The organism is Ensifer sp. GW823-FHT05D09 (genome assembly GCF_058795755.1).
Window position 1 is genome coordinate 57672 of sequence record NZ_JBXAIA010000012.1, and the last position, 57484, is coordinate 115155.

General features: G+C 61.8%; 50 protein-coding genes and 4 pseudogenes (2 of these 54 only partly in view). 37 read left to right on the plus strand and 17 right to left on the minus strand.

The window, feature by feature from the left end:
* From AC1Q80_RS26850 to AC1Q80_RS26905, 12 genes and pseudogenes are all read left to right on the plus strand, one after another.
* A protein-coding gene (locus tag AC1Q80_RS26850) for a creatininase family protein (protein WP_492362402.1) crosses the window boundary here: on the plus strand, positions 1 to 114 show its 3' end. Its footprint begins 588 nt before the window's first position; 114 of the gene's 702 nt are visible here — the last part of the coding sequence; its start codon lies off the left edge, out of view; the stop codon is at positions 112 to 114.
* 47 nt (positions 115 to 161) lie between these two features.
* Positions 162 to 1133: an ABC transporter permease gene (locus AC1Q80_RS26855; RefSeq protein WP_492362403.1), complete on the plus strand. Its 972-nt coding sequence runs from the start codon at positions 162 to 164 to the stop codon at positions 1131 to 1133.
* A 1-nt stretch (position 1134) separates the two neighbouring features.
* Complete coding sequence (locus AC1Q80_RS26860) at positions 1135 to 2034, plus strand: ABC transporter permease (protein ID WP_492362404.1); 900 nt, start codon at positions 1135 to 1137, stop codon at positions 2032 to 2034.
* Entirely contained in the window at positions 2031 to 3737 is a 1707-nt protein-coding gene (locus AC1Q80_RS26865) for a dipeptide ABC transporter ATP-binding protein (protein ID WP_492362405.1), read from the plus strand. Before AC1Q80_RS26860 ends, AC1Q80_RS26865 begins: the two co-directional genes overlap by 4 nt.
* Before the next feature lie 159 nt (positions 3738 to 3896).
* A pseudogene (locus AC1Q80_RS26870) lies at positions 3897 to 4160 on the plus strand (LysR family transcriptional regulator); the annotation flags it as partial.
* A gap of 528 nt (positions 4161 to 4688) precedes the next feature.
* Positions 4689 to 5186 carry an RNA polymerase sigma factor gene (locus AC1Q80_RS26875; protein ID WP_492362406.1) on the plus strand — a complete coding sequence of 166 codons (498 nt, stop codon included), beginning with the start codon at positions 4689 to 4691 and terminating at the stop codon, positions 5184 to 5186.
* Between the two features lie 96 nt (positions 5187 to 5282).
* The gene (locus AC1Q80_RS26880) at positions 5283 to 6245 is read left to right on the plus strand and encodes a FecR family protein (protein ID WP_492362407.1); all 963 of its coding nucleotides are present in this window, start codon (positions 5283 to 5285) and stop codon (positions 6243 to 6245) included.
* 121 nt (positions 6246 to 6366) lie between these two features.
* Entirely contained in the window at positions 6367 to 8865 is a 2499-nt protein-coding gene (locus AC1Q80_RS26885) for a TonB-dependent siderophore receptor (protein ID WP_492362408.1), read from the plus strand.
* A 71-nt stretch (positions 8866 to 8936) separates the two neighbouring features.
* A complete protein-coding gene (locus AC1Q80_RS26890; RefSeq protein ID WP_492362409.1) occupies positions 8937 to 9833 on the plus strand; it encodes an ABC transporter substrate-binding protein in 897 nt (298 codons plus the stop codon).
* Positions 9823 to 11829, plus strand: coding sequence for a Fe(3+)-hydroxamate ABC transporter permease FhuB (gene fhuB, locus AC1Q80_RS26895; RefSeq protein ID WP_492362410.1), 2007 nt, complete (start codon positions 9823 to 9825; stop codon positions 11827 to 11829). The genes AC1Q80_RS26890 and fhuB overlap by 11 nt, the downstream gene beginning before the upstream one ends.
* Positions 11826 to 12671: an ATP-binding cassette domain-containing protein gene (locus AC1Q80_RS26900; protein ID WP_492362411.1), complete on the plus strand. Its 846-nt coding sequence runs from the start codon at positions 11826 to 11828 to the stop codon at positions 12669 to 12671. Before fhuB ends, AC1Q80_RS26900 begins: the two co-directional genes overlap by 4 nt.
* Positions 12668 to 13423 (plus strand): siderophore-interacting protein, encoded by a 756-nt coding sequence (locus AC1Q80_RS26905; protein WP_492362412.1) that lies wholly within the window; start codon positions 12668 to 12670, stop codon positions 13421 to 13423. The genes AC1Q80_RS26900 and AC1Q80_RS26905 overlap by 4 nt, the downstream gene beginning before the upstream one ends.
* Before the next feature lie 66 nt (positions 13424 to 13489).
* Here the strand turns inward: AC1Q80_RS26905 and AC1Q80_RS26910 are convergent.
* Positions 13490 to 13618, minus strand: a pseudogene (locus tag AC1Q80_RS26910) (IS481 family transposase); the annotation flags it as partial.
* Positions 13619 to 13898: 280 nt separating this feature from the next.
* Here AC1Q80_RS26910 and AC1Q80_RS26915 point away from each other — a divergent pair.
* Positions 13899 to 14039, plus strand: a pseudogene (locus tag AC1Q80_RS26915) (HlyD family type I secretion periplasmic adaptor subunit); the annotation flags it as partial.
* A gap of 325 nt (positions 14040 to 14364) precedes the next feature.
* On the opposite strand, the gene AC1Q80_RS26920 reads toward AC1Q80_RS26915, so the two are convergent.
* From AC1Q80_RS26920 to AC1Q80_RS26950, 7 genes are all read right to left on the minus strand, one after another.
* The gene (locus AC1Q80_RS26920; RefSeq protein WP_492362413.1) at positions 14365 to 15003 is read right to left on the minus strand and encodes an HdeD family acid-resistance protein; all 639 of its coding nucleotides are present in this window, start codon (positions 15001 to 15003) and stop codon (positions 14365 to 14367) included.
* A 175-nt stretch (positions 15004 to 15178) separates the two neighbouring features.
* The gene (locus AC1Q80_RS26925) at positions 15179 to 15376 is read right to left on the minus strand and encodes a hypothetical protein (RefSeq protein WP_173422425.1); all 198 of its coding nucleotides are present in this window, start codon (positions 15374 to 15376) and stop codon (positions 15179 to 15181) included.
* 504 nt (positions 15377 to 15880) lie between these two features.
* On the minus strand, positions 15881 to 16198 hold the full coding sequence (locus AC1Q80_RS26930; RefSeq protein ID WP_492362414.1) for a hypothetical protein: 318 nt from the start codon (positions 16196 to 16198) through the stop codon (positions 15881 to 15883).
* Positions 16199 to 16353: 155 nt separating this feature from the next.
* A complete protein-coding gene (locus AC1Q80_RS26935) occupies positions 16354 to 17235 on the minus strand; it encodes an ABC transporter ATP-binding protein (RefSeq protein ID WP_492362415.1) in 882 nt (293 codons plus the stop codon).
* On the minus strand, positions 17232 to 18296 hold the full coding sequence (locus tag AC1Q80_RS26940) for a FecCD family ABC transporter permease (protein ID WP_492362416.1): 1065 nt from the start codon (positions 18294 to 18296) through the stop codon (positions 17232 to 17234). Before AC1Q80_RS26940 ends, AC1Q80_RS26935 begins: the two co-directional genes overlap by 4 nt.
* Positions 18293 to 19405, minus strand: coding sequence for an ABC transporter substrate-binding protein (locus AC1Q80_RS26945; RefSeq protein WP_492362417.1), 1113 nt, complete (start codon positions 19403 to 19405; stop codon positions 18293 to 18295). Before AC1Q80_RS26945 ends, AC1Q80_RS26940 begins: the two co-directional genes overlap by 4 nt.
* A gap of 254 nt (positions 19406 to 19659) precedes the next feature.
* A complete protein-coding gene (locus AC1Q80_RS26950) occupies positions 19660 to 20022 on the minus strand; it encodes a hypothetical protein (protein WP_492362418.1) in 363 nt (120 codons plus the stop codon).
* 469 nt (positions 20023 to 20491) lie between these two features.
* Between AC1Q80_RS26950 and AC1Q80_RS26955 the strand changes: the two genes are divergently transcribed.
* From AC1Q80_RS26955 to AC1Q80_RS26975, 5 genes are all read left to right on the plus strand, one after another.
* Positions 20492 to 22615 carry a TonB-dependent receptor family protein gene (locus tag AC1Q80_RS26955; protein WP_492362485.1) on the plus strand — a complete coding sequence of 708 codons (2124 nt, stop codon included), beginning with the start codon at positions 20492 to 20494 and terminating at the stop codon, positions 22613 to 22615.
* 16 nt (positions 22616 to 22631) lie between these two features.
* Positions 22632 to 23615, plus strand: coding sequence for an ABC transporter substrate-binding protein (locus tag AC1Q80_RS26960; RefSeq protein ID WP_492362419.1), 984 nt, complete (start codon positions 22632 to 22634; stop codon positions 23613 to 23615).
* A 167-nt stretch (positions 23616 to 23782) separates the two neighbouring features.
* On the plus strand, positions 23783 to 24430 hold the full coding sequence (locus AC1Q80_RS26965) for an ABC transporter permease (RefSeq protein ID WP_234942050.1): 648 nt from the start codon (positions 23783 to 23785) through the stop codon (positions 24428 to 24430).
* Positions 24427 to 25167: an ABC transporter ATP-binding protein gene (locus AC1Q80_RS26970; protein WP_173422417.1), complete on the plus strand. Its 741-nt coding sequence runs from the start codon at positions 24427 to 24429 to the stop codon at positions 25165 to 25167. Before AC1Q80_RS26965 ends, AC1Q80_RS26970 begins: the two co-directional genes overlap by 4 nt.
* The gene (locus AC1Q80_RS26975; RefSeq protein WP_492362420.1) at positions 25164 to 26348 is read left to right on the plus strand and encodes an NnrS family protein; all 1185 of its coding nucleotides are present in this window, start codon (positions 25164 to 25166) and stop codon (positions 26346 to 26348) included. The genes AC1Q80_RS26970 and AC1Q80_RS26975 overlap by 4 nt, the downstream gene beginning before the upstream one ends.
* Before the next feature lie 31 nt (positions 26349 to 26379).
* Here the strand turns inward: AC1Q80_RS26975 and AC1Q80_RS26980 are convergent, their stop codons facing one another.
* The gene (locus AC1Q80_RS26980) at positions 26380 to 26787 is read right to left on the minus strand and encodes a group III truncated hemoglobin (protein ID WP_173422415.1); all 408 of its coding nucleotides are present in this window, start codon (positions 26785 to 26787) and stop codon (positions 26380 to 26382) included.
* Between the two features lie 439 nt (positions 26788 to 27226).
* On the opposite strand from AC1Q80_RS26980, the gene AC1Q80_RS26985 reads away from it, so the two are divergent.
* The 10 genes and pseudogenes from AC1Q80_RS26985 to AC1Q80_RS27030 all read left to right on the plus strand — a co-directional run.
* Positions 27227 to 27547 (plus strand): DUF6522 family protein, encoded by a 321-nt coding sequence (locus AC1Q80_RS26985; RefSeq protein ID WP_209792685.1) that lies wholly within the window; start codon positions 27227 to 27229, stop codon positions 27545 to 27547.
* A gap of 177 nt (positions 27548 to 27724) precedes the next feature.
* Positions 27725 to 28396: an iron-sulfur cluster repair di-iron protein gene (ric, locus tag AC1Q80_RS26990; RefSeq protein ID WP_209792683.1), complete on the plus strand. Its 672-nt coding sequence runs from the start codon at positions 27725 to 27727 to the stop codon at positions 28394 to 28396.
* Positions 28397 to 28868: 472 nt separating this feature from the next.
* Positions 28869 to 31025 carry a 4Fe-4S binding protein gene (locus tag AC1Q80_RS26995; protein WP_492362421.1) on the plus strand — a complete coding sequence of 719 codons (2157 nt, stop codon included), beginning with the start codon at positions 28869 to 28871 and terminating at the stop codon, positions 31023 to 31025.
* Positions 31026 to 31061: 36 nt separating this feature from the next.
* Positions 31062 to 32990: a TAT-dependent nitrous-oxide reductase gene (gene nosZ / locus AC1Q80_RS27000; protein WP_492362422.1), complete on the plus strand. Its 1929-nt coding sequence runs from the start codon at positions 31062 to 31064 to the stop codon at positions 32988 to 32990.
* 3 nt (positions 32991 to 32993) lie between these two features.
* Complete coding sequence (locus tag AC1Q80_RS27005; RefSeq protein WP_492362423.1) at positions 32994 to 34322, plus strand: nitrous oxide reductase family maturation protein NosD; 1329 nt, start codon at positions 32994 to 32996, stop codon at positions 34320 to 34322.
* Entirely contained in the window at positions 34288 to 35187 is a 900-nt protein-coding gene (locus AC1Q80_RS27010; protein ID WP_209792680.1) for an ABC transporter ATP-binding protein, read from the plus strand. The genes AC1Q80_RS27005 and AC1Q80_RS27010 overlap by 35 nt, the downstream gene beginning before the upstream one ends.
* Positions 35184 to 36005: an ABC transporter permease gene (locus AC1Q80_RS27015; protein ID WP_492362424.1), complete on the plus strand. Its 822-nt coding sequence runs from the start codon at positions 35184 to 35186 to the stop codon at positions 36003 to 36005. Before AC1Q80_RS27010 ends, AC1Q80_RS27015 begins: the two co-directional genes overlap by 4 nt.
* Positions 36002 to 36583: a nitrous oxide reductase accessory protein NosL gene (locus tag AC1Q80_RS27020; protein WP_173422406.1), complete on the plus strand. Its 582-nt coding sequence runs from the start codon at positions 36002 to 36004 to the stop codon at positions 36581 to 36583. The genes AC1Q80_RS27015 and AC1Q80_RS27020 overlap by 4 nt, the downstream gene beginning before the upstream one ends.
* Positions 36584 to 36587: 4 nt before the next feature.
* On the plus strand, positions 36588 to 37505 hold the full coding sequence (locus AC1Q80_RS27025) for an FAD:protein FMN transferase (RefSeq protein ID WP_173422405.1): 918 nt from the start codon (positions 36588 to 36590) through the stop codon (positions 37503 to 37505).
* Between the two features lie 31 nt (positions 37506 to 37536).
* A pseudogene (locus AC1Q80_RS27030) lies at positions 37537 to 37757 on the plus strand (HPP family protein); the annotation flags it as partial.
* 26 nt (positions 37758 to 37783) lie between these two features.
* On the opposite strand, the gene AC1Q80_RS27035 reads toward AC1Q80_RS27030, so the two are convergent.
* From AC1Q80_RS27035 to AC1Q80_RS27060, 6 genes are all read right to left on the minus strand, one after another.
* Entirely contained in the window at positions 37784 to 38665 is an 882-nt protein-coding gene (locus AC1Q80_RS27035; RefSeq protein ID WP_492362425.1) for a dihydrodipicolinate synthase family protein, read from the minus strand.
* Between the two features lie 27 nt (positions 38666 to 38692).
* On the minus strand, positions 38693 to 40312 hold the full coding sequence (locus tag AC1Q80_RS27040; RefSeq protein ID WP_492362426.1) for a dipeptide ABC transporter ATP-binding protein: 1620 nt from the start codon (positions 40310 to 40312) through the stop codon (positions 38693 to 38695).
* On the minus strand, positions 40305 to 41228 hold the full coding sequence (locus tag AC1Q80_RS27045) for an ABC transporter permease (RefSeq protein ID WP_173422402.1): 924 nt from the start codon (positions 41226 to 41228) through the stop codon (positions 40305 to 40307). The genes AC1Q80_RS27040 and AC1Q80_RS27045 overlap by 8 nt, the downstream gene beginning before the upstream one ends.
* An 11-nt stretch (positions 41229 to 41239) precedes the next feature.
* Complete coding sequence (locus tag AC1Q80_RS27050; protein WP_492362427.1) at positions 41240 to 42154, minus strand: ABC transporter permease; 915 nt, start codon at positions 42152 to 42154, stop codon at positions 41240 to 41242.
* Between the two features lie 89 nt (positions 42155 to 42243).
* On the minus strand, positions 42244 to 43743 hold the full coding sequence (locus tag AC1Q80_RS27055; protein ID WP_492362428.1) for an ABC transporter substrate-binding protein: 1500 nt from the start codon (positions 43741 to 43743) through the stop codon (positions 42244 to 42246).
* A 33-nt stretch (positions 43744 to 43776) separates the two neighbouring features.
* Positions 43777 to 44655: a DMT family transporter gene (locus tag AC1Q80_RS27060; RefSeq protein ID WP_492362429.1), complete on the minus strand. Its 879-nt coding sequence runs from the start codon at positions 44653 to 44655 to the stop codon at positions 43777 to 43779.
* Between the two features lie 236 nt (positions 44656 to 44891).
* Between AC1Q80_RS27060 and AC1Q80_RS27065 the strand changes: the two genes are divergently transcribed.
* The 3 genes from AC1Q80_RS27065 to AC1Q80_RS27075 are packed head-to-tail and all read left to right on the plus strand — an operon-like array spanning position 44892 to position 48167.
* On the plus strand, positions 44892 to 46088 hold the full coding sequence (locus tag AC1Q80_RS27065) for a sialidase family protein (RefSeq protein WP_173422398.1): 1197 nt from the start codon (positions 44892 to 44894) through the stop codon (positions 46086 to 46088).
* Entirely contained in the window at positions 46085 to 47041 is a 957-nt protein-coding gene (pdxA, locus tag AC1Q80_RS27070) for a 4-hydroxythreonine-4-phosphate dehydrogenase PdxA (RefSeq protein ID WP_492362430.1), read from the plus strand. The genes AC1Q80_RS27065 and pdxA overlap by 4 nt, the downstream gene beginning before the upstream one ends.
* A gap of 7 nt (positions 47042 to 47048) precedes the next feature.
* On the plus strand, positions 47049 to 48167 hold the full coding sequence (locus AC1Q80_RS27075; protein ID WP_173422396.1) for an iron-containing alcohol dehydrogenase: 1119 nt from the start codon (positions 47049 to 47051) through the stop codon (positions 48165 to 48167).
* A 123-nt stretch (positions 48168 to 48290) separates the two neighbouring features.
* Here AC1Q80_RS27075 and AC1Q80_RS27080 read toward each other — a convergent pair whose 3' ends face one another.
* Positions 48291 to 48992: a FadR/GntR family transcriptional regulator gene (locus AC1Q80_RS27080; protein ID WP_173422395.1), complete on the minus strand. Its 702-nt coding sequence runs from the start codon at positions 48990 to 48992 to the stop codon at positions 48291 to 48293.
* Positions 48993 to 48995: 3 nt separating this feature from the next.
* Complete coding sequence (locus tag AC1Q80_RS27085; protein WP_492362431.1) at positions 48996 to 50024, minus strand: four-carbon acid sugar kinase family protein; 1029 nt, start codon at positions 50022 to 50024, stop codon at positions 48996 to 48998.
* 524 nt (positions 50025 to 50548) lie between these two features.
* Here AC1Q80_RS27085 and AC1Q80_RS27090 point away from each other — a divergent pair.
* The 6 genes from AC1Q80_RS27090 to AC1Q80_RS27115 form a co-directional block, all read left to right on the plus strand.
* A complete protein-coding gene (locus AC1Q80_RS27090) occupies positions 50549 to 51028 on the plus strand; it encodes an RNA polymerase sigma factor (RefSeq protein WP_492362432.1) in 480 nt (159 codons plus the stop codon).
* Positions 51029 to 51149: 121 nt separating this feature from the next.
* Entirely contained in the window at positions 51150 to 52106 is a 957-nt protein-coding gene (locus AC1Q80_RS27095) for a FecR family protein (protein WP_173422392.1), read from the plus strand.
* Positions 52107 to 52316: 210 nt separating this feature from the next.
* A complete protein-coding gene (locus AC1Q80_RS27100; RefSeq protein ID WP_492362433.1) occupies positions 52317 to 54749 on the plus strand; it encodes a TonB-dependent siderophore receptor in 2433 nt (810 codons plus the stop codon).
* A gap of 46 nt (positions 54750 to 54795) precedes the next feature.
* Positions 54796 to 55836, plus strand: coding sequence for an iron-siderophore ABC transporter substrate-binding protein (locus AC1Q80_RS27105; protein ID WP_492362434.1), 1041 nt, complete (start codon positions 54796 to 54798; stop codon positions 55834 to 55836).
* Positions 55836 to 56600 carry a siderophore-interacting protein gene (locus AC1Q80_RS27110; RefSeq protein ID WP_492362435.1) on the plus strand — a complete coding sequence of 255 codons (765 nt, stop codon included), beginning with the start codon at positions 55836 to 55838 and terminating at the stop codon, positions 56598 to 56600. Before AC1Q80_RS27105 ends, AC1Q80_RS27110 begins: the two co-directional genes overlap by 1 nt.
* On the plus strand, positions 56597 to 57484 hold the 5' portion of the coding sequence (locus AC1Q80_RS27115) for an iron chelate uptake ABC transporter family permease subunit (RefSeq protein ID WP_492362436.1). 174 nt of this gene lie beyond the right edge of the window; the window shows 888 of its 1062 coding nt (coding positions 1-888); its start codon is at positions 56597 to 56599; its stop codon lies off the right edge, out of view. The genes AC1Q80_RS27110 and AC1Q80_RS27115 overlap by 4 nt, the downstream gene beginning before the upstream one ends.

Genomic DNA, 57484 nt, shown 5'->3' on the forward strand with positions numbered 1-57484 from the left:
ATCGCTGAAGGCAACTACCACGGCGTCTTCCAGCGGCCTGATACGGACATGCTGGCGATCTGGCAGGTGGGCGTCGAGGAGACGCGCCACGAGATCGAGCACGGCTGGCACTGAAACCTCGGGGGCGTCCAGCTCCCTTATGCATCCACCCAGAGGCAGACATGGCATCCTTTATATTTCGCAGGTTGGGACAGGCGTTCTTCGTGCTGCTGATCATGTCCATGCTCGTCTTCATGGGCGTCTACGTCATCGGGAATCCGGTTGACGTTCTGATCTCACCCGACGTGACGCAGGAAATGCGCCAGCAGGTCATCGCGCAATATGGGCTCGATTTGCCCCTGTGGGAGCAGTATTTCCAGTTCCTGCAGCGTCTGTTGACCGGCGATCTCGGGCGATCCTTCGTCTTCAATATGCCGGTCGTCACACTGATCGCGCAGCGCCTGCCGGCGACGCTGGAGTTGACGCTGATCGCGGTGCTGTTCGCTTCCCTGATCGGCATTCCGCTCGGAGTCTATGCCGGCTACAAGCCCGACAGTCTGCTCTCCAAGGCCATCATGGCGGTGTCGATCCTGGGCTTTTCGGTGCCGACCTTCTGGATCGGTTTGATGCTGATCATGGTTTTTGCCGTGCAGTTCGGCATTCTTCCAGCCGGCGGACGCGGCCAGACGGCGGATCTGTTCGGTATTCCGTTTTCCTTTCTTACCCTGGACGGCTGGTCGCATCTCATCCTGCCGGCCCTCAATCTGTCGCTGTTCAAGCTGTCGATGATGTGCCGGCTGGCTGCCTCCGGTACGCGCGAGGTGATGCTGACCGACACGATCAAGTTCGCGCGCGCCGCCGGCATTTCCGAGGGAACCATCCTGCGCCGACATGTGCTCAAGCTGATCTCGATCCCCCTGGTCACCGTGTTCGGACTGGAGCTCGGCTCGACGCTTGCCTTCGCGCTCGTCACCGAAACGATCTTCAGCTGGCCCGGGCTTGGCAAGCTGATCGTCGATTCCATCACCTCGCTCGACCGGCCTGTCATGGTCGCCTACCTGATGCTGGTCTCTGCGCTGTTCGTGGTCATCAATCTATGCGTGGATCTCGCCTATGCGGTGCTTGATCCACGCCTGCGGCAGGGGAGGCGCTGAAATGTCGATGGAAGCCAGTGCGGTAAAATCCGTCTCGCCGCTCGCCGAATTCTGGCACATGTTCCGCCGCAACAAGGTTGCGGTCGCCGCCCTTGCGGTGGTGGTTGCCATCACCCTTTTGGCGATCTTTGCGCCGTTCCTCGTGCCTCAGGATCCCTACGACCTGAAGGCGCTGGTATTGCGTGATGCCCGCCGCCCGCCGGGCTATGTCGGGTCCACCGGCATCGTACATTTGCTGGGCACCGACAGCCAGGGGCGCGACCTGCTTTCGGCCATCGTCTACGGCCTGCGCATTTCCCTGCAGATGGGTCTGGTGGCCGGTGCCATCGCTTTCTCGATCGGGGCAGTGGTGGGGTGCTTTGCCGCCTATGTCGGCGGGCGCACAGAATCCGTCATCATGCGCATCGTTGACATCCAGCTTTCCTTTCCGGCGATCCTGCTGGCCTTCGTCGTGGCAGCGATCCTCGGCCAGGGCAAGTCGCAGCTGATCCTCGCCCTCGTCTTTGCCCAATATGCCTATTTCGTGCGAACAGCCCACGGCGCGGCCGCGGCCGAACGCCAGAAGGACTATGTCCAGGCCGCCCTTTCTGTGCCGATGAGCGGCTGGTTCGTCATCACCCGTCACATTCTGCCGAACTCGTTGCCGCCGCTCATCGTGGTTGCCACGGTGCAGATCGCCTCCGCCATATCCCTGGAAGCAACCCTTTCTTTCCTGGGCGTCGGTCTGCCGCCGACGGAGCCGTCGCTCGGCATGCTGATCGCCAACGGCTTCCAGTACCTCATGTCCGGGCGTTACTGGATCGCGATCTATCCAGGCGTCGCACTGATCGTCCTGATCATGGCGATTAACCTCGTCGGCGACCAGATCCGGGACCAGCTCAATCCGAGGCTGCGCAAATGAATGATCTTCTGGATGTCCGCAATCTGCGGACCTATTTCGAGACCGAAAAAGGCACCGTCAAGTCGGTGGATGACATCTCCTTCACGCTGAAGCGTGGCGAAGTCATGGGGCTGGTTGGCGAAAGCGGTTCGGGCAAGTCGATCACCGGCTTCTCTCTGATCGGCCTGCTGGACGAGACCGGCCGCATCCAGCCGGGCAGTTCCATCCGCTTCAACGGACGCGAACTGGTTGGTCTCCATGAAAAGGCGCTGCGCAAGATACGGGGCAAGGACATCTCCATGGTGTTCCAGGACCCGATGATGACGCTGAACCCGGTGGTCAGGATCATCGATCAGATCGGCATGGCACTTCGTGCACACGAGAAGGTATCGGACGCCGACATACGCCGCCGCGCCGTCGAGGCCCTTGCGCGGGTAAAGATCGTCGATCCGGAAAGCAAGGTGGACCAGTATCCGCACGAGTTCTCCGGTGGCATGCGGCAGCGGGTCGCCATTGCCATCGCTCTTCTTCATCGTCCGCAGCTTGTGATCGCCGACGAGCCGACCACGGCGCTCGATGTCTCGGTGCAGGCCGAGATCTTGCGCATGGTCAAAGCGCTGGTCGCCGAGATCGGAATATCCCTGATCTGGGTCAGCCACGACCTGGCTACCGTCTCAACCATTGCCGACACCATAGCGGTCATGCGGCGCGGCAAGATCGTCGAGCAGGGGCCCGCGCGGGACGTTCTGCACAATCCGCAGCATCCCTATACGCAAGGGTTGCTGGACGCGCTGCCGTCACGTTCGAAGCCCGGCGAGCCGCTGGCGTCCGCGGCGACCGAGGCCGCCGGCCCGATGGATCTGAGCGGGCTTGGCGGCGCTGCCATCGGTGCTGCAGCCGATACCGCCTTCTTGCGGGCGGAGGCGGTCGGAAAGGTCTTTGCTCCACCCATTGGCTACCTGCGGGCACTCGCCATGCGCTGGGGGCTGGCACGGGACCTCCGTCCGGTCCATGCGGTGATATCCGCAGACCTTACCATCGCCCGCGGCGAGATTCTCGGCCTGGTCGGGGAATCCGGATCCGGCAAATCGACGCTCGGACGCATACTGTGCGGCATCTATGCGCCGACGTCAGGGACGATCAGCATCGGTGGCAAGCCCGTGCGCTCGGCGACGGGCAAGCTCGGCACCCACGTGCAGATGATCTTCCAGGATCCTTTCGCCTCGCTGGATCCTCGCCGTACGATCTTCCAGTCGTTGGCCGATGGGCCGATCGCGCACGGTTTCTGCACACGCAGCGGTGCCCGCGACTACGTCAATAGGTGGCTGCGCGCCGTCGCCTTCGATCCGGCGATGGCGGATCGCTATCCGCACCAGTTCTCGGGCGGTCAACGTCAGCGCATAGCAATCGCCCGGGCGCTCGCCATGCAGCCCGAGGTCATTATCTGCGACGAACCCGTCGCCTCCCTCGATGTGTCGATCCAGGCACAGGTCATCAATCTGTTGATGGAGTTGCGCCACAAACTCAACATCACACTTCTGTTCATCAGCCATGATCTGTCCGTCGTCCACCATCTGTGCGACCGCGTCGTGGTGATGCGTCATGGGGAGATCGTGGAACAGGGGACCGCGACCCAAATCTTCACCGCGCCCCAGCATTCCTATACGCAGATGCTCCTCGACGCCGTTCCGATGTTGGAGGCCCAGCCGCAGGGCGTTCGGTGAGGGGACGCTCAATATTTCAATACGGGGTATTGGCAAATACCTAGACGCTAGGTGGACACACTGCATCGATATTAGCATCAATGATTCCGCTTTGTTCGCTGGGCGTATTTCGTCCTGCTTGCCTGCACGCGCGTGTCTCTTCGGAAGACGAAGAACGGTATGGAACTTCGCCAGCTGAGCTATTTCGTGGCGGTTGCCGAGGAGCTGCATTTCGGTCGCGCGGCGGCACGGGTGCATATCGCCCAGCCGGCGCTCAGCTGTCAGATCCAGTCGCTGGAGAGGGAGCTCGGCGTGCAGCTGTTCCATCGCTCGACCCCGCGGGTGGAACTGACGAGGGCAGGGGCGGTCTACTACGACCGCTGTATCAGGATCTTCGTCGATGTCGACCTGTCGGCCGAGATGGTGCGCTCGGCGGCCGGCAAGGTTCACTTCACTTTTTTTAGGCGTGGCGACGGGTGCGGAAAGAGCAGAATGGCGTGACAAGTGCGCAGAGGATAACCCGACGCGGCATCAGCAGGACCTCGTTAACCGGTTGAGGCATAGCTCGTTGCCTTGCCGTTTCGCGTTCGTCTGGTGGCTCGGTCCTCCGTCAATGTTGCGTTAATGACACGCGATTCTAGAAAAAGACTGGGACCCCCAGGAGTGCTCACCGTCCGAAAAACCAGGTCGGATGGCTATCGAGTTGATAAACATGAGAAAAAGACACATGTTTTAATCGATCGGGTATCTCCTGGCGAAACCGCGCGGTAACTAATGGTTCTTGCTAGGTAATTCGGCTTCTGGCTTAAGAAGGACCAGTTCGAAATGTGATGATCGATGCCTAGGTCTCTGCAAATGCATTCTTACACGCCGCCAAAACCGATGCCCGAACGGCAGTGCGACCGCTCTGCGACTTCGTGCAGCCGCAACCCCGAGCCGACGTGCGGTTTCGCCTCACGGGGACGTTTCTAATTGGCCTGGGATATTCATAATCTTTTCCGGCGGCATGCACGGGAACTCGCGGGTTCCTTGCGCCGGCGCGGACTGTCGGAAGAGACGGCGGCAGACCTGACGCAGGACACGTTCGTACGGCTGATGGGCGCAAACCCCAAGGGCAATCAGAACAATCCCAGAGCGTATCTGTTCAAGATATCCCGCAATCTGGCGATCGATTACCATCGCCGCGAGCAGGCTGCACCGGTCGATCACATTCCCGATGCGGAGTTGACGGCGATTGCCGATCCCAGGCCATCGGCGGAAGCAGCGCTCTACGACAAGCAGCGACTGGCGCTTTCCGATGCGGCTCTTGCCGAACTGCCCGAGCGCACTCGGCGGGCTTTCGAACTCTACCGGCTGGAGGATCTGACGATCGCTGAAGTCGCTGAAAAGATCGGTCTTTCAACCACGCGCACATGGGCACTGATCCGGGACGCCTACCGGCATGTGCGTATCAGGCTGCAGGATCTATAGAATTCCCGGCGGCACTGTGAAAATCCTTCACGCTGCCGCGTTTTCGTATATGGGCGCGGTACAAGGGCGACCCGATGCGGTGATGGAGGCACGCAAATGGAGGATGACGTGTCCGAAGAGGACAGGCTTTTCGATGAGGCGGTGGATCTCCTGATCCGCATTCAGAGCGACCCGGAAAACCCGGTTGCCCTCGACGTTGCGCGTCGTTGGCTGTCGCGCGGCCCCGCACAGGAGAAGGCGTGGTCGGAAGCTCTGGAAATCCACGGCATGACCGGCAAGATTCTCACGGATCGACGAAGGGCCGATCGCAAGGCCGCCTTCTCGATTTCCCGGCGCGTGCTGATGGTCGGCAGCTTCGTTGGCGCCGCCGGACTTGTCGCTGCAGCCTCTTCCGGCCCACGCCTTATCCTTCAAGCGAGGGCCGACGCGATGACCGCGACCGGCGAGATCCGTCGCCTCGAATTGCCTGACGGCAGTTTCGCCACACTTGGACCGAACAGTGCTGTCGCCCTGACGGTTACAGCGCAGCGGCGAGAGATCGAACTGCTTCAGGGCATGGCATTTTTCGAGGTGGCGCCAGACGAAACAAGGCCGTTTCGCGTCACCTCGGCAGGCGTGACAGCCACTGCGCTCGGTACGGCGTTCGATGTGAGCAGCGATGCGGACTGTCTGACCATAGCTGTTGACCACGGCCTCGTGGGCGTGGATCTGCCGCCGGACAACGCAATCGCGCCTGCGTATCTGGCGCAAGGCGAGTGGCTGACCTTTGCCGAAGGCGATCAGTCCGTATCGATCGGCAAGAAGGATCGAAGCCAGATTGCCAGCTGGCGGCACGGGATGGTCGTCGTCGAGCGCGAGACTGTCGCGGCCGTCGTCGCACGCATCGCACGATGGAAGAAGGGCGAGGTCGTGATAACCAGCCCTTCGTTTGGCAGACGTCTCGTCAGCGGTGTCTACGATCTGCGCGATCCTGTGTTGGCGCTCGAAGCCGTTGTCCAGCCTCACGGCGGCAGGGTACGCAGCGTTACCCCCTATCTGACGGTCATCTCACCGTTTTAAAAAAACTTGAGAAAAAAGTGAAAATTTTCTGGCGGCCGCCGTTTTCCCTATCAGGGGGTGCCGGCACGTCGTTCGAATGCTCGGCCTTCTGAGTAAAAGCGTAGTGAGAAGAGGGCAGAAAATGGGGCGTTTGGGCAAGAACAACAAGCGGGCAGGCAGAGCGTTTGCCGCTGCGCTATTGATGTCGACGGCAGTGGCCGGCGGCACTGCGGTGGCGCCGCTGCCGGCACAGGCGCAGTCGACCGAGGCCAGTTTTTCGATCGCGGCCGGGCCGCTCGGTGACGCGCTCGCCAGGTTCGGTCGCCAGGCCGGCATTCAGGTCACCTATGTGCCGTCTATCGCTTCGGCCAAACACACCTCCGGCATTGTCGGTCGGGCAACGCCCGAGGTGGCGATTGCAAAGATCCTCGCCGGCTCGGGATTGACTTACACATTCACTAATCCGCGGACCGTTGCGATCTCCGAGCCAGGCGCCGTTGGCGGCGGCGTTACCGTTGACGGGGCGACGGCGTTGCAGACGATCAGCGTGACTGGTCAAAATCCATGGGGTCCGGTTGACGGCTTTGTTGCCACCCGCGGATCGACGGGCACCAAGACAGATACGCCCTTGCTCGAAACGCCGCAGTCGATTTCGGTCATCACGCGCGATCGCATCGATCGGCAGGCCGCAAACAGGCTGGACGAGACGTTGCGCTACAGCGCAGGCGTGCGCTCGGATTATGGCGGCGCCGTGGTCGCGGCCGACAACATCTTTATCCGAGGCCAGTTCGCCAATACCTATCTTGACGGCCTTCGCAACACGCCGTTCAGCTACTTCGGCATCATGGCGGCCGAGCCTTACGGTTTGGAGCGCGTGGAGGTCCTCAAAGGTCCGGTCTCGGTGCTTTATGGCCAGAACCAGCCTGGCGGCATGATCAATATGATCTCCAAGCGTCCGACGGAAGACGCGCGCGGCGAGGCTCAGCTTTCGCTCGGCACTCAGAGCCACAGGCAGGCAGCCTTTGACGTCAGCGGCCCGCTTGATGCCGAAGGTGCAATCCTCGGACGTTTCGTCGGACTGGGTCGCCTCGCCGACGGCAACGTCGAATACACGGATGACGATCGCCTGCTGCTCGCTCCCAGCGTCACGCTGAAGCCGGATGAGGGGACGTATCTCACGGTGCTTGGCTCTTATCAGAAAAACAATGCGCTTGCCGTTACCAATTACCCGTGGGCGGCGGTCAACGGCACCAGCCCTTATGGTCGGATGCCGATGGAACGCTTCCTGGGGGAACCGGATTTTGACCGGGAAACGCAGGAGCAGATCAATTTAGGCTACGAGTTCTTCCACGAGTTCAATGCTGATTGGAGCTTCAAGCAGAACGTCCGCTATTCCAACTTCGAGAACCAGGAGAACTATCTCGCGCGCAACAGCGGCCTGCTGTTCAGCCCACAGACGGGAGGCAACACCGCCATCGCGAGAAACTGGCAGTTCCGGCATGCCTTCGGCGACACAGTCGGTATCGACAACCAACTGAACGGCAAGTTCGAGACCGGTGCGATTGGCCATGATGTCCTTTTCGGCTTCGACTATGCCTGGAGCCGGGCGACGCGTGACGAGAAATGGGGAACAGGCCCTCGGATCGAGAACATTTTTGCGCCGACCTACGGAAGCCCCATCGACTTTTCGAGATGGAACACCTGGGTCGACGCCGAAACCACGACAAACCAGTTCGGTCTCTACGCGCAGGATCAGATCGAGTACGAAAACTGGCGACTGACCCTCGGCCTTCGGCACGACTGGGTTTCGGCAAAGGTGGATGATCTGTGGAACGGCGATCCGGGTACACCGACCAATCCCAAGACGGCAACGGCCCTGCAGGACAGCGATTGGTCCGCTTTGACCGGACGCGCCGGTCTGACATATGTCTTCGACAGCGGCATCGCCCCCTATGTCAGCTACTCGGAATCGTTCAATCCGGTCGTCGGCGAGGATCGTTTCGGCAAGGCGTTCGAACCGGAAAAGAGCAGGCAGTACGAGGTTGGCGTGAAGTTCCAGCCGGAGGGTTGGGACGGCTTCTTCACCGTCTCGGCCTTCGATCTCACGCGGGCCAACGTCACGACGGCCGATCCCGCCGATATCACCAAATCGGCACAGATAGGTGAAGTCAGGTCACGCGGTCTGGAGTTCGAAGCCGTTGCCGAGTTGACCGATGGCCTGAGCCTCATCGGCGCCTATACCTACCTCAACTCGGAAGTCACCAAGGCGACGGCTGAAGGGAGCTATGCGACCGAGGGCAAACAGCTCATTCGCGTGCCCGGGCATATGGCGTCCCTGTGGTTGGACTACCAGGTGGAGGCTGGCCCGCTCGAAGGAGTGGGGGTCGCCGGCGGCGTGCGTTACACCGGCGCGTCATGGGGCGATGCGCTCAACACCTTCAAGGTACCTTCCTACACGCTCTTCGATGCGGCGCTCAGCTATGATTTCGGCAAGCGCAATCCAGAGATCAATGGCCTCAGTGCCAACCTGAACGTCACCAACCTATTCGACAAGTCCTATGTCGCGAGCTGCTTCTTCACCCTCGCCTGCAATATGGGAGAAGGGCGCACGGTGCTGGGGACCTTGAAATACAAGTGGTGAGAAAGATGCCGGGAGACCGTTGCGCGAAGGGGTCTCCCGATCTGTGCTCCAGAAAGGATCGGGCGACAGGATTGCCGATAACCCGCCGAACATTGCTAAGGGCAGCTTCACTCATTCCATTGGTTGCCGGCGACGCGGTTGCGCAGCCGAACGCTGTTCCTGCTCGCGCGGTTGCGCTCGATTGGGCATCGTCGGAAACGCTGCTTTCGCTTGGGGTGGCGCCGATCGCCATCACTGAGCGCGATCGCTTTCTTTCTGCCAACCCGGCTTTTGCGGCGCGGGCTCCTATCCACGATCTTGGTGCGCCCTGGGAGCCGAACCTCGAGTTGATCGATGCCCTTGCCCCCTCGATCATCTACACGAGCAGTTACACCAAAATGGTCGAACCACAGTTGCGCCGAATTTCCAACGTCGTCGTCACCGATCTTCATGGTGGCCGCCACGATCAGCTCGCTCGGTGTGCGTACTTTGCCCGAACCGTCGTCACGGCGTTTCCCGGCTTGGCTGACGGCAGCCTGCTGGCGGCGATGGAACAGACGCTCGCCCGCAACCGGGCTGTTTTGTCCACGCCGCGCCACCCGCCTGTCCTCTGCGTCTACCTCCACAGCAATGGCCGCTTTGCGAATGTCTTCGGACCGAACAGTTTTGCCGGCAATGTTGTGGCCCATGTCGGGCTTGCAAACGCATGGGCCGCACCGACCAACAGCAACGGCTTCGACTATGTCGGCATCGAGAAGCTCGCGGCGATCTCTTCTGCTCGCATGCTCGTTCTCGGCGACGGAGCGAAGACGGAGCGCGCCCTGAAAACCCTGAAGACAAGCGCGCTTTGGAACGCCATTCCCGCAGTCAAGGCCGGGGAGGTCAGGCTGTTTCCCGATGTCGCCATGTACGGGGCGCTTCCGACGGCCGTGCGTTTCTCACAGATGCTTGTCGATGAATTCGCACGTGAAAAGCCCGATGACGGTTAACATCCTTCCAACTCGCAACGACAGGGTTTTGCGCGTTTCCCCCGGTTTGCTCGTTCTATCAATGGCCGGGTTGGCACTGTTGTTCAGCGTTCGCTTGCTGACCGGTCTGGTGCCGATCGCGGGGTGGCCGGACGCGATTTGGGCAGCGGACGGAGGGGATGTTCCTTCGCTGTTGTTCGTCTATTCCCATCTGCCGCGGATCGCGATCAGTATCCTGGCGGGCGCCGCGCTCGGGCTCGCCGGGACCCTCTTGCAGCAGGTCCTGCGAAACCCATTGGCGGAGCCGACGACGCTTGGCATCTCGACGGGCGCGCAACTCGCTCTCGTCATCGCGCTCCTATGGCAACCCTGGCTTCTGGATCATGGCCGGGAGACGGTCGCCATTGCAGGCGCCTTGCTTGCGGCCGCCGCGGTTTTTGCCGTAGCCCGTTCAGGCCAGAGTTCGCCACTCTCGCTTGTGATGGCGGGGCTGGTCGTCAACATGACGCTCGGGGCCATCTCAGGCGTCGCGGTCCTCTACAATCATGAATATCTCTCCGAACTGTTCGTCTGGCAGTCCGGTCGGCTGGAACAGAGCGGGTGGTCGCAGGTTCTGTTCCTCGCCCCGCGCTTGGCGTGTGCGTTCATCGTATCGCTGCTTCTCACGCGTCCGCTGGCCTTGATGGAACTCGGCGATGAGGGTGCGCAATCTCTCGGGCTGCGATTGGCCGGATTTCGGCCAGTCGCCCTTCTCGTTGCCGTGGCGCTGTCCGCCTCCGTCGTCGCAGCCGTTGGCGTCATCGCCTTTGTTGGCCTCGCGGTCCCCACGCTTGTCAGTCTCGCCGGCGCAAGGCGGCTGAAGGAGCGTTTGCTGTGGGCGCCTGCCTTTGGAGGTAGCCTGCTTTGGCTGGCTGACCAATTGGTGCAGCAGGTTGCAATCGGTAACACGACGCTGCCGACCGGGGTTGCCACCGCGTTGTTGGGCGCGCCGCTCCTTCTCGTCCTCCTTCCAGGACTGAGAAACGCTGCCGCTCCCCCAGCGGTGTCGTTCGCCGCAGCCCGCAGGCTCGATCGCCCGTGGCTGGCAGTTTCGATGGGGCTGGCTGTCCTTGGGTTGGCTTTGCTCGGAGCGCTTGCTGTGGGAAAGACAATGGGCGGCTGGACGGTCGCGGGGGGCGACGCTGCCGATTTCGTCGCGCGATGGCGTGGCGCGCGCGTTCTGGCGGCGCTATCGGCGGGAACCCTTCTCGGTCTGGCCGGAACGATGATCCAACGGATGACTGGCAACGCGCTCGCAAGTCCAGAAATCCTCGGCATATCCTCCGGCGCAAGCCTCGGCGCAATCGCTCTCACGGTGGTACTGCCCGGCTTCGGTCTTGCTTCGCTAACGGCCGCAACCATAGCTTCGGCCGGGTTGACCCTGATCATCATGTTGGCCGTCAGCCGAACAACAGAGTTTTCGCCGCAAAGGTTGATCCTTGCCGGCGTGGCGCTCGGAACGTTCGTGGCCGCGCTCAGCGAAATGCTCATTGCCACCGGCGGCTCGTCACGGACATTTCTGCTCTCCTGGATGTCCGGCTCCACCTATCGCGTGACATGGGACACCGCTATTGCCGCTGCATGTATCGCCACGGTCTCGCTGTTGGCCTCTCCGCTATTCGCGCGCTGGCTTGATGTCTTGCCGCTTGGTGAGAGTTCCGCGCGCTCGCTCGGAATGAATATCGGCCAGGCCCGTGGCTGTATCGCTGTCGCCTGCGCCTTGATGACGGCCGGTGCAACGATTGTGATCGGCCCGTTGAGCTTCGTCGGCTTGGTTGCTCCCCACCTGGCGCGTGCAGTCGGTATCAGCCGCGCCTTGCCACATCTTGTCGCCGCCGCCATTGCCGGCAGCACGATCATGGTGCTTGCGGACTGGCTGGGTCGGCTGCTGATCTTTCCCTGGCAGATCCCGGCGGGGCTGCTCGCGGCGCTGGTCGGCGGTCCGTATTTTCTCGTGCTGATGTGGAGGCGCGCATGACTGTTTGCTTGAGTGTCCGTGAGGCGTCCGGCGTCCGTGCAACGCCCTGCTTCAAGGTCGAGCGCGTCTCATGCCTTGTGGGCGGCCGGCAGATACTCGGACCAGTGTCCCTCGCGTTGAAGGGGCCGCAGGTTCATGGGCTGATCGGCCACAACGGCTCGGGGAAATCGACGCTTCTGAAAATACTGGCGCGCCAGCAGCGACCGAGCCACGGCAGCATCCTCTACGACGGGGTTGCCCTGGACCGATTGGACAGTCGCATCTTCGCCCGCAAGGTTGCGTATCTGCCGCAGCAGACGCCGTTCGCTCCGGGCCTACTCGTCAAGGAATTGGTCGCCTTTGGGCGTTATCCCTGGCATGGGGCTCTCGGTCGCTTCGGCAGCGACGACAGGCGCAAGGTCGATGAGGCGATCGAGATGACGGGGATTACAGCCTTTGTAAACCGCGCGGTCGACACGTTGTCCGGTGGCGAGCGGCAGCGTTGCTGGCTGGCGATGCTGGTGGCACAGGACGCAGATTGCCTGTTGTTGGATGAACCGATTGCAGCCCTCGATATCGCCCATCAGATCGAGGTTCTTTCTCTTGTTCGACGACTTGCGAAAGCACGCAGCATCAGCGTTGTGGTCGTGCTGCACGATATCAATATGGCAGCCCGCTTCTGTGACGAAATCGTCGCGCTTCACTCAGGTAAACTGCTTGCGCAAGGCGGACCTTCCGAAATCATGACGCCGGACAGCCTGCGCCGCATTTACGGCATCGACATGGAGGTCTTCCGCCAGCCCGGCGGGGGATTTGCGGCGCTGCCGGAACCAGGCGCCTCAGGGCAGGGAGCGCCGCGATGAATGCGAGTTTTGCGGCAGAGGTCGTCTCGATTGACCGGCTCTCGCCGTCGGTTGTCCGCATCGAGCTTGGTGGCGGTGATATCGCACAGTTCACATCGACCGGCTTTGCCGACGAATGGGTCCGTCTCGTCTTTCCCAACGCGTGCGGCGACATCGCCTTGCCAGGGCAGGTCGATGGCAAGTGGGGAACACCGGAAGGCGTTCCGAAGTCGCCGATGCGTCCCTATACGGTGCGGCGGTGGGACGCCGATAGGGCGCGCATGACCGTGGATTTCGTGGTCCATGATGGCGGTGTGGCGGCGAGCTGGGCAGCCGGAGCCGACGTTGGCGATAGGATTGGCATCGCCAATCCCGATGGCCGTTTTCGGCCGCCGGTGGACGCGGAATGGATACTCCTGTTGGCAGACATCACCGGCCTTCCAGCTGTCGGCCGGATCGTCGAGGAAACACCGCCGACACTGCGGACGTTTGCGCACCTCGAGGTCGCTGTCGCAGGCGACGAGCAGCCGCACATCACGGCTGCAACTGCGGTGGCAAGATGGCATACCGGATTTGGCGCCACGCCAGAAATCACACGCCTTGCCGAGATCGCCCGCTCGATCGACCTGCCAAAAGGTCAGGGATACATCTGGATCGCAGGCGAAGCGCAAGCCGTAACCGGGGCACGTGAGCATTTCCGTGATCGGATCGGGTTCGACAAAGACCGCATCACCGCCATCGGTTATTGGTTCCTGGGCAAGCCGCGCGGATGACAAATGCGCCCATTTCACGCTAGCCTATACCTGCGGCGAAACCTTCTCGCTGGTCTCGCCCGGCCATGACATTGGCTCACTTGGGCCGGTCGGCAGATCAGCGACAGAGTTTCGCTTCTTCCATTTGGCAACGGTCTTCTGCTTGACGCCGTAGTGCTTGGCCAGTGATCTCAGGCTCTCTTGACTATGTTGTATCGCTCGACGGACCGCCTCTGTCGTGGTGGCGCTTCCCGTGAAGAAACCGGCTCATAGTGCCTCCTTCCATTCAATGGAAAATACTGCACCATCAAAGCATGGGACTAAACACCTAGATTGGCCCTTGGTAAATCGCCAATTGATTGCTTGCTGTCTTACGCTTCCGGTCTCCCCCGACTTAGTGCTTCCGTCGTTACAAGCGCGGCTCGCTTCCCTGTTTAGGCATCGATCGAACGCCTGCTATGAGAACTGGAAGAGAACGGTCGTAACAGCGAAGCCAGAGCTTGGACGCCTGGGCTCTCTGGTGCTTCACATGGGTATGCCGGTGGAGGCGTTTGTCCAGACTGGAGAGTGCGCCGCACTTTCATATCTCAACAAGCCGCTTGCTAATCAGATCGCACGTGCGAAGCGCGAGGAGTAACTGGATGTCCTGCGATCGAGACGAGCAATGAGCAAGAGGGTAGGTGAAGTGTACTCCGCGCTGCGGTGGACTGCACGGTTTGCGTGAAACCAATGCTTGGACACGTTCCTGGCTCCCTACGAGATTTCGTCGGCGGGCAGAAACTTCGTCTGTTCGACTGCGAGCAGGAAACGTGCGCGTTCCTCATCGGTCATATCGATGCGGCGGAGGTCCTTATCCATGAGTATTGGTGTCTTAAGCCCCCCGCAACAAATCAAAAAAGAGCCCGTCAGACCGAAAAGACGGTGGGCTTTTCTGCGTTCTGGAGCCAGGTATGAGAGCCATCCTACGCGGGTGGCGGTTCCGCATCGTTTCCTCTTCTGTCCGGCCGAGGGGAAAATGCAAATCGCAGCCACGCTAGGCCGTGCGCCAGGAAATCGATGCCGAGCAAGAGTGCCAACATCCACAGACTTAGCTTTGGGAACTCGGACAAGATGGCGAATCCTGCCCCGGCGCCAAAGGCTCCTGACAGCATCATGGTCCATCCTGCCTGACGCCAGTGGCTTAGGCTGAGCAACATCCTGACGATCCCCGACAGGGCGAACAACAGGCCGATCACGTAGGTTTGCAACAACTCTTGTGTGCGCCCGGACCGGGCCACGATGTTTGTCAGGATCTCCATCACGCTCGACCCCGCTGCATCAGTGAGCATCAGGCCCAAGGCGATGTAGAGAAGTCCCAGCAGCATCTGCCATGACAGGGCGCTCCAGCTTCTCGCCCACAAGGCGTGGACGATTTCGAATGTGCCGACCAAGATGGCAGCGGTTCCGATGAAGCCCGGAGTAACGACCGACGCAAACGCCACATCCGTCAGGACGACCAATCCCGCCAGAAGCATCACTCCGCCCAGCACGACGCGAACTGAAGCCGGGGGGCCGGTCGCATCGCCACCTGCGTTGCGTGGCCTGGTGTCGTGAAGTGCCATGGGTTCTCGTCACTCCCACTACTCGTTGTGACTGCGATGCTCCGACCAGCGGAGGGGGCTGCCCAAGAATGTTCGAATGCGCTCAGAAGCTGCGCCTACAGTGCAGCCACACCGATCTACCGGACACGGCACGTGAGTGTGCCTTGCGCTTGCAGAGCGCATGGCGGCAACAACGCTACCGCCGTTCATTCCGGCGCAGGACGTGACCGATGATGAAAACGATCCCGATGAGCAGCAAGATCACGCCTGCCAATCCGAACCCAAAGGAGCCATAGCGGTAGCCGGACGCCACGACCAGGAAGCCAATAATGATACTGGCGAAGCCAATGAGCTTCATCTTCATCAGGTTGAAGTTTGTACCATATCCTGCCATGGAGTATCCCCATTATCAGAAGTATACGCGAGTGGAATGAAAGGAATTAATCTTGGTGTCCGCTCTCTACTACATCGCAGCGCCGCGTGTTCAACGGAAAAGCCGACTGCGTCGCGTGAAAGAGGTCGTCCTGTTCTGGAGTCGCATACTAAAGACTGCTTAGATTAAGCGCAATGATAAGGTGTAATGCTCGACTTTTCTAGAGGGAATCTATTGACGGATGGCTCCGGCGGGTATCGGCGACCGCCACGGTCGTGCCTTTGGTGCGGCGATAGACGATCCAGAAAACTTTAAAGCGCCGCGCTCGGTCAGCGCCTGAATTTAATCCTCCTCGCCGCCGTTCTTGGATTGCACCCCGCGCTTCACATTTGGTGACGTCACCGAACCGGAGATCCGGGCTGCCTTCTCAATGATGACGTTCGCCTTTTCCCAGCCACCGGCGCGGCCAAGGCGGCGCGGGAACAGCCGCAAAATTTCCAGAAAGACTTCGACCGTGGCGCTTGCTTACCTGAGTAGGCCGGGTGCCCTCAGTTCGGCATCCAGCCGATTGTAGGCCGCCTGGACCATGTCGATGTCATTCAGGTGGCTGACGGCGGCGACTTCCATCATCACATTTGCAACAGCCGCTTCGACCCGCAAGCGTGGGGTTTGCATGCCTTCCTCTATTAGATCGGTTGCGGTCGTCTCGTCGCCGCCAAGTGCGAAATAGAGTTCGAGTGCTCGCCTCAAGAAGAGTGTGCCACGGGCATGGGGCGGTTGCGAAAAGAGATCGCCCTCGTTCTGGGTCAGAAGGGCTACCGCTTTGTTCTGTATCTCGCTCATTTCACGTTTCTCGCAGGTCAATTGTTCGAGTGGCGGCGAAAACTATCGTCCGATAGCACAACCGCCCCCTGAAACGCTACTTAGCTCGACCAACCTGAATTGAAGCTGGCGCCGTTCGAATGTGTTTCGCCATCCAGGTCGAGCCGAGCTGCCTGTTAAGTGGACTGACCCTGGTTTACGGCCTCAAGCGGCATATGACGGGTGTGCGCTCTTGCAACCCGATGCTGCAGATGAATGTTCCCGACGACGCGTTGCTCATGTGGAAAGGGCGATGGAGGCTTCACGGGGTGGCGCGGCCCGATGGGAAGCACACAGGGTCCGTCATCGGTTACGAGCACTCTCGCCTCGACATCGTAGATGGCGGCGACGTTTTCGGCGGTGAGCACTTCGGCGGCAGTTCCCCATGCCATCAGCCGCCCTGCCCGTAAAAGCAGGAGAATGTCCGCTGCCCTTGCCGCAAGGTTCAGGTCGTGGATTGCCATGAGAACCAGCGCACCGGTCCGCGCCACATACTTCCTGAGAATGTCGAGGACAGTGAGCTGATGGCGGATGTCGAGCGCGCAGGTCGACTCGTCGAGGATGAGGAGCTTCGGGCGCCGCATCAACCTCTGAGCGAGCAACACGAGTTGCTGCTGGCCGCCCGACAGGGTTCCGACCTGACGGCGTGCGAGCGCCTCGAGGCCGAACTCGTGGAGCATCTCGCTGGCCTGCTGAAGCTCGCCTTGTCCGACGCGAAAGCCGAGCTGCTCGTGGCATCCGAGCAGAAGCGTTTGCAACACCGAGAGATCCGCCTTGGTGCAGCAGTGTTGCGGCATGAAGCCGACGCTCCGGGCGTTCAGTGGCCCCGCGCCCCACCGCACCGATCCCGAATGGGCGAGCCTTCCGGCGATGGCGCCCAGAAGCGTGGACTTTCCGGCGCCGTTGGGACCGGCAAGGGCGACGATCTGGTTTGCGGTAAGGGACAAGGAGAGCGAATCGACGATCGTCATGCGTCCGCGCCTGACGGAGACACCATCGAGGATGAGTTCTTCCTTCATGATATTTCACTTCCTCCCCGACGAACGATAACGAGGAACAACATGGGGATGCCGGCAACGGCAGTGATGATGCCGACCGGGATGACCGAAGCTGGCGAGAGCAGTTTGCCGAAGACCGAAGCGCCAATCAGGATGATCGCGCCTGCAATTGCGGCAAAAGGAAATGCAAAGCGATGATCTTCGCCCACTGCGGTGCGGGCAACATGCGGGGCGATAAGGCCGACGAAGCCGATCGTGCCGACGAAAGACACGGCGGCCGCGGTCAATAGCGCGACCAGGACGAAGCTGCGCTTGCGCAACGCGCTCACCGAAAGGCCGAGGCTGGAGGCGTTGGCCTCGCCGAGGCGAAGCACTGTCAGCCTCCAGCAATCCCGCGCGACAAAAGGCAGGCAGGCCGCAAGGATCGCTGCGGTGACCGCGACCGAGGTCCAGTTCGCCTTCAGCAGGCTGCCAAACAGCCAGAACACGATCTGCTGGAGCACTTCCGGCGAGGCCAGGAATTGCAGCAGCGATTGCATCGACTGAAACAGGAACAGGACTGCTATCCCCGCCAGAACGAGGATTTCTGATGTGGCTCCCCTGAGTTGCGCCACGAAATAGACGAGCGCGCAGGCAAGGAGGGTCATGGCAAAGGCCGTCGCCGGGACAACGACGAAACCCGGAAGCGGAACGAGGCCGCCGAACATGATGGCAAGCGCCGCCCCAAAGCCCGCGGCGGCGGAGAAGCCGAGGGTAAACGGGCTTGCCAGCGGATTGTCCAGGATCGTCTGCATCTGCAGTCCCGCGATCCCAAGGCAGGCCCCGACAAGCGCGCCCATCAGGGTTTGAGGCATGCGTAGCTGCCAGAGGATGGTCGCGGCCGCAACGTCGTCGCCCTTCGGGCCGGCCAGAAGGGCGGACCACACGTCGAACAGCGACATGCCGGACGGCCCGGTCAGAAAATCCACCAGGACCAGGATCAAGAGGGCTGCCAGCCCGACGCCAATGGCGCCGAGCCGCCTCGCCGTGGCCCGCCGGTAGTCGGCGACCACATGTGCCGTCTCAAAGACAGCGCCGGTCATTTGACGCTCGCTTCGTAGGGAAGGACGAACACGCCGTCTGCCTTGATCGGCATCCAGGTGTCGTAGTAGCGCCGGATGTCTGCGACAGGATCGACGTCTTTGAAGGCGTCGGGATAAAGCTGTTTTGCAATGTACTCCGCGTAGACAAAGTCGGACAGGGTACGCGAACCGCCATGATAGATGGCATGGACGCCGCCGTTCTGGACAGCCGGCAGCGTGCTCCAGCCGGGACGTTCGACATAGGCCTTCATCCGGTCGCGGACCAGTTCCTCGGAGGCGCCGAACCCGACTGAGACGGACAAGGGCTTGTTCGCCCATTCGGATCCGGCCAGGAGCACCAGGTCGGGCTTCTGGGTGAGCACATATTCCGGGCTCAGCGGGCCCCAATTCTCAACCTGGTCCTTTGCGATATTGATACCGCCGAGCTCGTCAACGAGCGCGCCCCACATCGTCTTGCCATAGCTGTTGCCGACGTCCTGCGCACCCTTCTGGGCAAGTTCGACATAGACCTTCTTGTTGCTCGGCGGAGCCGATTCAATTCGCCGCTTGATGTCGTGCATCGCGTCTTCGTACTGCTTTGCAAGCTTTTCCGCCCGCTCTTCGCTGCCCATCACCCGGCCGAGGACAAGGGTAGACTGGACGTGCTTCTCGACCGTCTGCGAATTGTAGTCGAGCGTGACAACCGGTATGCCCGCCGAGGTGATCTGGTCGACCGAGGCCCCCAGAGAATCAAAGGCCCACGCCGAGAGGATCACGAGGTCGGGCCTCGTTGCGATCACCTTTTCAACCGAGAAGGTGCCGTTTTCCGTGTCGCCAATGTCGGGGATCGTGGGCAGTGCGGGGATCGCCTTTGCGTAGGCTTCGAACTGGTTGGGACGCCAGTCTTTCCAGGTCGACAGCGATAGAGCTGCGACCTTGTCCATCGCGCCGGGACCGACGACTGCAATGAAATCCTCGTAGTAGAAGTTGAGGATCACCCGCTTTGCCGGTGCGTCCAGGATGACCTCCCGTCCCTTGACATCGACAACCCTGATTTCTGCGTGGCTCTGGCCGGCAAGTGCGAGTGCGGCAGTGGCGAGGAGGGCGGTGGTTTTGAGTGTATTGCGCATGTGGTTTCCTTGCGGCGGCACCGAGCACGGAATACGTGTCGTCGTGCGCCTGCCTTTGTTTTTCAACTGATTGGTGGGGAACTGAGAGCGACCGCCCACTCTGCCGTTGGCTTGACGGGCAGGATCGTGCATGTCGATGCGTTGTCGCATCGACCTGGGTCGTGGTGCCGGCTCTCGACATGGTCAGGGGGCGTTTTGCAAGCAAACCGCTCTGGTATTGATCCATCGCAGCGACGACGAAGCGCCTCGGCTGATCACGTGGCCGTTAGCGTCGGGGGCCCTCGGGCGGAAACGCCATACGCCAGCGACCGCTGCCGGAGCGTCTGGCAGGTGGTGATGAATGGGGGAGTGGCTTCCCGGAACGAAACCGGCGCGCCGATCGTGTCGGCTGGGTCGGGAAGCAATGTGTTTGCGGCCAACCGGCATGTTTCGCATCCGGTTGCAGGTTTGGACTTGTGATCCTCACCGGTGCCCAGGCATTGATCCGGCATTGAGCCGTCGGGCAGCATATAGCTTGCTTCGGCCGTGGCCTGTGAAGGCAGGTCGGCGCGCGGCGGCGCATTGTGGATGAGACCGATCGAGATCAGCGTCAGAACGCACAGGATGCGCAGGGACATCGCCCAAATGCCGCCAATCCGTTTCAAGGCGCAACTCCCCGATTCGATCCCTTGTTCGATTGGATGTTAAGCCATCCTTTCCGTTCTGATTTGCGCCAGGTCAAAGTTCGTCGGAAATTATCGTTGCCAACCAGCTGTTGACGGACCGGCATGACCCGGAAGACGCGAGCGATCTCGTTTGAATCGTCCCGGCAGGCTTTCGCAAAGCCGTGCCGCAACCGCGCCAGCATGCACGGCGAAATCCACGGTCATGCCAACTCCATCGGCGTCCCATCGCCGTATCGAGGACGGATCGGAGACTTTGGAACCGAACACGGATGGCGCCGATAAAACCTTCAAGTTTTAGTCATCTTATCGGCATTGTTTGCGCTGGCGCAAAGTCGGTCATCGGGTGATCGCCGATATCCCTTTCAACATCAGGGGTTGAAAGGACAGGGGCATGCAAAGGGTTGGCTGGCAAGCTTTAGTGATGGGCGGTGCGTTGGCGACGGGTGTGTCTAACCTCGCGTTGGCACAATCGGCGACGCCAGGCGCCACAACGACGTTGCAAACCATAACCGTGACTGGCAGCAGGTGGGCGAATACGGCCGATGAAACGGCGCGTCGACTGCAGGCTCTGCCTGGGGGCGTGGCGTCCGTCGACGTTGACGCGACGCCCGCGCCTGCAATACCGACCGTTGCCCAGGCGCTGGAGGCCGTGCCCGGCGTGGTGGTCCAGCGGTTTTTTGGCGGCAATGATCAGCCGCGCATCCAGATCCGGGGTTCGGGGCTTCAGCAGAACCCGGTCGAACGCGGCATTCTCGTGCTCAAGGACGGACTTGCGATCAATCGCGCCGACGGATCTTACATCGTTGGTCTTGCAAATCCTGGCGAAGCCAGCCTGATCGAGGTCTATCGCGGCTACCTTGCCAATCGCCTCGGCGCGAGCGTGCTCGGCGGCGCGATGAATTTTGTTTCGCCCATCGATGACGAAACCGTGCTTGCCACCGGTGGTGGAAGTTTCGGGCGTGCGGACGCATCGGCGCGAACAGGTTTCGATGGCGAGCGCTTCGCCGCAGGTATTTATGCCGATATCAGCCGCCGTGACGGGTTCCGCGTTTATAACGGCTCGCAGCGTGCCTCCTTAGGCGGCGCGGTTGAGTTGGAGCTTTCCGATACCGTTTCGACGCGGCTCTTCGCTGGCTACACCGACCTATCCTTCGACGTCGCGGGGCCACTGAACCGCGAGGCGCTCAATGCGGATCCGCGGCAGGTTTCTTCCGGCCCGCCGTCAAGCATAGGGCCGAATGTCTTGCGCGACCGGCCGCGACGCGAAGCCAGCCAGTTTCTCATCGGTTCGCGCACCTCGATCGCGCTCGAAGAACACCTGTTCGATATCGGGCTCGGATATACCTACACCAGGGATATGTTTCGCTTTCCGATCTCGAGCGGTGTGCGCAGAACGGATGGTGGGGATCTGACGGCGCAGCTCCGTTATGCCTATCAGCCGGACGAGATTGCAGCGCTACCTCTGTTCGAGGCCACCGCGCAATATGTGGTTGGATCATCCGATCGGACCTATGCGATCAACCGCAACGGCACGGCGGGCGCGCTCTTTGGCACGAACGACCTGGATGCCTCGACGCTATCGCTGACCGGCGGCTTCAACATACCGCTGTCAGACGCTGTAACGCTTTCTCCGTCGCTGTCCTACACCTACGCCACGAGGGACAATGACGATCAATGGTCCGCGGCGTCGCGTCCAAGGCTCGCGTTCGGTCCCGGTGGAGCGGTGAATTCCACCGTTCCGGCGGCGGACACGAGCTACGGGCGGGATTATGGCGGCTGGAGCCCGGCGCTGGCGGTAAGCTGGCGGCCGAACGAAGATCAGATGTTGTTCGCGGCACTCAGCCGCAGCTTCGAGCCGCCGACGCATGACGATCTTCTGGGCACGACCGGCGGCACGCCCAACGCGTCGCCCAGCGGTTTCTCGACGCCTGACCTGGATGCTCAGACGGCCACCACCCTGGAGGCCGGGTGGCGCGGCCAGCAGGGGGCATGGTCCTTCGACGCTGTGACCTATTACTCCTGGGTGCATGATGAATTGCTGAGCCTGCGCGATGAAAGCGGCTCGCTGCTCGCGGCGTTCAACGCTGATAGGACCACCCATTTCGGTGTGGAATTCGGGCTTTCCCGGCCGATCACCGACAAATGGAGCGCGCGTCTTGCCTATACCTACCAGGACTTCCGCTTTGATGATGATCCGCTGCGGGGCGACAACAGGCTTGCGGGCGCACCTCGCCAGGTCGTGCATGCAAGCCTTCAATACGCGGCGAACGAAGACTGGGATCTGATCGCAGCACTGCAATGGGTCCCGTCGAAAACGCCCGTCGACAACATGAACACCGTCTATGCCGATCCCTATGCGGTCGTCGACCTTAGGACTGAGTACCGCTTCAATGACGTCTTCTCGTTCTACGGCGAAATCACCAACCTCTTCGACAAGACCTACGCGTCGTCAACCCTGATCGTCGATCAGGCGAGCGCCAACCAGGCGGTCTACTTGCCAGGCGATGGTCGCGGCTTTTACGCCGGTCTCAAGGCGCGCTTCTAGCACAAGGAAAACACCGATGGTTGTTCTTACCCGCCGCAAGACATTGGCCGGCCTGTCCGTCATGGCGCTTTCGGGCCTCGGTGCGCCGTCGATCGTGCGCGCCCGCGAGGTGCTGACGATTTACGGCCCACCGGCTGCGCCAAGTGCGGTGCTGGCGCATGCGATCAAAACAGGCCTGCTTGCCGATGTCATGCCGGGTGCCGTCTTTAAGGCGTGGAAATCGCCTGATGAAATGCGTGCCGCAGTGGCGTCGGGCAACATGGGTGCCGTGGTGATGCCGAGCTACGGCGCCGCAAACCTGCGCAACCGCGGCTTGGACATAGGCCTGCTCAACATTCTCAGCAATGGCCTGCTCTATATCGTCTCCAAGGACGAGACGCTGACGACGCTCGAAAGCTTGAGAGGCAAGTCTCTCGCGCTTCCGTTTCGAAATGACATGCCGGATCTCGTCATCGGCCGGCTCGTTCAGGAGGCGGGGATGGAGCCATCGGCGATCCATCTGGAATATGCGGCGACACCGCCCGAGGCCGTTCAACTGCTCCTGACCGGCCGGGTGGATGCAGCGCTGCTCAGCGAACCGGCGGCGACCGGGGTGATCCTGAAGGCCAAATCCCTGTTCATGGATGTGCACCGGGTTATCGACGTCCAACAGGAATGGGCGAAGTTTTCGGGAAAGCCAGCCATTCCTCAGGCAGGCCTGGCATTGACACGTGAGATGTGCGACCGGATCGGTCCGTCAGGGGTGGAAGGGCTTCAATTGGCCCTGGAAAAGGCGCTTGAACAAGTGCTTGCCGATCCGCTGACGGCCACCGCCAGCGCTTCGGAAGCCCTGGGCTTCCCGCCCGAGATCATCGCTGCGTCCTTTCCGACAAGCCATCTGGTTGCTTCCCGCGCACGCGCGGCGCGACCGGATCTGGAGCATTTCTACGAAATTCTTGCGCAGACCAACCCCGCGATCATCGGCGGAAGGCTGCCAGACGACGGTTTCTATCTGCTGTGACCCTGCGCACAAACTGCCTTGCGGCCGGGAGCTGGCTTGGACGGTACCTCTGGTCCGCCTGGGCCGGCGCTGCCGGGATCTGCTGTTTTCTCGCCGCGTGGCAGGCCGGTCACGAGATCTATGGCTCTTTCATTCTCCCGTCTCCATTGGAAACGGTTTCGGCGATCATGCGGATTGCAGAGGATCCGCTGTCTCCATCCATTATCGCGCAGAGTGCCGGGCGCGCGCTGACAGGCTTCGCACTGGCGGCGGTTTTCGGAACCGCTCTCGGTCTTGCCGCCGGTTACTCCTTCGCGGCGATGCGACTGCTGAAGCCCGTTGTTACCGTCATGCTCGGGGTTCCGCCGATCGGGTGGATCGTGCTGGCGCTGATCTGGTTCGGCTCATCCGGTGGCACCGCCGTCATGACCGTGCTCATCGCCTCGCTGCCGGTCTCCTTTGCCGGCGCGCTTGAGGGCGTGGCCAAGCGTGACCGCCAGCTGGAGGTCATGGCTAAGGCGTTTGGTGCGTCTCGCTTCTACCAGCTGCGCACGGTTACGGGGCCGCATGTCCTTTCCTATCTGTTTCCCGCCTGGACAACGACCGCCGGCAGTGCCTGGAAGGTGACTGTCATGGCCGAGCTGTTGTCGAACTCCGGCGGGATTGGAGGCGCGCTGGCGGAGGCTCGCGCGCTCTTCGACATTCCACAGGTCACGGCCTGGCTGGCGATCACCGTGGTGCTCGCACTTCTGACGGACTATGGCTTCCTGCATCTGCTGCGCGAAGCACTGGAGCGGTGGCGCGCCGCCGGTTTGCCCTGGGGGGTGAAGCGATGAAGCTGACGATGAGCCGCGTCGGACATGCATTTCTCGGACGCACGGTGTTTGAGAATTTCGATCTGTCGATCGACGGCGGAGAGATCGTAGGCCTGCTTGGCCCCTCGGGATGTGGCAAGACCACGCTTCTCCAGATTGCCGCCGGCATCGTCGAGCCGGCGAAGGGAAGGGTCGTGCGGACCTATCGGCGGCATGCGGTCGTGTTCCAGGAACCGCGCTTGCTGCCCTGGCTGACCTTGCTCGACAACATCGCTTACGGGCTGGCCGCTGATGGCGTGCGTTTGTCCGAGCGACGCAAACGAGCAGGCGAATGTGCGCTCGGTGTTGGGCTTCGCGAGACGGATTTCGGCAAGTATCCCTCGGAGCTTTCTGGCGGCATGCGCCAGCGGGCCGGTGTTGCCCGGGCGCTCGCGGTCTCTCCCGACATGATGTTTCTCGACGAGCCGTTCAGCGCGGTCGATGTCGGGCTGAGGCGACTTCTTCAGGACCAGATCATGACGGCTGCGCGCCAGCAGGGTTTCGGCGCTCTTTTCGTCACCCACGACCTCGCAGAAGCATTGCGCATCTGCGATCGCCTGCTCGTGTTGTCGGCCAGGGATGGATCCGTTCTCACGCACAAGACCATCGAGGGCCGGCCGGGCGAGCGCTCCGATCTCGAAATCTTCCATCGCCTGACCCAATGGACACAGGATCGGGACTTCGCCGAGCTTTTTTCTGCCGAGGAAAGATCGACATGAAGACGGCGCCTGTATTGAAAGAGGCATTGCGCCTTTTCTTCCCGCTTGCGGCCGCGCACGGCGCGTTATGGCCAGTGCTATGGGTCATCGTCGACGCCTACGACCTGCCGTTTGCAACCAGCATTCCTTCGTCGCAATGGCACGCGCACGAGATGCTTTTTGGAACCTACGGCATGGCTTTGGCGGGCTTCCTCGCATCGGCGGTGCCGGAATGGACGGATACGAACCCGACAAGGTCCCGCGCCCTTGTCATGTTTGCGCTACTCTGGCTGCCTGGACGTATCGTCGGTGTTGTCGGATGGGATGCTCTAAGTCTGTTTGCCGGACTGACGGACATGGTGTTCTACTGCGCGCTTCTGGTCGTGATCATCAGGCCGATGATCGCCCGCAGAACCACCAATCATCTGTCGTTTGTGTTCTGGCTCAGCGCATTCGTGTTTGCCGAGGCGGGTATCCGTGTCGCGTGGTTTCTGGGCGAGTACGAGCTTTCTGCGCGGTTTATCGATGCTGCGCTGTCCATTTTCGTGGTGTTCTTTTCCCTTTCGGCCGCGCGCATCAGCGTCGTCGTCATCAACCTCGCCCTGGACCCGACGGGGGCAAGCTCGCCCTACCGTCCGCATCCGGGTCGCCGGCATGCGGCAAGCGCCATGGTGTCGGCCTACATCGTTTTGTCATTGCTTCTTCCCCACTCCCTCGTGCCGGGCTGGATCGCCTTGGCAGCGGGAGCGGCCTTTTTCGATCGGCTGGCCGAGTGGTTCATCGGTCGCGCCGTGCTCAAGCCAGAGGTGCTGACGCTTGCAGTGGCCAATATGTTCGGGGGCCTGGGGTTTCTTGCGCTGGGCGCTGCGCGCCTGGGTGCGGATGTGCCCGCCCTTGCGGGATTGCACCTGCTCGGCGTCGGCACGCTCGGGCTTGCCGTCATCGCAGTCTTCATCGTCGCAGGGCTGCGCCATACTGGCCGGGATCTCGTCGCCTTGCCGTGGCAAGCCTATGTCTCAATTGGGCTTGTGGCCGCGTCGGCCGTCCTGAGGGTTCTGCCGGAGTTCGGCTTTGTACCGGAATTCTACGGCGCCCATCATGCGGCAAGCGCCATTCTGTGGTCGGCCGCCTTCGCCATATGGCTGCAGGGCTTTGTTCCATTCCTGGTTCGGCCGGGCCTGGCGGACGGCGCCTGCCGGTAAGCTGGCGGAAACGTCGTTGAAAATGTCCAATCTACAGGTGCCTCGTGGGCAGCTTGAGTGCGTTCGGTCCGATGTTGAGACCGATCTGCAGACTCTCGGCGATCCGCCTTGCACGGTCGAGAAAGAAGTCTGCCGCCTCACCGGCGCAATGTTGGGAAACGGTTGCCTCGAACATTTTGAGCCAGTGCTCGAAGTGTTCGGGTGTAACGTCGAGGCCTTGGTGCACGACGTGAGGCTTGCCGCCATAGCGGCCCGTTTTCAGGGCGATGGACGACCAGAAGTCGACGAGCGTTGAAAGATGCAAATCCCAGTGTTCGCCGATGCGCGCGTTGAAGATAGGTCCAAGCACGGAGTCGCGACGGATACGGTCGTAGAAGTCGTGAACAATTGCCGTGATCAGGTCTTCGGATATGCTGGTTGGAAGCAGCGTCGCACCCATGATGTTTCCATCAATGTCTTCTGATGGTGCATTCCATAGGCCTCGAGAACGACGCTGTAAATCGGCGGACATGCGGCATGCTGTCGTAGCGGCGACACCGAGGTGAGACGTGGTGAACATCGAAAGCTTGCGTCAGCGCAACGAGGGCGTGTCGCTGCGAGCCTAACAAGGAACGGACAGGTACCCCGACGAACGTCCATCTGCTGGACGATCGAGCACAGCGGAGGATCAGCGTGATGATCGATATGGAAGTAAAAGATCCGACATTGTGCGATTGCACGGTCGAGGTCGCCGAACTGCTGGCGAGCATGCCAGCCGCCGGCGTCGGTGACGGTTCCTTGTTCGATCTTCTTGCCGTCCGCCTCGAGACATCGCGTGACCGCCTCCACTGGACCGGACCCTTCGCGAACGAAAATGCGTTATCGGAAAGAGCTGTCCAATGCTGACATTGACAAGCCGGCGAATTCTGCGCGTCGACCGCGATGCCGGTGGCGATTTTTCTGTGCCGGCGGCAACGATGTCATCGGCGCTGCGTCTGCCGCCGACGGAGCTGCGGAGCCGCCTCAACCGTGGCGAAGTCAGGAGCCAGGTTGAGATCGGTCAGGGGGAGCACCTGGGAACATTCAGGCTGACGCTGCGGTGCGGCGGTCGCCTCTGGACGGCGACGGTGTCTGCCGACGGTACGGTGATCGACGAAGTCTTCTCGTTTGATCGAGAGCGCCTGGCCAACTGGCGCCGCCGCCACGGCAACGCCGGCTAGGATCCTTCGGCTGTTCAGATCGTCAGCGGTTGCGATCTCTCCTGATAGAAGTTGCGTTTCAACAAAGAACGATCAGTCAAAACGGCTCAGTTTCCCAACTGATCAGCGGGTCATGATCTTGTCCCGTCTTAACTTCGCTCGCGGTTGATCACCGCTTGAGACAGCAGGGAGAACACATTGACTGACTATAACCTGGATACTTCCGTCGGAGCGTTTGCATGCGAGCTTCCGGGGGCTGCCGAACTGCTCAGGCAGCACGGTATCAACTTTTGCTGCGGCGGCGAGGCGTCGCTTGCCGAGGCGGCGACAGATGCCGGGGTCGATGCGGTTCACTTGCTCGCGCGTCTCCAGGCGCTCGAGCTCGCGGCAAGGCGCGAAGCGCCGGCTGAGACCAGTGAGCTTATCGCTCATATCCTGGAGCGCTATCACCAGACGCACCGCAACGATTTGGAGTGGTTGATCCCGCTCGCCCAAAAGGTAGAACACGTTCACGGTTCGCATCGCTCGGCGCCGCTCGGCCTTGCAGAGGCGCTCGCCGAACTGAAGGATCACCTCCTTCCCCACATGGCGCGAGAAGAGCTCGCTCTGTTTCCCATGATGCGGCATGAGCCGGATCCGGATATCGGGCATTTGATCGCAGGCATGCGGGACGAGCATACAATCGAAAGTAGAAGTCTCGCCGTGATCGAGCATTTGACGCATGGCTTTGCGCTTCCGGGCGACGCATGTCGGTCCTGGACAGCTCTCTACATCGGCGTTGAAAAGTTCTGCGACGATCTTGTCACGCATATGCATCTGGAAAACGAGGTTCTGTTTCCTCGTTTTCCAGGCGTCGAAGCGGCCCAGTAGCCCGGTTCACCGACGGCAGTTCGGTTGGGAGAGGCTTCCCAACCGAACTACCCGGCAGTTTTTCTGTTTCTTCACTGGCAACGCCTAAGTCTCTGTCCAAATTCGTTAATCAACCCAATGCCTGGAGACGCCTGCATCGTGCGAAGGCGACGCCGTCAATGACCCTCTCGGGCATGGCGGCGGCCAATCTCCATAGCCAACCGTGCAGCCGGCCATCCGCTTGCAGTCACAGTATCGTGGGCGGTTAGGAGACAAGCTCCACATCCCGCCTTCGAGTTCATCTCTTCTCGTGCAGTTACCGGCGAAGCGAGGAAAATCTTCCTCTGGTCGTCCTGAAGCGCGGTGCGCGCAATGAATTTTGCTTCGGTCTCCAACTTCGGCCTGACAAGCAGCGGTTGTTTGAGCCAGATCAACGACCATCCTTCACCAACGTTCCATTGGTCCTGCAACGATTTGCGGGAAACGCCCTGGAATGAAATTCGTCCGTCTTGTCCTTCTGCTCTGCGTCAGCCTGTGCGGCGCCGTATCCGCCAGCGCGGCAACGGTGCTGCAGGAGTTTTTACCGGCCGCAACGGCCTCGGACATTGTGCCGGGGGCGGATGGCTTCGGCGCTGTGCGCGACGATCTCGCGGTGGCCCCGGTGCTGAAGGGCGGCCAGACGGTGGCTTGGGTCTTCATGACCTCGGATTTCGTCGGGACGACCGGCTACTCCGGCAAGCCGATCCACACCCTCGTGGCGGTGGACAAGGACGCGAAGATCGTCGGCGTCCGGCTGGTGAAACACTCGGAGCCCATCGTCCTCATCGGCATTCCGGATGCCAAGGTAAAAGCGCTCGTCGCCGGTTACGCCGGCCTCGATCTCGTCGCCGAGGCAAAATCCGGTGGCACGACCCATGAGGTCGATATTATCTCCGGCGCGACAGTGACGGTCATGGTCATCGACGATTCGATCGTCCGTTCCGGGCTCAAAGTCGCGCGAGCGCTCGGCCTCGGTGGACTTGCGCCGGAAAAGGCCAATACCGGCCCGCGCTTCGAAATCGATCCCGCAGCCGCCGCGCCGTCCGACTGGACCGAGGCAGAGGGTGACGGCACGCTGCGTCGCCTGTCGCTCGACGTGGCGCAGGTCAATGCTGCTTTCGCCGGCCATCCCGATGAGCGCGCCCGTGAGCGCGCCATTGCGCAAGCGCCGGAAACCACGTTCATCGAGATGCAGGCAGCGCTGGTCTCGGCGCCCCCTATCGCCAGGGCGCTTCTCGGGACAGCCGAGGAGAAAAACCTGGAGGCATGGCTCGGCGAGGGTGAGCACGCCATCGCGCTCGTGGGGCGCGGCCTCTATTCCTTCAAGGGCTCGGGCTATGTGCGCGGCGGCATCTTCGATCGCATCGTGCTGATCCAGGACGATGTTTCCGTTCGTTTTCGTGATCGCGACCATCGTCGGCTGGGAGCCATCGCGCTTTCCGGTGCGCCGGAATTCAACGAGATGGACCTGTTCCGCATCCCGGCGGGCCTCGGCTTCGACCCGACGAAACCCTTCCGCATCCAGCTCCTGGCGCAGCGTGAGGTCGGGCCGATCGAGAAGGTGTTCCATACATTCGACCTGGGCTATCAGCTTCCGCAGAAATACCTGCGCGCCGTCGCGCCGCCGCCAAAGGAAGTCGCTGCCGTTGCGGATCGTGGCGAAGGGGCCGCCCAGGCCGATCTCTGGAAGCGCATATGGGACGACTCGAAGCTGAAGATTGTGGTGCTCGGCGCCATGCTTGTTGTGCTGACGGGCGTGTTCTTCTTCCAGACCTATGCCGTCAGGAACGCGAGGGCGTTTTATATCTTCCGCATCATCTTCCTGACGGTGACGCTGGTTTTCCTCGGCTGGTACGCCAACGCACAGCTCTCCGTCGTCAACCTGATGGCTCTGTTCGGGAGCTTCGTCAGCGGCTTCAGCTGGCAGGCTTTCCTGCTGGACCCGCTCACCTTCATCCTGTGGTTTGCCGTTGCCGCGGCACTCCTGTTCTGGGGACGGGGAGCTTATTGCGGCTGGCTCTGCCCCTTCGGCGCCCTGCAGGAGCTGACCAACCAGATCGCGCGCAAGCTGCGCATTCCGCAATGGACGCTTCCCTGGGGCCTGCACGAACGGCTCTGGCCGATCAAGTACATGATCTTCCTTGGTCTTTTCGGGGCATCGCTGATCAGTGTCGAGCAGGCTGAACATCTGGCCGAGATTGAACCGTTCAAGACTGCGATCATCCTGAAATTCATCCGCGCCTGGCCGTTTGTGGCCTATGCCGCAGCACTTCTCGTCGCCGGGCTCTTCGTCGAGCGGTTCTATTGCCGCTACCTGTGCCCGCTGGGTGCGGCGCTGGCGATCCCCGCGCGTATGCGCATGTTCGACTGGCTCAAGCGCTACCACGAATGCGGAAACCCCTGCCAGACCTGCGCCATCCAGTGTCCGGTGCAGGCGATCCATCGCACCGGCGAAATCAATCCGAACGAGTGCATCAACTGCCTGCACTGCCAGGTCCTCTATCAGTCCGAAAGCGTCTGCCCCGTCGTGATCAAGAAGATGAAGTCGCGGGCAAAGCTTGCGGCAAGCCCGGGCGGCGCTCCGCCCCCGCAACCCGCAGCCAAAGTTTAAACGAAGCCAAGGTTCAAACGAAAAAGGAACCCGATCATGGAATCAAAGGAAAACAAGGGACTGAGCCGCCGGGCTCTCTTCAGCGCGACGGCAGGCAGCGCCATTCTGGCCGGCACGGTGGGCCCCGCCGCACTGGGCCTCGGAGCTGTCGGGCTGGCCACTCCGGCCCGTGCCGCGACAGGTGCCGACGGCTCGGTCGCACCGGGCAAGCTCGATGACTATTACGGCTTCTGGTCCTCGGGCCAGACCGGCGAAATGCGCATTCTCGGCATCCCCTCGATGCGCGAGCTGATGCGGGTTCCGGTGTTCAACCGTTGCTCGGCCACCGGCTGGGGCCAGACCAATGAATCGATCCACATCCACCAGCGCACGATGTCGGAGAAGACGAAAAAGCAGCTCGCCGCCAATGGCAAGAAAATCCACGACAACGGCGACCTGCACCACGTCCATATGTCCTTCACCGACGGCAAGTATGACGGCCGCTATCTGTTCATGAACGACAAGGCCAACACGCGCGTGGCGCGCGTGCGCTGCGACGTGATGAAGACCGACGCCATCCTGGAGATCCCCAACGCCAAAGGTATCCACGGCATGCGTCCGCAGAAATGGCCGCGGTCGAACTATGTGTTCTGCAATGGCGAGGACGAAGCGCCGCTCGTCAATGACGGCTCCACGATGACGGACGTGTCGACCTATGTGAACGTCTTCACCGCTGTCGATGCCGACAAGTGGGATGTGGCCTGGCAGGTGAAGGTCTCGGGCAATCTCGACAATTGCGATGCCGACTACGAAGGCAAGTGGGCGTTCTCGACCAGCTACAACTCCGAAATGGGCATGACGCTGGAGGAGATGACCAAGTCCGAGATGGACCACGTCGTCGTCTTCAACATCGTCGAGATCGAGAAGGCGATTGCGGCCGGGCAGTATGAGGAGATCAACGGCGTCAAGGTGGTGGACGGGCGCAAGGAGGCCAAGTCCCTCTTCACGCGCTACATCCCGATTGCCAACAATCCGCACGGCTGCAACATGGCGCCGGACAAGAAGCATCTGTGTGTTGCCGGCAAGCTCTCGCCCACCGTCACCGTGCTCGACGTGACGAAGTTCGACGCCCTGTTCTACGACGATGCCGAGCCGCGCAGCGCGGTGGTGGCGGAGCCTGAACTGGGCCTCGGTCCGTTGCACACGGCCTTCGACGGACGCGGCAACGCCTATACGTCACTCTTCCTCGACAGCCAGGTGGTCAAGTGGAACATCGATGAGGCCATCCGCGCCTATGCCGGAGAAAAGATCAATCCGATCAAGGACAAGCTCGACGTTCAGTATCAGCCTGGCCACCTGAAGACGGTGATGGGCGAGACGCTGGACGCCACCAACGACTGGCTGGTGTGCCTGTGCAAATTCTCCAAGGACCGGTTCCTGAATGTCGGTCCGCTGAAGCCGGAAAACGATCAGCTGATCGACATTTCCGGCGACAAGATGGTGCTGGTGCACGACGGCCCGAACTTCGCCGAACCGCATGACGCCATCGCGGTCGCCCCCTCGGTCCTGCCGAACATCCGCTCGGTCTGGGATCGGAAGGACCCGTTGTGGGCCGAAACACGCAAGCAGGCCGAGGCCGATGGCGTCGACATCGACGAATGGACGGAGGCCGTGATCCGCGACGGCAACAAGGTTCGCGTCTACCTGACCTCGGTCGCGCCGAGCTTCAGCCAGCCAAGCTTCACGGTGAAGGAAGGCGACGAGGTCACGGTCATCGTCACCAATCTCGACGAGATCGATGACCTGACCCACGGTTTCACCATGGGCAATCACGGGGTTGCGATGGAGGTCGGGCCGCAGCAGACGAGCTCCGTCACCTTCGTCGCGGCCAATCCCGGCGTCTACTGGTACTATTGCCAGTGGTTCTGCCATGCGCTGCACATGGAAATGCGCGGACGCATGTTCGTGGAACCGAAGGGCGCCTGATCGATGCGTCTGTCCGTTCTCCTCATCGGCATCCTTATCGCCTCGCCGCTCGCAGCGGCGGAGCGCGCGGTCATGCCGGGTACGGGCAGCCTCGCAGCGGCGATCGCCGGAGCTCAGCCCGGCGATGTCCTGACACTGACGGACGGGGCCTATACTGGCCCCGTCACCATCGACCGGTCCCTCACGATTGTCGGTAACCGCGCGGCAATCGTGGATGGGCTCGGGCAGGGCAGCGTGGTGACGATCACCGCGCCGGACGTGACCTTGTCAGGGTTCACAGTCACCGGCTCGGGCCGCGTGAACCAGGACCTCGACGCCGGTGTGAAAATCGTCCAAGGCGCCGACCGCGCCCACGTCGAAAATCTGCTCGTCACCGACAATATGCACGGCATCGACGTGCACGGCGGTCGCAATGCCGTTATCGCGGCGAACGAGATCGTCGGCACGCGTAGCGCCCGCATGAACGAGCGGGGCAACGGCATCTATGTCTGGAACAGCCCGGGCACGCTGCTGGAAGGCAATACCATTCGCTACGGTCGCGACGGCATTTTTTCGAACGCCAGCGCCGACAGTGTTTATCGCGGCAACATCATGCGCGACCTGCGCTTCGCCGTGCACTTCATGTACACCCGCAACACCGAGGTCTCCGGCAATGTCTCGGTTGGAAATCATCTGGGCTTCGCCATCATGTTCTCCAACCGTGCCAAGATTCTGAACAATCTCAGTCTCGGTGACCGTGAGCACGGGCTGATGCTGAATTATGCCAACAATGCCGACGTATCGGGCAATCTGGTACGTGGCGGTACGAAGAAATGCCTCTTCATCTACAACGCCCACAAGAACCTGATCTGGGGCAACCGTTTCGAGAACTGCGGCATCGGCATCCACTTCACCGCCGGCTCGGAGAAGAATGTGCTGACGGGCAACGCCTTCATCGCCAACCGCGAGCAGGTGAAATATGTCGGCACCCGCAACATGGAATGGAGCCATGATGGCCGCGGCAATTATTGGTCCGACCATCCGGCCTTCGATCTCAACGGCGACGGCATTGCGGATAGTTTCTACCGCCCCAACGACCTGGTGGACCAGATCCTCTGGTCGCAGCCGGCGGCAAGCCTGCTGATCGGCTCGCCCGCCGTGCAGATCGTACGCTGGAGCCAGAGGGACTTCCCCGCCACGCTGCCTGGAGGCGTGCGCGATAGCGCGCCGCTGATGCGCCCCCTGACCATCCCTGTCCCCCTCGAAATCCTGGGCCATGAGTCCGAGGCAGCCGGGCGCTGGACTGAAGGAAATTACGATGACACCGACGCTGACAATCTCCAGGCTCACTAAGCGCTTCCAATCCGTGGAAGCGCTGAAGTCCGTCTCCCTGACGCTGGAGCCGGGACGGCGCGCGGCGCTGCTCGGCCATAACGGCGCAGGCAAATCGACGATGATGAAGATCGTGCTTGGTCTCATCCCCTTCGACAGCGGCGAGGTCTCGGTCTGCGGCACAGCGCCCGGTTCGCCCGCGGCGCGGACGCAAGTGGCGTATCTGCCGGAAAATGCCGCCTTTCACCCGGCCCTGACCGGTGAGGAGCAGCTTCGCCACTATCTCGCGCTGCGCGGTGAAAACCCGCGGCAGGCGATAGAGCTTCTTGCACGGGTCGGGCTCGCCCATGCCGCCCGGCGGCGGATCGGCACCTATTCCAAAGGCATGCGCCAGCGTGTGGGGTTGGCTCAGACGCTGATCGGTCGCCCACGCCTCCTGGTTCTGGACGAACCAACCTCGGGCCTCGACCCGGTGTCGCGACGGGACTTCTACGATCTGCTCGACGGGTTGGCCGCAGAGGGAACCGCCATCCTGCTCTCTTCCCACGTGTTGACCGAGGTGGAGGCACGCACTGATCGCATCCTCATCCTTTCCGGCGGGGAACTCGTGGCGGAAGGTACGCTTGCCGATCTTCGGGCGCGCGCAGCGCTTCCGGTCGCCTTTTCCGTTCGTGCCGCGCCCGGCCATGCGGCAGGGCTGGCGGCAACCTTTCCCGAAGGCACGCCGGGCACGGACGGTCTCGTGCGCCTTTGCTGCTCGCAATCGGAAAAACTGCCGCTTCTTGCCCGTATCGCAGCCCTTGGGAACGCCGTTATCGATCTCGATGTGATCCCGCCCAGCCTCGAGGATATCTACAGCCATTTCAGTCGGAGGGACGGGCAATGAACCGCATCCTTGCCACCGCCACGAGCGAGTTCCGCATCGCTTTTCGCAATCGTTGGGTCACTATTGCCACTGGCATGATGGTGCTGTTCGCTCTGGTGCTGGCCGCCGCCGGCTCGGCCCCGACGGGCGATGTCGGCGTTGACCGGCTCTCGGTCACGGTCGCCTCGCTCACTTCGCTTGCGGTCTATCTCGTTCCGCTGCTGGCATTGCTGATGAGTTTCGACGCGGTGGCGGGCGAGGTGGAGCGCGGCACGCTTCCGCTTCTGCTCACCTATCCCGTCTCGCGCCTGCAGATCCTGCTCGGCAAGCTGCTGGCGCATCTCGCAATCCTCGGCCTCGCCGTGACGCTCGGTTACGGTACGGCGGCCTTGGTCGCTGTCTGGTCCGATCCGGAAGCCGTCAACGGGTTCGGCGCGTTATGGCGGCTGATCTGGTCCTCGGTCCTGCTCGGCGCGACATTCCTTGGCACGGGTTATGCGCTATCGGCGCTGGCGCGGCGGCCGTCGGGGGCAGCGGGGCTGGCCATCGCCCTATGGCTGGTGGCGGTGGTCCTCTACGACCTCGCCCTGTTGGCGCTGATCGTTACGGATGGCGGTGGGGCCTTCACCACACAGGCATTGCCCGTCGCTTTGCTCGCCAACCCTGCCGACGCCTTTCGCGTCTTCAATCTTTCGGCCGCACAAGCCGTTGCTGCCGCCGGCGGCCTAGGTGGGGCTGCGGGCGCGATTCCGCTCTGGCAATCGGCAGCTTCCCTTTTCTTCTGGCCGCTTGCCGCCATTGCGCTAGCTGCCGCAGCCTTCCGGAGGGTGACGCCATGAGGAGCCGACTTCGCTTCGTCCTGCTCGCTGCCGGGCTGGCGCTGCTTGCCGCCTGCAAGGAGGACGTTGCCCAGAGCATTGCGCCCCTGGACATGACGCCCGAGACCCTCGGTCATTACTGCCAGATGAACCTTCTGGAGCATCCCGGGCCGAAGGCCCAGATCTTTCTTGAAGGAAACCCGGCGCCGCTTTTCTTCAGCCAGGTGCGCGACGCTATCGCCTACGCTCGCGGGCCGGAGCAGATTGCGCCGATCCTCGCCATCTACGTCAATGACATGGGGGCCGCAGGGGCGACGTGGGAGCAGCCCGGTGACGGCAACTGGATTGTCGCCGGCAAGGCCTTCTACGTCGTTGGCTCCACCCGGCGAGGTGGCATGGGCGCGCCCGAAGCCGTGCCCTTTTCGAACCGAGATGCGGCGGCGGCTTTCGTCCGTGTTGAGGGCGGCAAGGTGCTGGCGCTTGCCGATATTACCGACGCCATGGTTCTGACCCCGGTGGAGACCGGCTCGGAACAGGGTGCGGGCGACGACGATTATCTCGGCCGTCTGCGTGCACTGCCCCATCCAGCCGGAGGTTGATCCCATGATGCTGACCCGACGCCGCCTGATCGCAATTTCCGCAGTCCTGGCAACTGTGCCCGCTGTCGCCCACGCCAAATCGGCAGCCCGCTTCTGGACAGGTCAGGCTCTTGGCGCGCGCGCCTCTATCCGGATTGATCACCCTGATGCTGACGCCATCGTCACGCGCGTCATGGCAGAGATCGATCGCCTGGAAAATATCCTCAGTCTCTATCGTCCGCAGAGCGCGCTTTCACGGCTGAACCGCGATGCTCACCTTGATGCCCCACCCTTCGAGCTGCTGGAATGTCTGTCACTGGCCGGTGCCGTGCATCGGGCGAGTGGCGGGCGGTTCGATCCGACGATACAGCCGCTCTGGAAGCTCTGGGCTGAATCGGCCGCAAATGGGAAGCAGCCTGATGCAAGGGCCGTCGAACGTGCGCGGGCCGATACCGGCTGGGGCAAGGTGAGGCTTGAAGCTGCAGCGGTCACCCTGAACCCGGACATGGCGCTGACGCTGAACGGTATCGGTCAAGGCTATGTCGCAGATCGGGTCGCCGTGTTGCTCGAAGCCGAAGGTCTGACAGACATCCTGATCGACACCGGCGAGCTCCGTGCGCTCGGGGGACGGCCAGGGGGCGGCGAATGGCCGGTGCGATTGGAGACGGGGGAGCGCCTGGCATTGCGCCAGCGCGCACTGGCCACGTCAGCGCCGCTCGGTACAACCTTTGATCAGGCCGGAAGAGACGGTCATATTCTCGATCCCGCGACCGGGATGCCCGCGCCAGCCAACTGGCGCTCCGTCTCGATCTCTGCCCCTTCCGCCGCCATGGCCGACGCACTCGCGACAGCCGCTTGCCTCTTGCCGGATGAAGGATCGATCCTCGCTATGATCGGCCGTTTTGAGGGCGCGCGCTTGGAAGGGATATCTCGTGTCTTCTGATGCGCTGCCGCGGCAAGATCGAGCTTGAGCGCCGCCTCGCTCGGCCGCATTGACCGCGGTGCTTGGAGGCCCCGTCGTTGCGAGCTCGGGATTCTGGTTTCCGCTGGTTCCGGTTGCGCTGAATTCCTGCCTGCTTGTTGGGCTCGGCGTTCTGTTTCACAAGCTTGCGAAGCGCAACTGCCCGCAGGTCTGGTGCCCGTTTCAAACGGGCATCAGACGGTTGACCCACTCTCGGACCGGCGTGTCGGCTATCTATCGCTTCCGGGAGCAAGCACCGGTCACAGGAGCTCGTAGCGGCGCAGAATGTCCGCGATCTGGGCGTCCTGATCCTTGTTGGGCAAAAGCGCCGGCTGTCGGCTGGCGCCGACCGAGGCGTCCTGCAGATAGAGCGAACGCTTGACCATCGCCGGCGCGAAGCCGAGGGCATAGAGATCCGTGCGGAAGGCCGAATAAATCGCCTGCTGCCGCTCAGCTTCGGCAATGTCGCCGGTGTTGAAGGCGTTCAAGATACCCGCGAGGACGTTTGGCATGGCGTTGCCAAGACCCGAGATGCAGCCGGCCGCGCCGTTGTGCAGGGCCCACAGCACCAGATGGTCTGGGCCGGAGTAAACTTCGAAGCCGTCCACGTCCTTAGCCACTTCCAGATAGGCCTCCAGCGTCTCCTTGGCGCCGCCGGAATCCTTGATGCCGGCGATGTTGCCGTGACGTGACAGCGTGCGCGCGGTCTCCGGCTCGATGTGGTTCTGGGTGCGGGCCGGAATATCGTAGAGATAGACGGGTGTTTCGACCGCATCGGCAACGGTCGAGAAGTGACGGATCAGGCCGTCCTGGGTGCAGGCGATGAAGAAGGGCGTGATTACGGCGATTCCGTCGACACCGATGCGGTCGAACTCACGCGCAAGCTTCAGCGTTTCGAAGGTGGCGGGCATGCCGGCATTGACGATGATCTTGACGCGACCGGCGACCTCATCGGTGACTTCCTCTGTCAGGCGGACCTTCTCTTCGAAGGTGAGGGCGCTGAAGTCGCCATTGGTTCCGGCGCACATGATGTTGTTGCCGGCGTCGACCTGGCGGCGCACCTGCGCGCGTGTCGCTTCGTAGTTAATGGTCTCATCGTCGTTGAAGCAGGTGACGAGCGCGACAAAGGCTTGCTTGGACATTTCAGTCTCCAGGGATTGGGGGACGCCTCAGGAGGCGTATTCGAGCCGGGCGGCGCGATTGGCCGCCTGAACATCGGGGTCGGGATCAAGCCCGGCTGCCAGCAGCGCGCGGGTATAGTCTTGGCGCGGGGTTTCAAACACCTCCTGCACCGTGCCCAGTTCCACGACATGGCCCTTCTGCATCACCATGACGTGGTCGGCAAAGTCGCGAACGACCGGAAGATCATGAGCGATGAAGATGAAGGCGATGCCCATGTCCTTGCGAAGCCGGTCGAGCAAGGCAATGACCTGGGCCTGGACCGAGACGTCAAGCGCTGAAACCGCTTCGTCGCAGATGATCAGTTGCGGCTCGAGGGCAAGCGCCCGGGCAATGGCGATGCGTTGACGCTGACCGCCGGAAAACTGATGCGGATATCGTCCCATATGTTCCGGGCCGAGACCGACCTGCACCAGCAGCTCGGCCACGCGTTCGCGCCATTTTGCCTTCGGCAGGATGTCCGGATGGATCACCCATGCCTCGGAAATCAGCTGGTAGACGGTCATGCGTGGATTGAGCGACTGGGTGGGGTCCTGGAACACCATCTGCAGGTCGCGCCGCAATTTGTAGAGTTCCGCCGGCGACAGCTGGAAAAGGTCACGGCCTTTCCACAGCGCGCTGCCGCCGTCTGGTTCGTCCAGCCTGACCAGAATGCGGGCAAGGGTGGATTTGCCCGAACCGCTCTCGCCGACGACGGCCATGGTCTCACCGGGCATCAGGTCGAAGGAGATGCCTTTCAGCGCCTCGAAACTGCCGTAGTGCTTGCGCACCTCGCGGACCGACAGAACCGGCTCGCCGCGTGCGCCTGGCGCATGCATCTTGCCTTTCCCGGGTGCGGCGGCGATCAGCTTGCGGGTGTAGGGGTGCTGCGGGTTCTTGTAGACCTCGCGGACCGTTCCGGCCTCGACCAGTTCGCCCTTTTCCATCACCACGACCCGATCGGCGATCTCGGCGACGACGCCGAGGTCATGCGTGATAATGAGAACCGCCATTCCGGTTTCCTGCTGCAATTCTTCCAGCAGTGCCAGCACTTCAGCCTGTACGGTGACATCGAGCGCCGTCGTCGGCTCGTCGGCGATCAGTAGATCGGGGCGAAGCGCAAGCGCCATGGCGATCATGACGCGCTGGCGCTGGCCGCCGGAAAATTCGTGCGGATATTTGTCGAGCGATTTTTCCGGGTCGGGTATGCCGACGCGGGTGAGCAGACGCAGAGCTTCCGACTGCGCCGCCGCACTCGCGGCACCATGAGTGGTCAACGCCTCGCGTATCTGCCAGCCGACGGTATAGACCGGGTTCAGATGGCTGAGCGGATCCTGAAAGATCATCGCAATCCGGCGGCCGTTCACCTCGCGTCGCTTGTGTGCCGGCATCTTCAGCAGATCGACGCCGTCAAGCAGGATCTCGCCCGAGCTGATGCGCCCTGGTGGCATGTCGATCAGGTTCATGATCGCCGACGAGGAGACAGACTTTCCCGAGCCGCTCTCACCCAGGATCGCTAGCGTCTCGCCGCGGTCGATATGGTACGAGATGTTGCGGACGGCTTTGACGACGCCCATGGCCGTGTGGAACTCGACCGAGAGGTTGCGGACTTCCAGCAGGTGGTCAGCCATTCTTGCGGCCTTTCATTTCCAGGCGCCAGCGCTGGACGGGATCGAGCGCGATACGCATCCAGTTCGAAAGCAGGTTCAGCGACATGGTCGTCAGGATGATTGCCAGGCCCGGCCAGAAGGAAAGCCACCAGGCATTGGTGAGATACTGCCGCCCTTGGGAAATCATCAGGCCCCAGGTGATCTCGGGCGGCTGGATGCCGATGCCGAGGAAGGAGAGCGCGCTTTCGGCCAGCATCACATAGGCGAAGTCGAGCGTGGCGAGCGTCGTCAGCGTCGGCAGCACCACCGGCAGGATGTGCCGGAACAGGATACGCCGGTTCGATGCGCCCATGACGCGCGCCGCCTGCACGAACATGCGTTCGCGGATCTCCAGCACCTCGGCTCGGGTGGTGCGCAGGTAAACCGGAATGCGCGTGATCGAAAGAACCAGCATCAGGTTCAGGATCGATGAACCAAGAACATAAAGCACGATCACCGCGATCAGGAGCGACGGGAACGACATGATGACGTCGGCCAGCCGCATGATGATCTGGTTGACGCGTGGCGAGGAGAAGCCCGCGATCAGGCCGAGGGTCGTGCCGACGACGGCGGAGATCGCCACGGCGCCGGCAGCCACCATGAGCGTGTTTTGCGTTGCCACGATGATGCGGGCAAGCAACGGGCGCCCGAGCGCATCCGCTCCCATCCACCACACCCAGCCGCGTTCCCACTCGAAGGGTGCTGCATTTCGGCCGCGCAGGTTCTGCTTGGTCGCGAGATCGCCGAGCCAGCTCGGTCCGACGATCGCCAGGATGAGGACGACAATGAGGAAAATGGCGGCACAGAGGGCGAACTTGTCGGCCCACAGCATGCGGGCCATGCGAACCGCAAATCCCGGTTCCGCGGCGATTGTCGTATCTGTCGTCTGTAAGGTCATGGCCGAACTCTTCAATGACGGATGCGGGGATCGAGCAGCGCGTAGGCAAGGTCGATCAGCAGGTTCATGACGAAGATCGCGAGCGCGGTGACGAGAATGGCGGCCAGCACCACATTGAAGTCACGCTGCAGGATGGAATCGATCATCAGCTTGCCGACACCGGGAAAGCCGAAAATGGTTTCGACGATAACCGCGCCGTTCAAGAGGCTGGCCGCCTGGTCGCCGATGACGGTGATGACGGGAAGCATGGCGTTGCGCAGCGCGTGCAGGAAGATGATCGGCCCTGACTTCACGCCCTTGGCGCGGGCGGTCTTCACGTAAGCCGATGAAAGCGCTGATATCATCGAACCGCGCACCACCTGCACGATGATGCCGAACGGGCGGACGAACAGAACGCCGATCGGCAGGATCCAGTGCAGCAGTGAGCCCGTGCCGGACGTGGGAAGCCAGGCAAGGTTTACCGAGAAGACGACGATCGCGACAATGGCGAGCCAGAAGTCCGGTACGGCGGCACCGATCAGCGAGATGACGGAAGAGAGGCGGTCGAAAAAGCCGCCGGCGCGGAAGGCGGCCAGCGAGCCGACGACGATGGCAGCGCCGGTCACCAGGGACATGGTGATGGCGGCAAGCCAGAGCGTCCACACGAAAGCCTCCAGGACCACGTCCAGTGCCGGGCGCGCCTTGCGAAGGGATTCACCGAAATCACCGGTGACGACGTCGCCGACATAGCGGGCAAACTGAACCATGAGCGGATCGTTGAGGCCGTGGATCTCGCGAAATTGCTGCTTCATTTCCGCCGAGGCTTCGACGGGCAGGAAGAGCGCGGCAGGATCTCCTGTCAGACGCGAGAGGAAAAAGACCATCACGATCAGGCCGACCAGCGAAACCAGGCTGGCCACGGCGCGTTTACGAATGAAGCTCATCATTGTGCCCCTGGATTGCAGAGGCGGCGAGATCGTCCCGCCGCCTTGATTGCGTCCGTCACTGGCGGTCTCCTACTGACCGCCAGAACAGTTCACTTGATGCTGATCTCCGAAAGCTGGAGCATCGAGTTGGTCGCCATGGTGGGCTTGAAGTCCAGGCGTTCAGAAACGCGCGAGAAGCCGACCATGTGGAAGAGCAGCACGTCGGCTACCACTTCATCATGCACATAAGCGATGGTTTCCGACCAGAGCTTGGCCCGTTCGTCGCCAGTGGCGGCCGACGCGCGCTTGATCAGATCGTCGACCTTGCGGTCGGAGAAGCCTGACTGCGTACCCTCGGTCGCGTACTTGAAGAACATAGAGAAGGACGGGTCGCCCTTGGAGTTGTCGTGCATGGCTGCGACGAGCTGCGGTCCGCGACCTTCCTTGAACGGCTTGGAATAGTAGCCTTCATGCTCTGCGACCTCGACGAACTTCAGATCGATCTTAAAGCCGACTTCCTGCAATTGCGCCTGGATGGCTTCCATGATCTCCGTCACGTTCGGGAAGTTTGCCGAGCGCGCGATGATGGTGATCGGTGTCTCGACCTTCACACCTTCCGCCTTGGCTTCCTCCAGCAGTTTTTTCGCGCCTTCCGGATCGTACGGGAAGACCTTGACATCAGGATTCCAGCCGAGCGTCGGTGGCGGCACGATGGCCGTGGCGAGCAGCGCGCTGTCTGGAACCAGGGTGCCGAGGAACGCCTGACGGTCGATAGCCATGTTGAGGGCACGGCGGACGCGCACGTCGTTCATCGGCTCGATATTGTGGTCGATGCGCAGGTACACGGTCTCGCTGTCGAGATAGGAGAAGTCGGTCTTGGGGTTTGTCGCGTCGAGCTGCGAGATGGAGGGTGAAAGATCGGCCTCGCCGGCCTGAACCATAGCTGCACGCACGGACGGGTCTGCACGGAACAGGTAGGTTGCTTCGGTAACCTGCGGCTTCTGGCCCCAATAGTCGTCGCGTTCCGTCAGCACGATCTGCTGGCCCGGCGTCCAGTTCGTCAGTTTGTAAGGACCGGTGCCGATCGGCTCGCGGATGAATTCGAGCGGTGTTTCCTCCGGCACGATCGTGACGAGTGACATCAAGAGTGGAAGGATCGGCTGAACCGGATCGGCGCTGAAGTCGATCGTGTGATCGTCGACGACATTAGCGGTGACCGTCATGCCGCCAAAGTAGCGGCGCGACTCGCAGGCATTCTTGTCGCTCATGATGCGGTCGAAACTATGCTTGACGTCCTTGGCGTCGAAGGTCGTGCCGTCAGAGAATTTCACGCCCTGGCGAAGGTGGAAACGCCAGCTGCCGTCTTCGTTCTGTTCCCACTTCTCCGCAAGACGTGGCAGCACGCCCTTGCCGCCGCGAACGTCGAGTTCGGTCAGGGTCTCGCTGACGTTCTGCATGATGACGCGACCGATGTTCGAGCGGGTCGCCATGCACGGCTCAAGCAGATCGGCTTCCTCCGCAAGCACGATCTTGATCGGCCCCGATGCGGCAAAGACGGGCGATATGGTGGAGCCCAACAGGAGCGCACCCAGGATAAGCGTTTTCTTCATTGCATTCTCCTCCCTAGAAAGTCTGGTTCAGTTCTATTTGGCAGCGGATCCGAATTTTCCGGAACGCGCGGCAATCAAGGCGGCGCAGCATATGAGCGCGCCTCCGCCGATGGTGGTCAGGGCGACGGTTTCGCCGAACAGGGCAAATCCACCGAAGGCGACGAGCGGCAGGCGCAGGAAGTCCACCGGCGCCACGACCGTTGCCGGCGCCAACGAAAAGGCGTGCGTCATCAGCGCCATGCAGGCGGTGCCGACCACGCCCTGAAGCGCCAGAAGCCCCATTTCCCTCGGACCAGGCATGGTGAAAAAGGGGAGGGCGAACAGCAGGGCGATCGGTACGGTCAAGAGAAGGTTCCACACGACCAGTGTCGACGTCGCGTCACCCTTCGACATGGACTTCAGGATCAGCTGGATTGCCGATTGAAGCACCGCGCCCGTCAACGCCAGCAGGATTGCCAGCGTGAAGCCAGTTCCCGACGGTCCGATCACCAGCATGGCGCCGGCAAAGCCGAGGGCGACGGCCGCGATCATCGCCGGGCCGGGTCGCTCGCCCAATGTTAGCGCTGCGCCAAGGACGACGAAGATCGGAGATGTGAAGGCGATGGCGGTAACATCGGCGAGCGGCCCCCAGCTAAAGGCGGCAAACAGCGCGATCATCGCCAGCAGTTTGAAAGCGGCGCGCAAGGCGTGCTGACGCATCGGATGGGTCGTGCGTAGAACGGATGGACGCAGTGCGATCCAGGGCAGAAGGATCAGCGCACCGAAAAAAGCGCGGAAAAATCCGATGACGAAAGGGTGCACGGCGCCGCTCAGCGCCCGTACGATCACGGCATCCGACGCGGCAAGCGTAGCTGCTCCCGCTGCAAAGACGACGGCCGTCGTAGCCTGATGGCGGCTGTTGGTGCTGTGCATGAAATTCCTCCGTCCCCGGCATCCTCGTTCCAGGTTGGCTCGACCATCCATCTTTTTGGTAATGTTGTCAAATCGTTTCGTCATGTAATTTTTAGTGCAAAGATATATATCAATATTAAAGCAATTATATCAATCAGTTGGCAAATAATCGCATAAATCATAACTCATAAAAGTGACATTAATAAACTTGACAACTTGGAAAATTTAGCGATTTTCAAACCTGACTGGAGGACCAAATGCATCCCGATGAAATCGCTCGCAACATGACCGGCGTGCTTCAATCCGTGTCCAAGGGGCGCGACGAAGCCTTGTTGCCTTCGCCAATGATCCAGAATCATGCGGCTTTCCTGCATCTGCTCGATGAGGGCGCACTCGTGTGCGCCTGGTTCGGTGGAACGCTCGAGGGCAAGTCGGATATCTCCATCTTCGCATCGGTGCTGGTGGAAGGCTCTGCGAACTGGGGTCCGCCCCAGCGCCTGAGTGACGATCCTTCGCACTCTGAGCAGAATCCGGTGTTGTTTTCCGCGCCGGACGGCAGACTTTGGCTTTTTCATACCTCCCAGCCTTCGGGCAATCAGGATGAATGCCGCATCCGCATGGCCGAGGTGCAGCGCGACCCGTTGGATCCGCACAGGCTCGTCGCCACGCAAGGTCGTTATCTCGATCTTCCGCGTGGTTGCTTCGTGCGTGCGCCCATCATCATTCGCGATGACGGAGCATGGCTGTTGCCAATTTTCCGCTGCGTGCAGCGCCCCGGCCAGAAATGGAATGGTAGCCACGATACCGCGGCCGTGGGTGTGTCGGTCGATGGCGGCGAGACCTGGCGGCTTGATGACATCGACCAGTCCACTGGTTGTGTGCACATGTCGCCCGTGGCTCTCGGAGAGGATCGGCTTGTTTCTTTCTTTCGGCGCCGGCAGGCCGATTTCGTCTACCGCAGCGACAGCAGCGACGGTGGGCGGACCTGGTCCGTACCTCACGCCACGGATGTGGCGAACAACAATTCATCGCTTGCCGCCGCCCGCCTTCGCGACGGCCGGATCGCCATGATCTGCAATCCCATCAATGCGCTGTCGTCGACCGACCGACGCGCTTCGCTCTACGACGAACTGGGCGAGGAGGATAACCGGCCGGATGCGGATCCAACCGGAGGGTGCGTTCCTGTGTGGGGGGTGCCGCGAGCACCCGTCGCGCTCTGCCTCTCCGAGGACGAGGGGCGTTCCTTTGCCATGCGCCAGGTCGTCGAAGATGGTCCAGGCACCTGCCTGTCCAACGATTCAACCGACGGCCGCAACCAGGAAATGTCCTACCCGTGGCTGCTCGAGGGTCCTGATGGCACCATGCATCTCGCCTACACCTATCATCGGCGTGCGATCAAATATGTCCGCCTGGCTCCCGGCTGGGACAGCGCGGCTCGACGGAGTGTTTCATGAGCAATATCATCGGAATAACCATGGGTGACCCATGCGGGGTCGGGCCTGAGATCGCGGTCCGCGCCTTGGCTGAAATGTCGCCTGCAGATCGGGATCAGACGCGGATCTACGGCAATCTGACCACGCTCGAAACGGCTCGATCCGCACTCGGCATCGATATCGATCTTGCGCCTTTCGTCGTCGATCTGCCGATCGAGGGCGCGCCGCTTCCCTGGGGGCAGTTGAGCGCGGTGGCCGGCGATGCCGCCTTCCGATTCATCGAGAAAGCGGTACGGGATGCCGAAGCCGGCGCGATCGGCTGCATCGTCACCGCCCCGATCAACAAGGAAGCACTGAACCTTGCCGGCCATCACTATGATGGCCATACCGGCATGCTGCGCAGCCTGACCGGTTCGAAGGCGGCCTATATGCTGCTCGCTTCCGAACGGTTGAAGGTCATCCATATCTCGACCCATGTCTCGCTGCAGGAGGCCATCAGGCGAGCGACGACCGAAAGGGTACTGGCGACGATCAGGGCCGGCGACGCGCATCTGAAGCGCATCGGCTACGCCGCGCCGAAAATCGCGGTCGCCGGCATTAATCCGCATTGTGGCGAGAACGGCCTCTTCGGCACCGAGGATGACGACCAGATCGCGCCTGCGGTCGCAGCTGCACGTGCGGAAGGGATCGACGTCCAGGGGCCCATTTCGGCCGACACGGTATTTTACCGCGCCTATTCCGGCGCATTCGATCTGATTGTTGCCCAGTACCACGATCAGGGACACATCCCCATCAAGCTTGTTGCCTTCGACACGGCGGTGAACGTCTCGGTGGATCTGCCGATCGACCGCACGTCCGTCGACCACGGGACGGCCTTCGACATCGCCGGAAAGGGGATCGCCAACCACGGCAATATGAACTCCGCCATCGCCTATGCGCGCAAGCTCGTCAACGGCCGCGCCAAGCAAGGATGACCAAGCCATGACCATCGCTCAAATCACCCTTCATCAACCCCGCCGCCTGGCGGTCGGGGCCGGCCTCATCGGCGAGGTCGGCGCCTGGGCGGCAGATGTGCAGTCCACGCTCGTGATAGCAACGCCGATAACCGCCGGATTTGTCGATCGGCTGAAGCTTTCCGGCCGCGTTACCGTGTTTGATGCAATTCCGGGCGAACCGGATATCGCGACGCTGGAGGCGGCGATTGAGGCGGCGCGGAGGTGCAAGCCGGACCTGATCGTCGGGCTCGGCGGCGGTTCGGTGCTCGACGTGGCAAAGCTGGCTGCCGTGCTCTGGGATTCGGATCAGACGCTCGGCGACGTCGCGGGGCCGAACCGTGTCGCGGGTCGCCGCACACGCCTGGTTCAGGTCGCGACAACGGCGGGAACAGGTTCCGAGGCGGGTATTCGCTCGTTGATCACCGACCCGGCAAAGGGCAACAAGGTCGCCGTGGAAAGCCCGCACATGATCGCGGACTTTGCCGTTCTCGATCCCGAGTTGACCTATTCGGTGCCGCCGGCGGTCACGGCAGCGACCGGCGTCGACGCTATGGCTCATTGTGTCGAGGCTTTCACCAACAAGCGGGCGCATCCGATGATCGACGGGTTCGCGCGCATGGGCTTCCGTCTCGTCGGCAAGTATCTGGCGCGGGCGGTCAGGGACGGCTCCGATACCGAGGCGCGGGAAGGCCTGATGCTCGCATCCTACTACGGTGGCATCTGCCTTGGCCCCGTCAACACGGCCGCTGGACACGCCATTGCCTATCCTCTCGGCACCCGGCTCGGTTTGCCGCACGGGCTCGCCAACGCCATCATCTTTCCCCACGTGCTCGCCTTCAACCAGCCTGTTGCGGCAAAGAAGACGGATGAGGTCGCGCTTGCGCTCGGCTTCGGCGGCGCACTGTCCGAAACCGAGCTTTTGAGCGCGGCGCAGGGTTTCTGCAGGAACCTGGGCATCGAGATGTCGCTTGCCGCTCATGGTGCGGCTGCGGATGATCTGCCTCTCTACGCGAGTGAAGCGCATGCAAACCGCCGCCTGATGGACAACAATCCGGTCGATATGACCGTTGAGGATGTGCTGTCGGTCTATAAGGCAGCCTTCTAGCCGGTCGGATCGGTATTCGCGCTTCCCGACAAAAATGCCTCGGCTGTTGGCCGAGGCATTTTTCTTTGTATGCAAGGTAAACCTCCATCTCTGGTGGAGGTCATGACTTCCAGATCGTCCGGCCTATCTGGTCGCCTGAAAGAGGCGCTCACGCGAGCCGGTCAGGTGATCAAGCATCAGTTGCTTTGCCCTCGTGCCATCGCCTGAGGCGATCGCTTCGGCGATTGCCTCATGTTCGGCAAAAACACGGGTAAGGCCGGCCGCCTCGCGCTTGACCGATGCGCCGTGAAATTTCATGCCGACGGCAATATGGTCCTTGAGTGCTTCCATCGCGGTCGAGAAGTAGCTGTTGCGGGCCGCGCGCGCGATCGCCAAATGAAACTGGAAGTCTGCGTCCTCGCGGTGCGACTGGCGATTGGTGGCATCCCGCATCAATTCGAGCGCCTGACGAATGGCGCCAAGGCTTGCGGTATCGTGGCGGGCGGCTGCGGCCGCGGCTGCGGCCGGTTCGACGGTCAGCCGGAACTCGTAGCAGTTCAAGAGATCCGCAACATTCTCCAACTGTCCGAAGCCGAGCGGCTCTTTCATGCCAAGGGCGCGCACGAAACTGCCGGCGCCCCGGCGCGAATAGATCAAGCCCTGGTCCCGCAGGCGTTGAAGCGCCTCGCGGATGACCGGACGCGACACTTCGAATTCCGCCGCCAGTTCGTGCTCGGTCGGCAAGCGCTCATCGGGCTGATATGCGCCGGACTTGATCGCGCGGTGCATCCGTTCGAAGGCGAAGTCGGCCAGGCTCTTGCGTGTCGTTCCGTTCTCCAGTCCCATCTGTCATCCCATACTGCGGAGGATCCTGTCCGCAATCTCCCTCAACGTTCCCGGTTGGCCGAATCCCCCGGACTTGGCAATGATGCAACGGCCGTCCGCGTGGGCCAAGCCCAGTCCGGGCAGGCACTCACCAACCAGTCTGAAACGGGTGATCCCCATTTTCTCTAGCACGGCTTCGGCGGTAGCGCCGCCGGAAAGAAGCAAGGTGGAAGCGGCCCTGGTCAGCGCTGGAAATACGCTTTCTGCCAGAAGACGCGATACGTCCTGCGAACTCGTCGGTGCACTCCCGGGAACCGCCTGTACCAGCGTTATCAGGCTCTCATCTGCGGTCGCATCGGTCAGCCGGCCATTTGGTGCGGGCATGTAGCGCGGCTTGCGCGTGGCCCGCAACTCCTCGATCTGCGCCAGGGTAATCGGGTCTCGCGAGCCGATGACGAAAAGTCCGGGGCCTGGCGGGACCTCCGCAGCGCGCGGATCGGCCCCGCCGCTCGTTTGGTGCGCGAGTGCCTCCGCCAGTCCGCGCGCGCCGATGAGCAGATCCACGCCTTGCTCCTGCGATGCAAGCAGCCAGCCGTTCATATCTTCTAAGGTCGCGACATCGGGCACAGTGATTTGGCCCACGTGCCTGCCGAGCTTCTCCGCAATCGATATCGGCCTGTCGACGCCGAACCCCTGCACATGGCCGTCATTCACTATCCGCCCGAAATCCGGAATGGCCGGTGCCATCAGCGCCGAGCGATAAGGGGTGACGTCGAGCTCGGCGGCAATGTGGCCCTTGAGGCGCGAGTCGACCTTCTTGAACAGGCGTGTGCCAGGCGGCAATGCGGCGAGCGCCGCCGTCGTTGCGCTCTGCGCGCCTGCGAGGTCTAGTTCTCGCGAAGCAACATTGATTGAAATTACCTGCGGGTTCTCGCTCAGGGCCGCAGCGATCGCCCCGACGGTGAGCGCAATCTCCGTATGAAGGCCTCTGCTGGCAAATGGAGCAGCTGCATCCAGGGCGCCTGTCAGATCATCGGCGACAATGGCCAGCATGACACGAACTCCAAGAATTTGTTGTTATCTTTAGTTCCGGCATTTTTGATTGAAATGTCAAGAAAATTTGAGAGGTGAATTACAAATATGATGATGAAATGGAGCATGTCATGCGCACCGGAAAACATCCCGTCACTCGCGATCACCGTCATTCTCTTCGCCGCAGCAGGTGCGCAAGCGCCGCTGACCGTTACATTCGTCAATCCCGAGCACTATCGCGACCGTGGGAGGTCGCCTGCGGTCGCGGATCCCGTCGATGCACACAAGAATTCGGCTCATCGTCTTGCGGGAGCCGTACGCCGACTTGCGCCTAGCCAAACTCATGAGGTGACTGGCGCAGTCAGGTCGTTGCTTGGGCCGAGGTAAGCATGCTGCATAACGAAGCTATAATATGATATTGAAACTCAAGTTTATCTTCTTTAAGACGCGCTCACAGGCGGGGGTGAGCTCGGCGCTGTATCAGGCCTTGCAGTTTAACGGTTCCATCGCGGATGCCCCCCAACCCTAAGAAGACGATCCTGCAGGTGCTGACGGAAAGCTACGGCGATCTCGTCCGGCATGTCGCCCAGCGTTTCAAGGGGCGGGCAGATGCTGATGACGTGATCCAGGATACCTATCTGCGGGTCCGCAATATGCCGTCAGACACACCGATCCAAAACCCGCAGGCCTATCTGTTTCGAATGGCAAACAATGTTGCGGTTGACCATGTGCGTCGCCGTAACGCGCAAGAGCGCCACATATCTCCGATTGAATTTCCCGACGTCGGGTCGGGGGAGGTATCTGTCGATCGGGTGATCGACTATCGCCAGCGCCTCACGGCTCTGGAGCGCGTCGTTGCAGATCTGCCTGCGCGTCAGCGCGAAGTCTTTCTGATGCACAAGTTCGATGGTCTCAGCCATTCAGAAATCGCCGCCGAACTCGGCATTACACGCAGCGCCGTGGAGAAGTTGATCATGAAGGCGCTGGCCACCTGCCGTGATCGGCTCGACGGTTTGCTGGATTGAGGCGGATGCAAATGAAACGAGGGGTGAGGTACTCACACGCGAAATCCGTCTATATAGCGACCGTTGATAGCAGGAAACTTCATCGTGGCGTTCCTGTCCATGCAAAGAGCCGGTGTTGGTGATGGCAGAAGCCAGGGATCCCTCGAAAGAACAACCGAAAGACGAGGCGCTCGCCTGGTTCGTCCGCCTGACCTCCGGTGAGGCGACGGCCGCCGAGCGATCGGCGCACGCGACATGGGTGGCTGCGTCACCGTCGCACCGCAAGGAGTATGAGAAGCTTGCGGGCATCTGGTCCGATCTGGACATTATTGGCGATCCCAGGGGGCAGCGCGGGCTGCCGATTGCCAGTCGTTCCGCAGCCTTTGGCCGCCGCAGCTTTTTGGCAGGCGGCGCTGCCATGCTCGGGGTCGCAGGCTATGTCGGGCTGAACGGTTTGCCTGATTTTCTGCTGAGCGATTATGAGACAGGGACCGCGGAACTACGAGAGCTTGCACTGGCAGACGGATCAAGAGTGAGCCTTGACGCGGACACGGCGATTGCCGTGGACTTCATCGAGAGCAGGCGCTCCGTGCAGCTGTTGCGTGGCCGAGCGTTCTTCGATGTCGCGAAAGATGCGCGGCGTCCGTTCATAGTCGAGGCGGGGGCCGGCACGACAACCGCGCTTGGAACGCGTTTTGTCGTGCATCGATGGTCGGACACGGTAACCGTCTCGGTCGAGGAGAGCGCCGTTTCCGTGATGGCACCGGACCACTCTTCCGCGATCCTTCAGGTCGGTCAAAACGTCTCCTACGGCGAAACCGGTCTCGGCGACGTCGGCGATGTCGATGTTCAGAGCGAGACGGCTTGGCGGCGCGGCAAGCTTATCTTCAAGGACCGGCCGTTGCGGCAGGTTATCGCCGACGTTAATCGCTATCGCGCCGGCACCATCCGCATCGTCGACAGCGAGCTCGATAATCTTCGCGTTAGCGGGATATTCGAGATTGCCAATCCGGACGGCGTGCTCGGTGCACTTAGCGCGGCCTTGCCCGTCCGGGTCCTCCGCCTGACCGATTACCTGGTGCTTTTGCGCGCAGCCTGAAGGCTGGAGAGCAAAAAGAAATATTCCTGACAAATATATTCAACTTCAGGGGTGAGGAGGCTCACGCCGAGATCCGTCTTTGAGACGAGTGCCCTTGAGGCCTTTGAATTATTTGCAGGAATGGAGTGACGTCAGGGTATGGCGAGAGGATCGAGGGAACGTGCCGCATGGGGTACGGGGGTCGTTGTTTCGGGGCTGGCATGCGCGCTGATGGCATCCGTTGCCATCACGCCGGCATATGCCCAACAGACGACACCGAAGAGCATACGGCCCGCCGCTGCCGGTTTCAGCATCCCCGCAGGCCCGCTTGACGCGGCGATCATGCGCTTTGGAGATGCTGCCGGCCTGCAAATGCTGTATCCGGCGGACGTCGTACGTGGACTGCGCAGTGCTGGACTTTCGGGCAGCTTTACCACCGATGCCGCTCTTGCCAGGCTTCTTTCCGGCACCGGCCTGGTCTACCGCTTCACCGGCACCAACACGGTGACCATCTCGGACCCGCGTCGCACCAGCTCGGGTGAAGGCGCCGTCACCCCAGACGGGGCCACGGCTCTGCAGAAGATCGAGGTAAGCGGCCTGGGCGCTGCAACCGAAGGGACCGGTTCATATACAACAGGTGAGATGGCGACCGCGGCGGGCCTGCCGTTGTCGATCAGGGAAACGCCGCAGTCGGTGACCGTTGTCACCCGGCAGTTGCTTGATGATCGACAGGCAACGACGATTGCCGATGCCCTCGGCAGCGCCACGGGTATCAGCATCCAGCGTTACGACAGTGACCGTACCGAATTCTTTGCGCGCGGTTTCGCCCTGACCGAGTTTCAGTATGACGGCGTGCTCGCCAAGACCGACGGGGTTTACGATTATGGCCTGAGCAACGCCGACATGACGATCTACGACCGGGTCGAAATCGTGAAGGGCGCCAACGGCTTGCTGCAGGGGGCAGGGAGCCCCGGCGCCGCCGTCAATCTGGTGCGCAAGAAGCCGACCGACACGTTCCAGGCCTCGCTGACAGGGACTGCCGGTTCCTGGGATACGTATCGTTCGGAGATGGACGTCTCCGGTCCGCTGACTGCAGATGGCTCCCTGCGTGGACGCTTCGCCGGCGCCTACGAAGACGGCAAGTCCTATCTGGATCACTACGAGAAACGCAAGTTCACGCTCTACGGTGTGCTCGAAGCCGACATCACAGATGATACGACACTGACCGTCGGTGCCGACTACCAGCGCAATCTTCCGCGCGGGTCGAGCTGGACGGGCCTGCCGATGTTCTACAGCGACGGCTCGCGTACCGATTGGGATGTCTCCAAGAATCCGGCCACGGAGTGGAGCCGCCGCAACACCTATGCAAACAACTATTTTGCAACGCTCGTGCACGAGTTCGACAACGGCTGGAACCTGGATGTGACGCTCAACCATCGTCGCAACGGTCATGACAGCGTGCTCGGGTCGGCCGGCGGCGGTTGGCCAGATCCGGTGACGGGTGCCGGTGTCTTCCAGTATGTCGGGCGTTACGGCGGCAATGTCGTTCAAAACACCGCCGATGTCAGGGCTTCCGGTCCGATCGAGCTGTTTGGCCGGGACCATGATCTGATGATCGGCGCCACGGCATCGCGCACTTCCGACAAAGGTCCCTGGTACGGCTATGGCGGCGTCGGTTATGACCCGAACGTGCCCAACTTCTTCGATTGGGACGGCAAGACGCAGGAGCCGGGGTTCGATCTCGTCGGCAAATATCAAACGAAGACGACCCAGTACGGCGCCTATGCCGCCATTCGCCTGAAGCCGACCGATGAGCTCTCCGTCATCGCTGGAAGCCGCATAAGCTGGTGGGACACGAACGACTATGGCACGTACGACAATGCCAGCGGAACGTGGGCAGGCGCGGCGGCCTACTCGGTCAAGGGCGAACTCACGCCCTATCTCGGCGTCGTCTATGATCTGACTGACAGCTATTCAGTTTATGCAAGCTACACGAGCATTTTCAAACCGCAAAAAAGCCAGGATGTTGCAGGTGCCTATCTCGATCCCGAAATGGGCAATAGCTACGAAGCCGGCGTGAAGGGGGCGTTCTTCGACGGTGCCTTGAACACGACCGCTGCCGTCTTTCTGACCAGGCAGGACAACGTCGGCGAACAGGCCGGGACCGATCCCGTGACGGGCGATCCCTACTACACCGCCGCCGACGGGGTGACGACGAAGGGGTTTGAACTGGAGGCGTCCGGCGAGGTGCTGCCTGGCTGGAACGTCTATGCGGGCTACACATACGCCCATGCCCGCAAGGCCGACGGCGACCGGGTCTATTCCTTCATCCAGACGAGCGCACCGGAAAACGTCGTCAAGCTCTTCACCACCTATCAGCTGCCCGGAGAGTGGGAGAAGCTGACGGTTGGCGGCGGCATCCGCTGGCAGGACGAGATCTATGGCAAGGTGTGGAGCCCGGCCTCGGAATACGCTGTTCTCAGCCAGAAGAACGTCTTCCTGGTGGATCTGATGGCCCGGTACAGCTTCAACGAGAAGGTCGATCTGACCTTCAATGCGAAGAACCTCCTGAACGAGAAGTACTATGCGGGCTTCGGTAATTTCGACACCGGGTTCTACGGTGAGCCGCGCAGCTTCAGCGTTTCCACGAAGTTCAAGTTCTAAAGGTGGCGTCGGCGCAAGGCGTGCCGGCCGCAACGGGAGGGCGACGTTGACGGCAACACGGCTGACATCGGCAATCGGTGGCGCGACAGGCGGTTTCCTGTCGCGTCGCGCCGTGCTTGCCGGAGGCTTCGCGTCATTGCTGGCCTCAAGGGCGGGTGCGTCCATGGGGCAAACGCCAAGCTTTCCCGTGACTGTCGAACATGCGCTCGGCGCGACAGTCGTGCCGGCGGCGCCGAAGCGCATAGTCACCGTCGGCTGGTGCGACGAGGACAGCGTGCTTGCTTTCGGTGAAACGCCGATCGCCATGGTTCGTCGCGGCATGTTCGAAAGCGGCATCGCCCCCTGGTGCGAAGAAAGGCTCGGGTCCGTTCGGCCGCACCTGCTCGACGGCGGGCAGGCCGATTACGAAACGATCCTCGGCCTGGCGCCCGATCTGATCGTCAACGTCTTTTCAGACATGGACGCTCGCAGCTACGAGCGGCTTTCGACGATCGCTCCGACGATCGGCTACGCGAGCGGACCGTGGCGGGCCGATTGGCGCGAGCAGACACGGCAGATCGGCAAGGCGCTCGGCCGAGGGCCGGAGGCCGAGGTACTTATCGATCGGACGAAATCGTTCTTGGCTCGGCTTGCCCGGCAAAATGAGAGCCTGATCGGGCGCAGCTTTACCTTCGGCACCTATTTCCCGGGCTCCGGTTCAATGGTCGTCTATTTGCCCGGCGAGACGCGGGTCGACTGGCTGGTCGACCTCGGCATGCGGATCGCCCCCGGCGTAGAACGGCTTTCCCGGCAAAACCCGGGCAGAAGTTCTCTCGACATCAGCCTTGAGCAACTCGACACGGTCGAAAGCGATGTCCTGATCATGTGGTACGAAGGCGATGCCAGAGGTTCGATGGAGAACCAGCCGCTGTTCCGGCTGTTTCGACCCGTCACAGCGGGCGCCTATGTGGTGCTTGAAGATCCGGTTTCCGTCTGGTCGGCCTCCTGGCCGAGTGTTCTCGCCATCCCTTACGGATTTCCAGGTCTGGTGCCGCGACTGGCCCAGGCGATCGAATTGGCTGACAGCCGCGCCGGCAAGGAGCCCTGATGTATCACGAAGACTATTTCTTCTCCCGCGTTCGCACGGCCGAACGTTTGACCCCCTCGATGATCCGGGTGGTTCTCGACGTGGACGGGGCAGATCGGCTGGTGGAGACCGGGCATGCGGACGAGTGGATCAGGTTGGCCTTCGCCCCGGATGACGACACGCCGGTGACGCTCCCTGTCTTTGCCAATGGAAAGTGGGGGAGACCGGATGGCTCCAAGCCCTGCCCGAACCGGCCCTATACCATCCGGCGCTGGGATCCTGCCCACGGCGAAATGGTCGTCGATCTCGTCGTGCATGACGGCGGTGTCGGCGCGAGCTGGGCGCTCTCGGCAAAACCGGGCGATGTGGTCGGTCTCTGCAATCCGGAAGGCCGCTATCGCCTTCCATCCGACGCCCTATGGATCGTGCTGCTTTCTGACATCACCGGCCTGCCGGCGGCGGCGCGGATCCTTGAGGAACTTCCCGAAGGTATCGCGGCGAAGGTGCATGTCGAACTGCCCGACATGGCCGACCGCCAGGAGTTGACGTCCAAGGCAGATATCAGCGTTTCCTGGTACGACAGTTTCGGCAAGCACGGCCGTGCCAGCGGGCTGGAGCAGATTGCGCGCGGCATCCCGTTGCCGGATGGCCCCGGCTATATCTGGATCGCCGGCGAAGCGACGTCCGTCAGCGAAAGCCGCAAGCATTTTCGCGATGCGCTCGGCTTCGACAAACAACGGATCACCGCAGTCGGCTACTGGATCCTCGGACAGGCACGGGTATGAGCATGGGCGTGACGCTCGGCATCCCGGCAACAACGCGTGCCCAACGGGTGGTGCGATCGCGCGGCAGGAGCAAGGTACTTGCCCTCCTTGCCGGCACGGTCCTGTTGATCGTGGCGATGGTCGCGAGCCTGCTCGTCGGCGTCAGGACCATCGCGCCCGAGATTGCGCTTCAAGCGTTCCTTGGGTTTGATCCGACATCGGTCGAGCACGTGATCATCCGTGACTACCGCTTGCCGCGCACGCTGCTTGGCCTGCTTGCAGGCAGTGCCTTCGGTGTCTCCGGCGCGCTGATCCAGGCGGCCACACGCAATCCTCTTGCCGACCCCGGCATCCTCGGCGTCAACGCCGGTGCCGCCTTTTTCGTGATCGTGGCCGTCGGGCTTCTCGGCCTCAGGACTATCGACGCCTATCTCGGCTTTGCCATGCTGGGTGCCGTTGCCGCGACGGCGGTTGTCTATGCTGTCGGCGCCTCGGGGCGAGATGGTGCGACGCCGATGCGGCTCGTTCTGGCGGGGGTCGCGCTTTCCGCGGTCCTGTCAGGCATTGGCTCTTCGATCACGCTTCTGAACCCGCAAGCCTTCGACCAGATGCGTCACTGGTCGATCGGTTCGATCGCCGGCCGGGACATGCATATTGTCGCGACAGTCGCTCCGGTGATCGCTACCGGGCATTTGCTGGCGCTTGTTCTTGCGCGACCGTTGAATGCGGTTGCGCTTGGCGACGAGTTGGCGAGCACCCTCGGTGCCGGCCTCGGTCTCACCAGGGTCGGGGTGGCAATAGCCGTCACGCTTCTGGCCGGTGGCGCGACGGCGGCGGCCGGTCCGGTCGGCTTCCTCGGATTGATGGTTCCGCATGCTATACGCTGGTTCAGCGGGCCGGACCAA

Coding starts and splice junctions, on each gene's coding strand:
- AC1Q80_RS26855 (WP_492362403.1), top strand. CDS start 162: ATGGCATCCTTTATATTTCGCAGGTTGGGACAGGCGTTCTTCGTGCTG.
- AC1Q80_RS26860 (WP_492362404.1), top strand. CDS start 1,135: ATGTCGATGGAAGCCAGTGCGGTAAAATCCGTCTCGCCGCTCGCCGAA.
- AC1Q80_RS26865 (WP_492362405.1), top strand. CDS start 2,031: ATGAATGATCTTCTGGATGTCCGCAATCTGCGGACCTATTTCGAGACC.
- AC1Q80_RS26880 (WP_492362407.1), top strand. CDS start 5,283: ATGGAGGATGACGTGTCCGAAGAGGACAGGCTTTTCGATGAGGCGGTG.
- AC1Q80_RS26885 (WP_492362408.1), top strand. CDS start 6,367: ATGGGGCGTTTGGGCAAGAACAACAAGCGGGCAGGCAGAGCGTTTGCC.
- fhuB (WP_492362410.1), top strand. CDS start 9,823: ATGACGGTTAACATCCTTCCAACTCGCAACGACAGGGTTTTGCGCGTT.
- AC1Q80_RS26900 (WP_492362411.1), top strand. CDS start 11,826: ATGACTGTTTGCTTGAGTGTCCGTGAGGCGTCCGGCGTCCGTGCAACG.
- AC1Q80_RS26905 (WP_492362412.1), top strand. CDS start 12,668: ATGAATGCGAGTTTTGCGGCAGAGGTCGTCTCGATTGACCGGCTCTCG.
- AC1Q80_RS26920 (WP_492362413.1), bottom strand. CDS start 15,003: ATGGCACTTCACGACACCAGGCCACGCAACGCAGGTGGCGATGCGACC.
- AC1Q80_RS26925 (WP_173422425.1), bottom strand. CDS start 15,376: ATGGCAGGATATGGTACAAACTTCAACCTGATGAAGATGAAGCTCATT.
- AC1Q80_RS26930 (WP_492362414.1), bottom strand. CDS start 16,198: ATGAGCGAGATACAGAACAAAGCGGTAGCCCTTCTGACCCAGAACGAG.
- AC1Q80_RS26935 (WP_492362415.1), bottom strand. CDS start 17,235: ATGAAGGAAGAACTCATCCTCGATGGTGTCTCCGTCAGGCGCGGACGC.
- AC1Q80_RS26940 (WP_492362416.1), bottom strand. CDS start 18,296: ATGACCGGCGCTGTCTTTGAGACGGCACATGTGGTCGCCGACTACCGG.
- AC1Q80_RS26945 (WP_492362417.1), bottom strand. CDS start 19,405: ATGCGCAATACACTCAAAACCACCGCCCTCCTCGCCACTGCCGCACTC.
- AC1Q80_RS26950 (WP_492362418.1), bottom strand. CDS start 20,022: ATGTCCCTGCGCATCCTGTGCGTTCTGACGCTGATCTCGATCGGTCTC.
- AC1Q80_RS26955 (WP_492362485.1), top strand. CDS start 20,492: ATGGGCGGTGCGTTGGCGACGGGTGTGTCTAACCTCGCGTTGGCACAA.
- AC1Q80_RS26960 (WP_492362419.1), top strand. CDS start 22,632: ATGGTTGTTCTTACCCGCCGCAAGACATTGGCCGGCCTGTCCGTCATG.
- AC1Q80_RS26965 (WP_234942050.1), top strand. CDS start 23,783: ATGCGGATTGCAGAGGATCCGCTGTCTCCATCCATTATCGCGCAGAGT.
- AC1Q80_RS26970 (WP_173422417.1), top strand. CDS start 24,427: ATGAAGCTGACGATGAGCCGCGTCGGACATGCATTTCTCGGACGCACG.
- AC1Q80_RS26975 (WP_492362420.1), top strand. CDS start 25,164: ATGAAGACGGCGCCTGTATTGAAAGAGGCATTGCGCCTTTTCTTCCCG.
- AC1Q80_RS26980 (WP_173422415.1), bottom strand. CDS start 26,787: ATGGGTGCGACGCTGCTTCCAACCAGCATATCCGAAGACCTGATCACG.
- AC1Q80_RS26985 (WP_209792685.1), top strand. CDS start 27,227: ATGCTGACATTGACAAGCCGGCGAATTCTGCGCGTCGACCGCGATGCC.
- AC1Q80_RS26995 (WP_492362421.1), top strand. CDS start 28,869: ATGAAATTCGTCCGTCTTGTCCTTCTGCTCTGCGTCAGCCTGTGCGGC.
- nosZ (WP_492362422.1), top strand. CDS start 31,062: ATGGAATCAAAGGAAAACAAGGGACTGAGCCGCCGGGCTCTCTTCAGC.
- AC1Q80_RS27005 (WP_492362423.1), top strand. CDS start 32,994: ATGCGTCTGTCCGTTCTCCTCATCGGCATCCTTATCGCCTCGCCGCTC.
- AC1Q80_RS27010 (WP_209792680.1), top strand. CDS start 34,288: ATGACACCGACGCTGACAATCTCCAGGCTCACTAAGCGCTTCCAATCC.
- AC1Q80_RS27015 (WP_492362424.1), top strand. CDS start 35,184: ATGAACCGCATCCTTGCCACCGCCACGAGCGAGTTCCGCATCGCTTTT.
- AC1Q80_RS27020 (WP_173422406.1), top strand. CDS start 36,002: ATGAGGAGCCGACTTCGCTTCGTCCTGCTCGCTGCCGGGCTGGCGCTG.
- AC1Q80_RS27025 (WP_173422405.1), top strand. CDS start 36,588: ATGATGCTGACCCGACGCCGCCTGATCGCAATTTCCGCAGTCCTGGCA.
- AC1Q80_RS27035 (WP_492362425.1), bottom strand. CDS start 38,665: ATGTCCAAGCAAGCCTTTGTCGCGCTCGTCACCTGCTTCAACGACGAT.
- AC1Q80_RS27040 (WP_492362426.1), bottom strand. CDS start 40,312: ATGGCTGACCACCTGCTGGAAGTCCGCAACCTCTCGGTCGAGTTCCAC.
- AC1Q80_RS27045 (WP_173422402.1), bottom strand. CDS start 41,228: ATGACCTTACAGACGACAGATACGACAATCGCCGCGGAACCGGGATTT.
- AC1Q80_RS27050 (WP_492362427.1), bottom strand. CDS start 42,154: ATGATGAGCTTCATTCGTAAACGCGCCGTGGCCAGCCTGGTTTCGCTG.
- AC1Q80_RS27055 (WP_492362428.1), bottom strand. CDS start 43,743: ATGAAGAAAACGCTTATCCTGGGTGCGCTCCTGTTGGGCTCCACCATA.
- AC1Q80_RS27060 (WP_492362429.1), bottom strand. CDS start 44,655: ATGCACAGCACCAACAGCCGCCATCAGGCTACGACGGCCGTCGTCTTT.
- AC1Q80_RS27065 (WP_173422398.1), top strand. CDS start 44,892: ATGCATCCCGATGAAATCGCTCGCAACATGACCGGCGTGCTTCAATCC.
- pdxA (WP_492362430.1), top strand. CDS start 46,085: ATGAGCAATATCATCGGAATAACCATGGGTGACCCATGCGGGGTCGGG.
- AC1Q80_RS27075 (WP_173422396.1), top strand. CDS start 47,049: ATGACCATCGCTCAAATCACCCTTCATCAACCCCGCCGCCTGGCGGTC.
- AC1Q80_RS27080 (WP_173422395.1), bottom strand. CDS start 48,992: ATGGGACTGGAGAACGGAACGACACGCAAGAGCCTGGCCGACTTCGCC.
- AC1Q80_RS27085 (WP_492362431.1), bottom strand. CDS start 50,024: ATGCTGGCCATTGTCGCCGATGATCTGACAGGCGCCCTGGATGCAGCT.
- AC1Q80_RS27095 (WP_173422392.1), top strand. CDS start 51,150: ATGGCAGAAGCCAGGGATCCCTCGAAAGAACAACCGAAAGACGAGGCG.
- AC1Q80_RS27100 (WP_492362433.1), top strand. CDS start 52,317: ATGGCATCCGTTGCCATCACGCCGGCATATGCCCAACAGACGACACCG.
- AC1Q80_RS27110 (WP_492362435.1), top strand. CDS start 55,836: ATGTATCACGAAGACTATTTCTTCTCCCGCGTTCGCACGGCCGAACGT.